Source organism: Bradyrhizobium genosp. SA-3, from assembly GCF_004212635.1.
Lineage (GTDB): Bacteria > Pseudomonadota > Alphaproteobacteria > Rhizobiales > Xanthobacteraceae > Bradyrhizobium.
Genome location: NZ_PSRT01000007.1, coordinates 57,672 through 102,406 on the forward strand (window position 1 = coordinate 57,672; position 44,735 = coordinate 102,406).

At 64.8% G+C, this 44,735-nt stretch carries 39 protein-coding genes and 2 pseudogenes (1 of these 41 only partly in view); 21 read left to right on the forward strand and 20 right to left on the reverse strand.

Features of this window, described 5'->3' with window-relative positions; all coding sequences use genetic code 11:
- Both CWO91_RS03555 and CWO91_RS03560 read left to right on the forward strand, forming a co-directional pair.
- Positions 1-886, forward strand: partial view of a lipopolysaccharide biosynthesis protein gene (locus CWO91_RS03555; RefSeq protein WP_130212263.1) — the 3' portion only. 338 nt of this gene lie to the left of the window's left edge; the window shows 886 of its 1,224 coding nt (coding positions 339-1,224); its start codon lies beyond the left edge, outside the window; its stop codon occupies positions 884-886.
- A 35-nt stretch (positions 887-921) separates the two neighbouring features.
- Positions 922-1,137: a hypothetical protein gene (locus CWO91_RS03560; protein WP_130212264.1), complete on the forward strand. Its 216-nt coding sequence runs from the start codon at positions 922-924 to the stop codon at positions 1,135-1,137.
- A 139-nt stretch (positions 1,138-1,276) separates the two neighbouring features.
- Here the strand turns inward: CWO91_RS03560 and CWO91_RS03565 are convergent, their stop codons facing one another.
- Positions 1,277-1,570: a hypothetical protein gene (locus CWO91_RS03565; RefSeq protein WP_091898453.1), complete on the reverse strand. Its 294-nt coding sequence runs from the start codon at positions 1,568-1,570 to the stop codon at positions 1,277-1,279.
- Between the two features lie 218 nt (positions 1,571-1,788).
- Positions 1,789-2,475 (reverse strand): annotated as a pseudogene (locus CWO91_RS03570) (DNA-3-methyladenine glycosylase I).
- Positions 2,476-2,636: 161 nt separating this feature from the next.
- On the opposite strand from CWO91_RS03570, the gene CWO91_RS03575 reads away from it, so the two are divergent.
- Positions 2,637-3,464 (forward strand): metallophosphoesterase family protein, encoded by an 828-nt coding sequence (locus CWO91_RS03575; RefSeq protein WP_130212265.1) that lies wholly within the window; start codon positions 2,637-2,639, stop codon positions 3,462-3,464.
- Here CWO91_RS03575 and CWO91_RS03580 read toward each other — a convergent pair.
- From CWO91_RS03580 to CWO91_RS03595, 4 genes are all read right to left on the reverse strand, one after another.
- The gene (locus CWO91_RS03580) at positions 3,403-3,888 is read right to left on the reverse strand and encodes a Crp/Fnr family transcriptional regulator (protein ID WP_130212266.1); all 486 of its coding nucleotides are present in this window, start codon (positions 3,886-3,888) and stop codon (positions 3,403-3,405) included. The two genes, CWO91_RS03575 and CWO91_RS03580, sit on opposite strands and share 62 nt — an antisense overlap.
- A gap of 83 nt (positions 3,889-3,971) precedes the next feature.
- The gene (locus CWO91_RS03585; protein WP_091898445.1) at positions 3,972-4,712 is read right to left on the reverse strand and encodes a di-trans,poly-cis-decaprenylcistransferase; all 741 of its coding nucleotides are present in this window, start codon (positions 4,710-4,712) and stop codon (positions 3,972-3,974) included.
- Between the two features lie 27 nt (positions 4,713-4,739).
- The gene (locus CWO91_RS03590; RefSeq protein ID WP_130212267.1) at positions 4,740-5,114 is read right to left on the reverse strand and encodes a transcriptional regulator; all 375 of its coding nucleotides are present in this window, start codon (positions 5,112-5,114) and stop codon (positions 4,740-4,742) included.
- The gene (locus CWO91_RS03595; protein WP_130212268.1) at positions 5,101-5,718 is read right to left on the reverse strand and encodes a hypothetical protein; all 618 of its coding nucleotides are present in this window, start codon (positions 5,716-5,718) and stop codon (positions 5,101-5,103) included. Before CWO91_RS03595 ends, CWO91_RS03590 begins: the two co-directional genes overlap by 14 nt.
- A 199-nt stretch (positions 5,719-5,917) precedes the next feature.
- On the opposite strand from CWO91_RS03595, the gene CWO91_RS03600 reads away from it, so the two are divergent.
- Positions 5,918-7,162 (forward strand): S1C family serine protease, encoded by a 1,245-nt coding sequence (locus CWO91_RS03600; protein ID WP_130212269.1) that lies wholly within the window; start codon positions 5,918-5,920, stop codon positions 7,160-7,162.
- Between the two features lie 179 nt (positions 7,163-7,341).
- Here the strand turns inward: CWO91_RS03600 and CWO91_RS03605 are convergent, their stop codons facing one another.
- From CWO91_RS03605 to CWO91_RS03625, 5 genes are all read right to left on the reverse strand, one after another.
- The gene (locus CWO91_RS03605; protein ID WP_130212270.1) at positions 7,342-8,079 is read right to left on the reverse strand and encodes a DUF899 domain-containing protein; all 738 of its coding nucleotides are present in this window, start codon (positions 8,077-8,079) and stop codon (positions 7,342-7,344) included.
- Between the two features lie 21 nt (positions 8,080-8,100).
- Positions 8,101-8,478, reverse strand: coding sequence for an SRPBCC family protein (locus tag CWO91_RS03610; protein WP_130212298.1), 378 nt, complete (start codon positions 8,476-8,478; stop codon positions 8,101-8,103).
- Positions 8,445-8,909: an ArsR/SmtB family transcription factor gene (locus CWO91_RS03615; protein ID WP_165405213.1), complete on the reverse strand. Its 465-nt coding sequence runs from the start codon at positions 8,907-8,909 to the stop codon at positions 8,445-8,447. Before CWO91_RS03615 ends, CWO91_RS03610 begins: the two co-directional genes overlap by 34 nt.
- A 106-nt stretch (positions 8,910-9,015) precedes the next feature.
- Entirely contained in the window at positions 9,016-9,300 is a 285-nt protein-coding gene (locus CWO91_RS03620; RefSeq protein WP_130212272.1) for a DUF3551 domain-containing protein, read from the reverse strand.
- A gap of 148 nt (positions 9,301-9,448) precedes the next feature.
- Positions 9,449-10,423, reverse strand: coding sequence for a Bug family tripartite tricarboxylate transporter substrate binding protein (locus CWO91_RS03625; RefSeq protein ID WP_130212273.1), 975 nt, complete (start codon positions 10,421-10,423; stop codon positions 9,449-9,451).
- A gap of 126 nt (positions 10,424-10,549) precedes the next feature.
- Here CWO91_RS03625 and CWO91_RS03630 point away from each other — a divergent pair, with 126 nt between their 5' ends.
- Together CWO91_RS03630 and CWO91_RS03635 are read left to right on the forward strand one after the other, a co-directional pair.
- Positions 10,550-10,960: a VOC family protein gene (locus tag CWO91_RS03630; protein ID WP_128940657.1), complete on the forward strand. Its 411-nt coding sequence runs from the start codon at positions 10,550-10,552 to the stop codon at positions 10,958-10,960.
- A gap of 267 nt (positions 10,961-11,227) precedes the next feature.
- On the forward strand, positions 11,228-12,808 hold the full coding sequence (locus CWO91_RS03635) for an AMP-binding protein (protein WP_130212274.1): 1,581 nt from the start codon (positions 11,228-11,230) through the stop codon (positions 12,806-12,808).
- Positions 12,809-12,998: 190 nt separating this feature from the next.
- Here the strand turns inward: CWO91_RS03635 and CWO91_RS03645 are convergent, their stop codons facing one another.
- The 3 genes from CWO91_RS03645 to CWO91_RS03655 form a co-directional block, all read right to left on the reverse strand.
- Positions 12,999-14,093: an HD-GYP domain-containing protein gene (locus CWO91_RS03645; RefSeq protein WP_130212276.1), complete on the reverse strand. Its 1,095-nt coding sequence runs from the start codon at positions 14,091-14,093 to the stop codon at positions 12,999-13,001.
- A 405-nt stretch (positions 14,094-14,498) separates the two neighbouring features.
- Positions 14,499-16,784: a xanthine dehydrogenase family protein molybdopterin-binding subunit gene (locus tag CWO91_RS03650; RefSeq protein ID WP_130212277.1), complete on the reverse strand. Its 2,286-nt coding sequence runs from the start codon at positions 16,782-16,784 to the stop codon at positions 14,499-14,501.
- Complete coding sequence (locus tag CWO91_RS03655) at positions 16,781-17,272, reverse strand: (2Fe-2S)-binding protein (RefSeq protein WP_130212278.1); 492 nt, start codon at positions 17,270-17,272, stop codon at positions 16,781-16,783. Before CWO91_RS03655 ends, CWO91_RS03650 begins: the two co-directional genes overlap by 4 nt.
- 511 nt (positions 17,273-17,783) lie before the next feature.
- Here CWO91_RS03655 and CWO91_RS03660 point away from each other — a divergent pair.
- The 4 genes from CWO91_RS03660 (at position 17,784) to CWO91_RS03675 (ending at position 20,463) form a co-directional block, all read left to right on the forward strand.
- Entirely contained in the window at positions 17,784-18,548 is a 765-nt protein-coding gene (locus CWO91_RS03660; protein WP_130212279.1) for an alpha/beta fold hydrolase, read from the forward strand.
- Between the two features lie 24 nt (positions 18,549-18,572).
- A complete protein-coding gene (locus tag CWO91_RS03665) occupies positions 18,573-18,908 on the forward strand; it encodes a hypothetical protein (RefSeq protein ID WP_130212280.1) in 336 nt (111 codons plus the stop codon).
- 169 nt (positions 18,909-19,077) lie between these two features.
- On the forward strand, positions 19,078-19,752 hold the full coding sequence (locus CWO91_RS03670) for a dienelactone hydrolase family protein (protein ID WP_130212281.1): 675 nt from the start codon (positions 19,078-19,080) through the stop codon (positions 19,750-19,752).
- A 228-nt stretch (positions 19,753-19,980) separates the two neighbouring features.
- The gene (locus tag CWO91_RS03675) at positions 19,981-20,463 is read left to right on the forward strand and encodes a hypothetical protein (RefSeq protein ID WP_130212282.1); all 483 of its coding nucleotides are present in this window, start codon (positions 19,981-19,983) and stop codon (positions 20,461-20,463) included.
- Positions 20,464-20,648: 185 nt separating this feature from the next.
- On the opposite strand, the gene CWO91_RS03680 is transcribed toward CWO91_RS03675, so the two are convergent.
- The 3 genes from CWO91_RS03680 to CWO91_RS03690 all read right to left on the reverse strand — a co-directional run bounded on the left by CWO91_RS03680 (position 20,649) and on the right by CWO91_RS03690 (position 22,763).
- Positions 20,649-21,395, reverse strand: coding sequence for a polysaccharide biosynthesis/export family protein (locus tag CWO91_RS03680; RefSeq protein WP_130212283.1), 747 nt, complete (start codon positions 21,393-21,395; stop codon positions 20,649-20,651).
- A gap of 258 nt (positions 21,396-21,653) precedes the next feature.
- Complete coding sequence (gene msrA, locus CWO91_RS03685) at positions 21,654-22,310, reverse strand: peptide-methionine (S)-S-oxide reductase MsrA (protein ID WP_130212284.1); 657 nt, start codon at positions 22,308-22,310, stop codon at positions 21,654-21,656.
- Positions 22,311-22,445: 135 nt separating this feature from the next.
- Complete coding sequence (locus CWO91_RS03690) at positions 22,446-22,763, reverse strand: hypothetical protein (protein ID WP_091898220.1); 318 nt, start codon at positions 22,761-22,763, stop codon at positions 22,446-22,448.
- Positions 22,764-23,123: 360 nt separating this feature from the next.
- Here CWO91_RS03690 and rpsT point away from each other — a divergent pair, with 360 nt between their 5' ends.
- The 10 genes from rpsT to CWO91_RS03745 all read left to right on the forward strand — a co-directional run bounded on the left by rpsT (position 23,124) and on the right by CWO91_RS03745 (position 38,856).
- Positions 23,124-23,390 (forward strand): 30S ribosomal protein S20, encoded by a 267-nt coding sequence (rpsT, locus tag CWO91_RS03695; protein ID WP_027549990.1) that lies wholly within the window; start codon positions 23,124-23,126, stop codon positions 23,388-23,390.
- A gap of 1,242 nt (positions 23,391-24,632) precedes the next feature.
- A complete protein-coding gene (gene dnaA, locus CWO91_RS03705; protein WP_027572414.1) occupies positions 24,633-26,042 on the forward strand; it encodes a chromosomal replication initiator protein DnaA in 1,410 nt (469 codons plus the stop codon).
- A gap of 388 nt (positions 26,043-26,430) precedes the next feature.
- Positions 26,431-27,549: a DNA polymerase III subunit beta gene (gene dnaN, locus CWO91_RS03710; protein ID WP_091898217.1), complete on the forward strand. Its 1,119-nt coding sequence runs from the start codon at positions 26,431-26,433 to the stop codon at positions 27,547-27,549.
- 200 nt (positions 27,550-27,749) lie between these two features.
- Positions 27,750-28,886, forward strand: coding sequence for a DNA replication/repair protein RecF (gene recF, locus CWO91_RS03715; RefSeq protein ID WP_130212285.1), 1,137 nt, complete (start codon positions 27,750-27,752; stop codon positions 28,884-28,886).
- Between the two features lie 110 nt (positions 28,887-28,996).
- Positions 28,997-29,737 carry a hypothetical protein gene (locus CWO91_RS03720; RefSeq protein ID WP_130212286.1) on the forward strand — a complete coding sequence of 247 codons (741 nt, stop codon included), beginning with the start codon at positions 28,997-28,999 and terminating at the stop codon, positions 29,735-29,737.
- Between the two features lie 1,348 nt (positions 29,738-31,085).
- Positions 31,086-33,521 carry a DNA topoisomerase (ATP-hydrolyzing) subunit B gene (gyrB, locus tag CWO91_RS03725; protein ID WP_130212287.1) on the forward strand — a complete coding sequence of 812 codons (2,436 nt, stop codon included), beginning with the start codon at positions 31,086-31,088 and terminating at the stop codon, positions 33,519-33,521.
- 378 nt (positions 33,522-33,899) lie between these two features.
- The gene (gene murA / locus CWO91_RS03730; protein ID WP_091898209.1) at positions 33,900-35,195 is read left to right on the forward strand and encodes a UDP-N-acetylglucosamine 1-carboxyvinyltransferase; all 1,296 of its coding nucleotides are present in this window, start codon (positions 33,900-33,902) and stop codon (positions 35,193-35,195) included.
- A gap of 390 nt (positions 35,196-35,585) precedes the next feature.
- Positions 35,586-36,980, forward strand: coding sequence for an MATE family efflux transporter (locus CWO91_RS03735; protein ID WP_130212288.1), 1,395 nt, complete (start codon positions 35,586-35,588; stop codon positions 36,978-36,980).
- A complete protein-coding gene (locus CWO91_RS03740) occupies positions 36,977-37,465 on the forward strand; it encodes a DUF2867 domain-containing protein (RefSeq protein ID WP_130212289.1) in 489 nt (162 codons plus the stop codon). The genes CWO91_RS03735 and CWO91_RS03740 overlap by 4 nt, the downstream gene beginning before the upstream one ends.
- A 77-nt stretch (positions 37,466-37,542) precedes the next feature.
- Entirely contained in the window at positions 37,543-38,856 is a 1,314-nt protein-coding gene (locus CWO91_RS03745) for an SMI1/KNR4 family protein (protein WP_130212290.1), read from the forward strand.
- Positions 38,857-39,068: 212 nt separating this feature from the next.
- Here CWO91_RS03745 and CWO91_RS03750 read toward each other — a convergent pair whose 3' ends face one another.
- Positions 39,069-40,184, reverse strand: coding sequence for an FUSC family protein (locus CWO91_RS03750; protein ID WP_130212291.1), 1,116 nt, complete (start codon positions 40,182-40,184; stop codon positions 39,069-39,071).
- 122 nt (positions 40,185-40,306) lie between these two features.
- On the opposite strand from CWO91_RS03750, the gene CWO91_RS03755 reads away from it, so the two are divergent.
- Complete coding sequence (locus tag CWO91_RS03755; RefSeq protein ID WP_130212292.1) at positions 40,307-41,677, forward strand: MmgE/PrpD family protein; 1,371 nt, start codon at positions 40,307-40,309, stop codon at positions 41,675-41,677.
- Between the two features lie 249 nt (positions 41,678-41,926).
- Here CWO91_RS03755 and CWO91_RS03760 read toward each other — a convergent pair whose 3' ends face one another.
- Together CWO91_RS03760 and CWO91_RS03765 are read right to left on the reverse strand one after the other, a co-directional pair.
- Positions 41,927-43,351, reverse strand: coding sequence for a serine hydrolase domain-containing protein (locus CWO91_RS03760; protein WP_130212293.1), 1,425 nt, complete (start codon positions 43,349-43,351; stop codon positions 41,927-41,929).
- 207 nt (positions 43,352-43,558) lie between these two features.
- Positions 43,559-44,623, reverse strand: a pseudogene (locus CWO91_RS03765) (helix-turn-helix domain-containing protein).
- Between the last annotated feature and the right edge of the window lie 112 nt (positions 44,624-44,735).

A 44,735-nucleotide genomic window follows, 5' to 3' on the forward strand; every position in this document is an offset into this window, starting at 1 on the left:
CAGATTCTACAGCGCGCCGAATCTCGCCCCACTGACCTCTGGTATGAGCGTCACGTTGCTGCTCAGCGGCGCTGACGTCCAGCATCTGTCGTTGCTGACGCGCCAGATGAGATTCTGGACGCTGGCAGGCCTGGAATCCGCGGCCGCGCTGACTGGATTGCTGACCTCGGCCGTGGTCGCATTCGTCTATCATAGCTATTGGGCCATCCTCGCCGGCAGCTTGGCATCAGGCCTGGTGCTCGCGGGCGGCGCGTGGCTGAGTTCGGGATGGTTGCCGTCGAGGCCCGGCTCGATCACGGCTGCACGCGACATGCTGAACTTCGGGCTCGGCGTGACCGGTTACAATTTCGCTGAATTCCTTTCCCGCAACACCGACGGGGTGCTGATCGGCAAAGTCTGGGGGGCAGCCTCGCTTGGCGCGTATAACCGCGCCTACCGGCTGCTGCTGTTTCCGCTTCAGCAAGTCAGCAATCCGATGGTGCGGATCATGCTGCCGACGCTGTCGCGCCTGCTGAACGAGCCCGAGCGCTATCGGGATTCGTTCCGTCGCGCGCTGCTGCCGGCGTTCCTCCTCGTGTTGCCTGGCGTCGCCTTCATGATCGCATCCGCCGACACGCTTGTCGAAACTCTGCTCGGCGGCCAATGGAGCGAGGCTGCGCCGATCTTCGTCGCCCTCAGCATCGCCGGTCTGCTGCAGACCAGCAACAGCCCCGCCACCTGGCTGTTCCTCAGCCAGGGCCGCGCCAAGGAATACATGCGCTGGGCCTGTTCAATGTCTCAACATCGATTCTCGCCTTCATATGCGGGCTGCCGTTCGGACCAGTCGGCGTCGCCAGTGCATATTCGATCAGCGAGTGCGTGCGCACGCCCATCCTGTGGTGGCTGATTGGGCGAAGCGGCCCGGTGCGTCATCGAGACCTCATGAAAGTCGTCGGGCCTCATCTCGCCGGTGCCCTCGTTTCAGTCGTGATTGTGTGTCTGCTGCATCGCTGGCTGCTCGCGCGTTCGATCGGAGGGATTCCCGATTTGGCAGCCTGTTTCTGCCTTTCGTATGCGGTCTCGCTCACGATCATCGCGCTGTTTCCGGCCTGTCGCGGAGAAATCTGGCGCTACGCACGCAGCGTCCGTGGCGGATAACACGATCGGCACCAAGCTCGTTGGCAAACAACGGAGCTGATTGCCACGTGATCAGGCACGCTAAAGCCGTGCGCCACAGCAGCGAACCGCAGTTCGCCGACCATGGCGCACGTGTCTCAAAATGTCCCGCTCGGGCCGATCAATGCCTCACATGCTCGAACACCACGATCACGCCGGTCGGCTCCGGCTCGTGCGCCATCAGGCGGGTCAGGTCGGAATCGCCCCAATCGGCGAGGCTGACGACTTCGCCGCTCTCGCGATCGGTACCGAGCGACGGTGTGGGCTCGAGAACTTTGAGGCCCATCTCGTCGACGAAGAAGGTGTGCTCACCGAACATGCTGTTGAGCTGCGGCATGGCGGGATGTTCGTCGGGCAGCACCTGAGCACCGAGTTGGTTGACAGTCTGCTTCACTTGTTCGGATGTGAGCTTCATGAGCTGCTCCGTTCTGTCACGTCGGGTTTCATTGAGCTGAGCCAAAGCGGATGTTCCCTGCGCCGGTGTGCCGCCTGGCTCAAACTCCGAACAAGTGCTGCGCACAAATGTTCCTTCGAAATGTATTTCGTGATCGAGCGTTGCCTCTGCCGCGCTCATGGCACGGGATCGCCACAGGATGTCCACGATCCAGCGGCCAACGGCGTTCCATGGACCCGCTACTCGCTCCTGTCCTCGCCGATCGACAGCGCGCAGATGCGTGACAGGTAGGTGTAGGGCAGGCCGGTCTCCTCGGACCAGGCGTTGAATTGCGCCTGCACCTTGGCGAGATCGCCCTTCGACTTCACCTCTTCGGCAATGTCGAGACCTGTATCGCGCAGGCAAGCCACCACGTCCTTGGAGGTCACAAAACCGTCCCAGCCGATGAAGCGCAGCAGCATCTGGCCGGTGTTGCCCCCTAACCGGCTGCCGCGCTTGGTGAGGAGATCGAGCAGGCCGACCTCGTCGGACGATGGCCATTTCGCCAGAAACTTGCCGAAGCTGCCGTGTTCCTTCGCGATCGCCTGCACGAAAGCGGCATTGTCGCGCACCGACATGATCTTGGCGCCGTTGCGCACGATGCGTGCATCGCGCAGCAGGCCTTCCCATTAATCCTCGGGCTGGAAGCTGAGCTTGGCCGGCTGGAAATGCAGGAAGGCGTCTTCGAAACTGTCCCATTTCGTCTCGATCACGCTCCAGGCAAAGCCGGCGCAGAACACCCGCTTCGTCATCTCGGCGAGGATGCGGTCGTCGCCGAGCTTCGCCAGCCGCTTGAGGTCCGGCTTGTTAGGCATCAGCTTCTCCAGCGCCTTGGGCCCGCCCTTGCGCTTCTCGGCACGGGCACGAATGGTCTTGAAGGGGGTCATACGGACACGAGCGATTGAAGGGTGCGCCACGAGATCAGAATTCGATGAGCCGGTCCAGCCCGCTGCGCGGATTGACGAGAGGGGCAACCGTGCTGGCCTGCTTCTTGCTTCATGACATTTGGTATTTCCTGACATATTCAATTTTCCGCGGACGGATTTTAATGCGCTGCCTGGTCGTCGCCGACCTGCATTATTCGCTGCCTCAGCTCGACTGGCTGGTCAGCGCGGCGCCGCAGTTCGACCTCGTGATCTTCGCGGGCGATGCGCTCGACATCGGCTCGATGGTGGATTTCCGCGCGCAGATCGTGGTGGTGAAGAAGTACCTCGCGCTGCTCGCCGCGAAGACCCGCGTGATCCTCTGCTCCGGCAATCACGACCTCGATGAACGCAATGCGGACGGCGAGAAGATCTCGCGCTGGATCTCGGAGGTACGAGAGCTTGGGATTGCCTGCGACGGCGACAGCCTCAGCATTGGCGACACCCTGTTCACGGTATGCCCGTGGTGGGACGGCCCGCTGGTCAAGCAGCGCCTCGTCACCCAGCTCGGCAACGCCGCGACTCGCCGCCCGCGGCGCTGGATCTGGGCCCATCATGCACCGCCGGCGGAATCGCCGACGAGCTGGGGCGGCAAGCGCTTCTTCGGCGACGTCGAGCTGGTGCAATGGATCATGCAGTACCAGCCGGCGATGGTGATCTCCGGCCATGTGCATCAGTCGCCCTTCATCACCAATGGCTCGTGGTTCGACCGGCTGGGCGAGAGCTGGGTCTTCAACACCGGCCTGCAACCCGGCCGTCCCCCAACCTACATCGTGCTCGACTTCGATGCGGACAAGGCGTTCTGGCTTGCGGCCGGGGAAGCGCAATGGATCGACCTGAGCGCGCCGCTGAAGCGGCCCGCCGCGCCCATCGAGGCGCCGCCGGACTGGCTCAGATCCTTGGATCGGATTGCCGATCCGAGCCTGGCGAGACCTCCTGCGGCGGCAGGTTGATCATGCTCTGCAGCACCTCGCCGACCATCGCCAGATGGGTCCCGTGGTCTGCATATTGCCGCTTGAGATCGGCGAGATAGGTGTTGGCGACGTTGAGCCGCTGCGCCAGCATCTTCGCGATCAGAAGCGCCATGCCGGGCTGCTGCTCGAGGAACGAGGCGGCATCTTCGAATTCGTAGATGACCGCGTCGGCGCAGGCCCGCACCGTCGCGGTATGCGGCTGGCTCAGCAGTACCGACATTTCGCCGAGCACAGCACCCGGCTCGGTGACGGTGGCAACCACCATCTCGCCCTTGAGCACCTCGAGCTTGCCCTGCATCAGCACGTAGAGATGGCCGCTGGTGCCGCCCTCGGTGATCACCACGGTACCGGCTTTGACCTGCCGCTCCGTTCCGCCAGTGCAATAATCCAGAACTGCGCGCATCGCCAAAGGCTCCCCTCACGGCGACAGTAGAGCAGGATCCACGCCCTGCGCTTGCTCAAAATTACACCAAGTGAAGGCCGGCGTCACGCTCGTGAGAGCGCAGGCACCTCCTCGGGCATGATCGCCTGGAGGCCGCCGAAACGGCGTTCGCGACCATGGAAAGCGGCGAGCGCCTCGGCGAGATCGCCGGCATCGAATTCCGGCCACATCCGCTCGGTGAAGTGCAACTCGGCATAAGCACCTTCCCAGAGCAGGAAGTCCGACAGCCGCTTCTCGCCCGAGGTGCGGATGATGAGATCGACGTCGCGCAGGCCGGCCTCGCCGGTGACGAGCTGCGAGAACGCTTCGCGGGTGAGGCTGGTCAGCGCCGCTGCCTTCGCCGCGGCATTGAGGATGGCGTCGCGCGCGGAATAATCGACCGCGATGCGCAAATGCAGCGTGCTGCCTTGAGCGGTCGCCTCTTCGGCACGCGCGATCGCGCTGGCGATGCCGTCGGGCAGGCGGTCGCGGCGGCCGATCACGGTGAGGCGCACGCCGTTCTTGACCAGGCTCTGCACTTCATTGGAAAGGTAGAATCGCAGCAGCGTCATCAGCGCGGCGACCTCGGCCTTGGGCCTGCGCCAATTGTCGGTGGAGAAGGCATAGAGCGTCAGCGTGCCGATGCCCTGCTTGGGCGCGGCCTCGACGATGCGTCGGATCGTCTCGACGCCGGCCTCGTGGCCGCGCAAACGCGACAGGCCGCGCCGCGTCGCCCATCTGCCGTTGCCGTCCATGATGATGCCGACGTGAAGCTTGTCGTCGCAGGACACAGGGTTACTTTGCATTACAAAGTCTCCGGTCAAAAAGGGGGTTTAGGTCGAAACGAAACCGAGGCGTCCGAGCGGCGGTGCCTCGCGGCCGGCGGCCTTGGCGGCATCGCGCACGAGACGTTCGAGCACGGCGAGATAGTCGAGGAAGCGGCGGCGGCCGGACTTGGTGAGGCGACAGGTCGTGTGCGGGCGGTTGCCCTCATAACCCTTGGTCACCTCGACGAGGCCGGCCTCCTGCAGCACGGCAAGATGCCGGCTGAGATTGCCATCGGTGAGGCCGCAGAGCTGCTTGAGGTCGGCGAATGCCAGCCCCTTGGGATGTGCCATCAACGAGGTCAGCAGGCCGAGCCTCGCCTTCTCGTGGATGACGCGATCAAGCCCTTCATAGGAGAAGGGCGCGCTGTCAGACTTCGACATCGTGGTCTCCGGACGCAACATACAGAATGGCAGCCATCACCGACTGCCCGATCGCGAAGGGCAGACCCATGGTCCATGGCGACAGCGTGTGGGTTTGGCTGGCGTGCACCACCACTGCAAAGCCTGAAACGAAATACCAGGCGCCGGCGAGCGCGACGGTGCGCGGCAGCGAGCGGACGGAAGCGAAAATGCCAAGCGACACCAGGATCTGCCACAAGCCGGGCAACAGCCACAGCGTTTCCGCCGCAAATTTCCACATCACTACCGCAAGCAGCACGCCGGCGACGCCTGCGGGCAGAAAATGCTCGACCGCCTGATGGATCATGGCATCGGCGAGGCCGGAATGATGGCGGCGCGAGCGCGCGCGCATCTCGATCCCGATTATCAGGCCGGAGAGCACTGCGGCGATGAACCAGCCGAAGAAGAAGCTGAGCGGCTCGCCGGTGGGATCGCCGAGCAGCCAGAATTGCAGAATCGCGGTGATGAGCGCGACCGCGGCGGTCACGGCCATGGTCGCCGGGCCGTAGCCGCGGAACGCAGTGCCCGCCGCGATCTGGCTGCGGATCGCCACGATGTCGGCCAGTGCCTTGTCGAGATCGCGCATTGGCAACGCCAAAACCTCGTTCCGCCCATGCTTCCCCGGGACTGCTCCCGTAACTTTGTATCGCAAAGTATATAGCACTGCAAAGTAATGGCAAGTGCCGATGTCGCGGCAGCTAGATCGGACTTGTGCGAACAACTGGCGGTTGCGCGACACCGCATCCCACAGATAAGATGGAGCGAAAAGCATTCCGGGGGCTGGTATGTGGCTTAAGTCATTTGTCGTTGCGTCTTTGTTGCACGTGGGTGTCGTCAGCGTCGCGCATGCGGCGGGACCGTTCGGCTCCGTCAATGTCGGCAACTGGATCGGCGGCGCCTTCAGCAATGATGAGACGGGAGCGTTCTCGCATTGCGCGGCCACCGCGCCTTACGCCAACGGGGTGAGTCTCGTCGTCGCGCAGAATGCGGCCGGCTCCTGGCTTCTGAGCCTTGCCAGCCCCGGCTTTCGCTTCAACAAGGGCGATACCGCGCCCGTCGACTTCATCTTCGACGGCCAGGAGCAGGCCAGGTTGTTTGCGACCTCCAACGCCCCCAACATGGTGACGACCATCCTGCCCCTCAATGTCGCTCGCACCTTCCAGAAGGCAAGCCTGATGGTAGTGACGACCAACGGCAGCAAGCCACTCCAGTTCGTGTTGACGTCGACGGCACCCATGGTCGCGGCGCTGGCGAACTGCGTCACGCGGGTGAAGGCGGATGGGCTCAGCAAGGCGGGGGACTTCACCAAGGGTACAGCGAAGCCAGCGGCCACAGCGGACAAGCAGGCACCACCGCCGGCCAGCAAGTCCGCCAAGTCCAAGAGCGGCACCGGCTTCGTGGTCAGCGCCAATGGGCACATCGTCACGAACAACCATGTGATCGAGGGTTGCAGCGACCTCAAGGGCAATCTCACGGGCGAGGCCGCAATGGTGTTGCGCGTCGTATCGAGCGACGCAAACAACGATCTGGCACTCTTGCAGGCGCCGTCGACAGCGACGTTCAAGGAGTTTGCCCGGATTCGCGACCGCTCGATCCGCTCCGGCGACTCCGTCGTCGCGATCGGCTTTCCCTATCACGGGCTGCTGAGCTCGGACTTCACCGTGACCACCGGTATCGTGAGCTCGCTCAGTGGCATGCGCAACGATTCGCGTTTCCTGCAGATCAGCGCGCCCGTGCAGCCCGGCAATAGCGGCGGCCCGCTGTTCGACACCACCGGGCAGGTCGTGGGTGTGGTCACCGGAAAGCTCGACAATCTGCGGATCGCGGTCGCAACCGGGAACATCCCCGAAAACATCAACTTCGCCATCAAGACCGGCGCGCTGCGCGACTTCCTCGACAATTCCGTGGTGCCCTACCAGACCGCCGAGCCGAAGAGCGAGCTCAAGACGACCGACATCGCCGGCAACGCCCGGCCCTATACGATGCTGATCTCGTGCAACGCGACCGAACAGGCCGACGCGAAGCAGTGAAGGCGGGCACCGACCGCGCCTAACCTCCGACGTCTCCTGGCGAAAGCCAGGACCCATTACCCCAACCAGGGGTTTGGCGAAGATTGGTCGTTCGGTACGACAACCGAGCGCCATCGATAGATTCCGCGGTATGGGTCCTGGCCTTCGCCAGGACGACATCGAGAAACGAACCGCTCCCCTCACCCGTGGCAGCACGCCTCCTTCGTCGCCTGCGGTTCGTACTGGTCGCGCAGGCGAACCCAGTCCATCGGATAGGGCAAGCCCTCCTCGTGACGGCCGAGCGGCGTGAGATCGAGGTACTGATAAGCGGCGTTCATCATATCGAGGCCGCGGGCGAAGCATGAGTAGGTGTGGAAGATCTCGCCAGCCTCATTGCGAAAGAACACGCTGATGCCGGGCAGCTCGGGCCCGTAGAACGGCGTGGTGCCGAAATTGTATTTCGGCACGCCCTTGTCGATCTGCTCGGGTGTGAACGAGACTTCGTAATCGTAGTTGAAGTCGTTGCTTCCCGAGGAGACCCAGTCGAAGGTCCAGCCCATCCGCTTCTTGAACGCGTCGAGCTTGGCAACGGTCGCAAGCGAGATCGCAACCATGCCGGTGTCGCGCGCGGCCAGATGCGGCACCATGCGCTCGAAACCGTCGGCCCAGAACGAGCAGCTCTTGCAGGCGGCGTCCCAATCCGGTGCGAACATCACGTGCTGCACCACGAGCTGCGGCCGGCCCTTGAAGAGATCGCCGAGCGTCAGCTTGCCGTTCGGTCCGTCGAACACGTAGGTCTTGTCGACCTTGACCCAGGGCAATGCTCGGCGCTCCTCGGCCAGACGCTCGCTGGCCGCAGTGAGCTCCTTCTCATGGGCGAGATGAGCCTTGCGGGCGGCGATCCATTGCTCGCGCGAGACGATCTGATGTTGCTGCATGGTGTCCTCCTCTGATCGGGATCAGGCGACGAAGGCATCGAGCTTGTCGAAGAACGAGCTCCAGCCGCGCAAATGATTGTCGCGGGCGGTTTCGTCGAAGAACTGGGCGTGATGGAAAACCATCAAGGTGCCGGCGCTGTCCGGCTTCAGCGTGATCGTCACCAGCGATTCGCGCTCCGGCGTCGAATGCCAGGCCCAGGTGAAGACCAGCCGCTCGTTCGGCACGACGTCGCGATAGGTACCGCCGGCCTCGAAATATTCGCCGTCATCACGGGTGAAGCTGATGCGAAAGCTGCCGCCGGTGCGGACGTCGAGCTCGGCTCGAAGCGTCGCAGGCTTCATGTTCGGCGGCCCGAACCATTGCGCTAGCTGCTCGGCTTGCGTCCAGGCCGCGTAGATCTTTTCCGGCCGCGCGCGGAGCCGGCGCGTGAGCGTGAGGCTTGGGCGTTCCGTTGGGCGCTCGGCGGCGCCGGGATCGGCGTTGACGGCTGCATTGGCCATGTCTCTTCCTCCACGAAGGCGGCGAGGCGATCGAGATTGTCGGACCAGAATTGCGCATAGCGATTGAGCCAATTCATCGCCTGCTCCATCGGCTGCGCGGTGAGCCGGCAGGCGACCGTGCGCCCGGTCTTCTCCCGCACGATCAGGCCCGCATCCGTGAGCACGTCGAGATGCTTCATGATCGCCGGCAGCGAGATCGGGAACGGTGCGGCCAGCTCGCTCACCGACAGGCTGTCCTGCTCGCCGAGCCGTGCCAGCAGGGCACGCCGCGTCGGGTCGGATAGCGCCGCGAAGGTCCGGTCCAGCGTCTCATCCTGATACTTAACCATGAGGTTTAGTATAGGCGCGAACGATGACGCGTCAAGCCGGAACCTCCGCACGCGGTTCTGCACGAGCGCGTGATCAGGCAGCGGTCAGTGGGGAACGTGGGGCGCGCTAGTATGGCGCGACGGCGCGCGTGCGGCGGTGCACTCGCGGCTGAGGTTGCAACGGCTGCATCTGGCCGTAGCCAAGGCGAGGATTGCGACCGCAGTACAACAGCCGGCCGGAGATGCTGGCTTGGCACTGCTCATAGGTGCTGTAGGCGCATTCGCCGGGATAGTCGTACTCGCCGCCTTGCGCGCACCAGGGATAGTCGCGCGCGGCGGCTGGAGGAATGTTGGCGAAACCGGCAAGGACCGTCACGCCGAGCGTCAGCAGCGCCAATTGGGTGTTGCGCATGATCCAACTCCTCTCTTGCTGGCGTGAGATACGCCACCATCCTCACGAGGTTTCGTCGCGCCGGTTTATTCCAGATCATGTGTATCGCGCGCGCAAGAAAAAAGCCCTGCCGAACGGCAGGGCTTCAATCGCGCTCATCACAAGATCGCTACTCGACCTTCAGGCCGGCGAACTCGACCACCTTCTTCCACTTCTCGGTCTCGGCCTTGATCTCCTCGCCGAACGCCTCGGGCGTCTGCACCCGCGGCTCGCCGCCGAGCTCGACCAGACGCTTGGCCATGTCGGGCTCCTTCATCAGCGTGTTGATCTCGCTGTTGAGCTTGGCGGTGATCTCCTTCGGCGTGTTCTTCGGCGCGCCCATGCCGAACAGCGCGCTGGCCTCATAGCCCTTGACGGTCTCGGCGATCGGCTGCACGTCGGGCAATTGCGGCGAACGTTCCGTGGTGGTGACGCCGATTGCGCGCAAGCTGCCGGAGCGGATGTGCTGGATGATCGAGGGCATATTGTCGAAGATCACCTGCACCTGGCCGCCGAGCATGTCGGTGATCGCGGGCGCCGCGCCGCGATAGGGCACGTGCTGCATCTTGCAGCCGGTCATGGCCATGAACATCTCGCCGGACAGATGCACCGAGGTGCCGTTGCCGGACGAGGCCATGTTCACCTTGCCGGGATTGGCCTTCACATATTCGATGAACTCGGCGACGTTCTTGGCCGGCACGTCCTTGTTCACGGTCATCACGTTCGGCACGCGCTGGAACGAGGCGACCGGCGCGATGTCGCGCACGAAGTTGAACTTCAGATTGGCGTAGAGCGAGGCGTTGATGTAGTTGGCCGGGTTGACCAGCTGCAGCGTGTAGCCGTCGGGCTCGGCGTTGATGACCGATTCGGTGGCGATATTGTTGCCGGCGCCCGGTTTGTTCTCGACCACGAATTGCTGGCCGAGCCTTTCCGACAGCCGCTGGCCCAGCAGCCGCGCCAGGATGTCGGTGGCCCCGCCCGGCGGATAGCCGACCACCCATTTCACCGGACGGGTCGGATAATCGGCGGCAAGGGCCTTGGACAGCGGGGTGGCTGCAAGCGGACTGGCGGCGAGCAGGCCCAGCGCGGTACGGCGAGTGATCATCTCAAGGGTTCTCCCAGTGTTGTTCTTGAAGGCCGGATATCTCGTAAAATGTCGTCGGCCGGGGTTGTAACAAAGCTTGCCGCAGGCGGAAAGTGCACGGGGCGCATCACGACGAAAGGATAAGACATGCCGGTCAAGGTCGAGGCTCTCGATCATCTCGTGATCAACGTCGCCGACGTTGCGGCCACCGCGGAGTGGTACCGCAAGATTCTCGGCATGGAAGTCAAGGTGTTCGACCCCGGCGGCGGCAAAGCGCCGCGGACTTCGCTACAATTCGGTAACCAGAAGATCAACGTGCGGCCGCGCGATGGCGACAAGGTGGAGTGGTTCACCGCGGACCACCCAACCGCCGGCAGCGAGGATCTGTGCTTCCTCACCTCCGCCGCTCCCGAAGAGGTGGTGGCGCATCTGCAGGCCCATGGCGTCGCGATCGAGGAAGGGCCGGGCCCGAGGCAAGGCGCCCGCGGCACGCTGCGCTCGGTCTATTGCCGGGATCCCGATGGCAGCCTGATCGAGATCTCGTCGTACGAGGATTAGGGCCTGACGGCCGGCCCCAAGCACCGTCATTGCGAGCCAACGGGTCCGCGCGAAGCGCGGCCCGATGACAGGCTCCGCGAAGCAATCCAGACTGCCTCCGCCGGAACAGCCTGGATTGCTTCGTCGCAAGGGCTCCTCGCAATGACGGAGGAGAGAGCGCGACCGCATACTCCCTCCGCGGATTTGCTTCCCGCGCCATCGGGTGGCAGGAAGACGCAATAATCCAAAGGCAGCCGCCATCAAGATGCAGGCTGCACGGGAGGACACATGCCCATTCAACAGACCGCCGCCGGAATCGTGGGCCCTTTCGACGGGCTCGACGTGCCCTGGCTGCTGAAGCTGCGTGCGGAGGTGCGCGGCTCACATCCGTTCCTGATCTGGGCGCCGTTCGATGCGCCGGCGCGGCGCTGGAGCTATGGCGAGTTTCACGAGCGGGTCGGCGCCCTCGCTGCGGGCCTCGCAAGGCGCGGCGTCAGGCCGGGCGAATATGTGCTCATCCATCTCGACAATTGCATCGAGGCGATGCTGGCGTGGTTCGCCTGCGTCGAGCTCGGGGCCGTCGCGGTGACCACCAACACCCGCTCGGCGCCGGCCGAGATCGCGTACTTCGCCGATCATTGCGGCGCGGTCGCCGCGATCACGCAGCCGGCCTATGCGGAAGTTGTCGCGCAGAACTGCCGCAACGTCCGCTGGATGGCGGTGACCTCGCATGATGCGGGCACAGCGCCGGCGCAAGCGATCGCGCGCGGCGACAGTTTCGAATCCCTGTTCACCGACAGCGCGGATCGCCCCAGGCGCGCCACCGATCCGCTCGCGCCGTGCAGCGTGCAATACACATCAGGCACGACGTCGCGCCCCAAGGCGGTGCTGTGGACCCACGCCAACGCGCTGTGGGGCGCCAAGATCAACGCCGCGCATGAAGACCTTCATGCCGGCGACGTGCACCAGGCCTATCTGCCGCTGTTCCACACCAATGCGCTGGCCTATTCCATGCTGGCGACGCTGTGGGTCGGCGCCACCTGCGTGATCCAGCCGCGCTTCTCCGCCAGCCGGTTCTGGCGCGTCGCGCGCGAGCACGGCTCGACCTGGACCTCGACGATTCCGTTCTGCATGAAAGCGCTGCTCGAGCAGGAGATCCCGAACGACCACAAATTCCGCCTGTGGGGCAGTGCGATCAACGAGCCGCCGGCCTTCGCCGCATTCGGCGTCAAGATCATCGGCTGGTGGGGCATGACCGAGACCATCACCCACGGCATCGTCGGCGAGGTCGACCAGCCCAACATCCCGATGTCGATCGGTCGCGCGGCGAGTGAGTATCAGATCCGCATCACCGATGATGATGGCCGGCCGACGGAAGTCGGCGGCACCGGCAATCTCTCGATCAAGGGCATCCCCGGCCTGTCGCTGTTCGCCGAATATCTGCATAACGAGAAAGCGACGCGCGAGAGTTTCGACGAGCACGGCTTCTTCCTTACCGGCGACCGTGTCGAACGGCTGGCGGACGGCTACATCAAGTTCGGCGACCGCGCCAAGGACATGCTGAAGGTCGGCGGCGAGAACGTCGCGGCGTCCGAGATCGAGCAGGTGATCGCGCTGGTTCCCGGCGTGCGCGAAGCGGCCGTGGTGGCGAAGACGCATCCGATGCTGGACGAGGTGCCGGTCGTCTTCATCATCCCGCAGGGCGGCGTCTCGGGTGCTGCGCCCGACCTGCATGATCGCGTGATGGCGGCCTGCCGCGCCGGCCTGGCCGACTTCAAGGTGCCGCGCGAGATCAGGCTCGTCGACGACATGCCGCGCTCGACGCTGGAGAAGGTGGCGAAGGCGGAGCTGCGGAAGATGGTGGGGTGAGGCGCGCTGCCTCCCCAACGTCGTCCCGGCGAAGGCCGGGACCCATACCGCGTGATCTATCGATTGCGGTTGATCGTAGTACCGAACGGCGAATCTTCGTCAAGCTGCTCCCCGGGGTTATGGGTCCCGGCCTTCGCCGGGACGACACCGAGGGTGTGGCAATAGCTCCGCCAGAGCAACAACACCGAGATCAAAACGACCCCAGCGCCACCGGGCGGAACGCCTGCAACAGCTGCTGGTCGAGCTTGCCGCCCATGCCTTCCATCATCGTGAACGCACGCGCGTGGGTGAAGGGCATGCGGTAGGCCCGCTTCTCCACCAGCGCGGCGTAGATGTCGACGATCGTCGTCAGCCGCACGATGTCGCTGATCTGGTTCGACGACAGGCCGTTCGGATAGCCGCTGCCGTCGAGGAATTCGTGGTGATGCAGGATGACGTCGAGCATCTCCGGCGGGAAGCCGCCTTGCGCGGCGAGCGCGTCATAGCCGCGGCGGGGATGCTGGCGGACCTCGGCCATCTCCTCGTCGGTGAGCTTGCCGGGCTTGTCGAGCAGCGCGGAGGGAACGAAGGCCTTGCCGACGTCATGCAGCAGCGCGGCGCGGGTCAGGCGGCGCTGGTCGTCCTCGCGCATGCCGAGATGCTGGGCGAAGGCGACGGCGAAACCGGTGACGAACAGGCAGTGGCGATAGCTGCCGACATGGTGGCAGCCGACCGTGGTGAGCCATTCGCGCAGCGAGGAGTGCTTGATCGCCTTCAGGATCTTGTTCTCGGCGGCAATGACGTCGTCAAAGGTCAGGGGCACGCCGAGCGGCAGCTTCTCGAACATCTTGGCCAGGACCGCATGCGCCGCCTCGACGCCGCGGTTGAGCGTCTTGCCGCGATCGGTCGCGTCATAGACGGCGGTGTCCGGGAAGGCGGAGCGGATGCGCTGAAGGATGGCGTCCGCCTGCAGCGGGCGCGAGATGGTGTCGGTAGCGCCCAGCGCCCAGGCCTGCATGGTGCCGTGATGCAGGGCGTCCGCGAGCACGAACAGCCGCGGCATCGACCGATAGGCATCGCCGCGCAGCTTGTTGCGCACCCGCTGCACGCTCTCGGGCGAACGCAAATTGATGTCGACGACGAGGCCGGAGAGATCGCGCGACGGCTTCTCGGGAATGTCCTGGGTCGTGACCGTCGACACCTCGCCAACCGCTTTCAGGATGCTGACGAGCTCGCTGCTCTCGTCGCTCCGGTCGGAAGCTAGCAGAAGCCGGCGTTTGGCGGCGGGTTTGGCTGAGGCGTTCATGAACTTCCCCAAAAGGTACCGAGAGCACGAGTATTGCCCTTAAGCCTAAGCCGGATCAGGTTCTCTGGCCCTTAAGAGGCGTGCTCAATGGAACCCTGCGGATTTGAGTGCAATTTGAGCGATTTTCCGCGGTGGGCGGTTCCAAACAAAAAGTCGAAAAACAACCCCATGCACAGTAGCCGGGCCATTGATAACAAAGAGGATTTTTAACCCTGACAGGTCTCCGTCATGGCCGGGCTTGTCCCGGCCATCCACGTCTTGCCCGCGGCACGCAGAACGTGGATGCCCGGGACAAGCCCGGGCATGACGGCGAGTATGGAGATGCAGGGGACCTCAAAAAAATCCGCCGGAGGTTACCCTCCGGCGGACCATCTCATGCAGCCTTGTCGAGCAGCCTGCCCCGCCTCACGCCTTCATGCTCGCCTTCACGGCTTCGGCCGTGATCGGCAGCGCCCGGACGCGGGCGCCGGAGGCGTTGAAGATGGCGTTGCCGATGGCGGGCGCCACCACCGTCACCGCGGGCTCGCCGACGCCGGTGGCCTTCTCGCCATTGGCGATCACGGCGACGGCGACCTCGGGCGTCTGGCTCATGCGCAAGGGCGTGTAGCTGTCGAAATTGGTCTGCTCGATGCCACCGTCCTTGAGTGTCGCCTTCTCGTACATCGCCAGCGACAGGCCCCACAGAGCCGCACCCTCGACCTGGGCGCGGATGTTGTCGGGATGCACCTGGGTGCCGACGTCGGTTGCGACCGTGAGCTTCTTCACGGTCACCGCGCCCGACGGCGCCACCGCGACATGGGCGACGCACGCCGTCCAGCTTGCGGACTCCCGTTCCTGCGACGACACGCAGGCAACCCCCATGCCCTCGCCTTTCGGCAGCTGCTTGGTGCCGTAGCCGGACAGCCCCATCGCGGCGAGCAGCGTGTTGCGCAGCCGCTGCGCGCCGCCGCCGTTCTTGCCCGCGCCGTCGAGCAGCGAGATGCGGAACTGCGCGGGATCCTTGCCCGCCGCCGCCGCGATCTCGTCGATCATGCTTTCGACCGCCCAGAAGGTCCAGCCCGGCGCCACCGAACGGAGCTGGCCCGACGGCGTGGCGTTGTGCGCGAGCTCGTTCTTGATCGCGCGCACATAATGGTTGGGCACGGTGTAGAAGAAGTCGGCCCCGTTCACGGTGAAACTATCGAGCGAACCCTTCTTGTCGACAGCGGGCGATAACATATCGGGGATTCCCCAGCGCGCGGTCGGCCAGGCCGAGACCACGTCGTGGCTGATCGCGATGAGCTTGCCATCGCCGTCCACGCCGGCCTTGACCTTTTGATAGGTGAGCGGACGCGAGAAATCCATCGTCATGTCGTTCTCGCGCGAGTAGATCACCTTCACCGGCTTGCCGACCGCCTTCGCAGCCTGCACCGCCGGAATCATCATGTCGGCATCGAGACGCCGGCCGAAGCCGCCGCCCAGCCACATCTGGTGCATGACCACGAATTTCGGATCGATCCCGGCTGCGCCTGCCGCGATCGCGCCGGAGCGCGTCGCGAACTGGTTGCCGGAATAGATGTGCAGGATCTCGCCCTTGAACTCCGCAGTCGCGTTCATCGGCTCCAGCGGCGCGTGGATGTTGATGCTGGTGGTGTATTCCGCCTCCAGCACTTTCGCCGCCGAGCCGAACGCGGCGTTGGGATCGCCGTCCTTGACGAAGAACTGGCCGAAATCCTCCAGCGCCTGAAGCCGCTTGGCTTCATCAAGCAGCGACTGGCTCGACAGCTTGGCGTTCGGACCGCCGTCATAGGCGATCTTCAGCGCATCCGCCGCCTTGCGCGCATTGGCATAGGTGCTCGCCACCGCAACGACCCAACCGGAGGTGGTTCCAGTCTTGTCGTCGAGGATGACTGCTTTCATGAAGCCCGGCACCTTCTTGGCGCCGCTGTCGTCGACCGATTTAACCGTGGCGCCGAAGCGTACCGGCGGCGTGACCACCGCGCCATAGGCCATGCCCGGCAGCATCACATCGATGCCGTACTTCGCCGTGCCGTTGGTCTTGGAGGGGATGTCGAGCTGCGGCACCGAGACACCGATCATGGTGTATTGATCCGGCGTCTTCAGCTTGATCGCCTTCAGCTCGTCCGGCGTGAAGGTTTTCGTCGCCTTGCCGCTTTTCACGATCTCAGCAAACGACATCTGCTTCTTCGACTTCGGATGCACGATGATGGAATCGCGCACCACGAGCTCCGACGCCGGCACGCCCATGGCAGCGGCCGCGCCTTCCGTCAGTGCCATGCGGCCCGCTGCCCCCGCGCGACTCATGGCGTCGAAGTTCATCATGGTCGACCAGCTGCCGCCGGTGATCTGCGCGCCCAGGACGGGATCGTTGAACTTCGGGTCGTTGGAGGCGAGCGCGACGCGCATGTCGCTCCATTTCGCGCCCAGCTCCTCGCAAACGATCTGCGCCATGGTGGAGGCGATGTGCTGGCCCATGTCAGCCTTGCCGCAAGTGACGGTGACAAGACCGTCCGGCGAGATCGCATACCAGACGCTCGGCTCGAAATTGGCCGGCGCCGCAGCGGACGCCTGGTCGATGCCGGGCACGCCGGCATAGCCGAGCACGAGGCCGGTCGCGGCGGTGCCGACCAGGAAGGAGCGGCGGCTGAGATCAGTCGTCTCAAGGGCGACGTTTTTCACGTGCTTATTCATGAGGGCCTCCGTTCGCTGGAGGTGGCGGATGCGGTGCGCATCTCGGATGCGGCACGCATGATCGCCTTCTGGATCCGCGAATAGGTCATGCAGCGGCAGAGATTGCCGTCCATGTGAGCGACGACCTCTTCCTTGGTCGGATTGGGATTCTTCGCAAGCAGCGACGCCGCCTGCATGATCTGCCCGGACTGGCAGTAGCCGCATTGCGGCACCTGCTCGGCGATCCACGCCTTCTGCAAGGGATGATCGCCCTTGGCGGACAAGCCTTCGATGGTGGTGATCTTCTTGCCGGCGACGTCGCCGACCATGGTCTGGCACGAACGCACGGCTTCACCGTTGACGTGCACGGTGCAGGCCCCGCACAGCCCGGCACCGCAGCCGAACTTGGTGCCGGTCATCTGCAATTGCTCGCGGATCGCCCAGAGGAGCGGCGTGTCGTTCGCCGCATCCACGGACAGACTCCGCCCGTTGATGGTGAGAGTTGGCATAGGCGTCTTCCCCTGCCGGTGCATGAAGCCGCTTACGGCGGCAACTTGTCTGGCGGACGCCCACCGGGCTGGCGTCCCGCCTTGGCAGCAAGCATGATCGCGTTCACGCGCGGAGGCAAATGCAATTTGGAAGCAGTCGAAAAAGCCGGCTCTGCACTTGCTCGTTGTGCGCCGCGCCGACGGCGCCGACGCAGCCACTGGACACAACAGCACGTGTATCTGACATGCGTGCCATCGCATTCAGGCAGTTTCTTCGAGGTAACTTGGCGGACTAGACTGTGACGAAGTGAGGTCAAGCTAGCTGCCGCCGCGAACGTCCCTTCTCCCCTTGCGGGAGAAGGTGGCGCGAAGCGCCGGATGAGGGGTATCTCTCCGCGAACTCACAGACAGTTGTACACGCGGAGAGGGACCCCTCACCCGTCTCGCCGCTTGCGCGGCGAGCCACCCTCTCCCGCAAGGGGAGAGGGTGCAGCGTGGTCGCGGTCAGAATGAAGAAGAAAGGGCGGAGACAATGCCAAAGATCAATCGGGACGGCGTCGGGATCTATTACGAAGTCCATGGCGAGGGGCCGCCATTGCTGCTCACTCACGGCTATTCCTCGACGTCGGCGATGTGGCATGGGCAGGTCGATGCGCTCGCGAAAGACCACAAGCTGATCTTGTGGGACATGCGCGGCCACGGCCAGTCGGACTATCCGGACGATCCCAACGCCTACAGTGAAGCGCTGACGGTCGGCGACATGGCGGCGATCCTCGATGATGTCGGTGCGAAGCGCGCCATCATCGGTGGTCTCTCGCTCGGCGGCTACATGTCGCTCGCGTTCTATCGCGCGCATCCACAGCGAGCTCGCGCGTTGCTGATCATCGACACCGGCCCCGGTTTCAAGAAGGACGACGCCCGCGAAGCCTGGAACGCGCGGGCGCTCGCCACCGCCGATCGGCTGGATCGCGAAGGCCTCGACGTCTTGAAATCAGCAACGCGCGAGCGCGCCAGCGCCAGCCATCGCAACGCCAGAGGGCTGGCGCTTGCGGCGCGCGGCATGCTGACTCAGCGCGATGCGCGCGTGATCGAGCTGTTGCCCGAGATCAAGGTGCCGTCGCTGATCGTGGTCGGCGCCGACGACACCCCGTTCCTGGCGGCGTCCGACTACATGGCCGCAAAGATCCCCGGCGCACAAAAGGTCGTGATCCTCGCCGCCGGACACGCCGTCAACATCGATCAGCCCAAGGCTTTTGTTGACGCGGTCGAGCCTTTCCTGAAGAACTTGCCGGGATAGGCCGATCAAGCAAGGACGTAGGCGATGAAGCTGATGATGCTGGCTGCTGGCATGATGTTGCTATCGATGTCTGCGCAGGCCGAGCCGTTCGACACCATGCCGCCGCGCCGGCCCTTCGTCGCGACCTTGTCGAACAACACGCCGCTCGCCTTCGGCATGGATGCTGAGCAGACCGCGCGCGCGCTCGGGCAGCCCCTGCAATATGTGCGAGGACGTCCCGGCAACGAGATCTACCTCGCTTTGCGCAACATCGGCGGCAGCGGCTTGATCCCCTACCGCCACCGCCTGTTCCTGCAATTCCGCCATGGACGATTGGCAGGATGGAAAGAGGATTACGGCGAGAACTGGATGTGGGAGTGAGAGCGGTTGTGCGCCGACAATTCCGGATCGTCATGGCCGGGCTTGTCCCGGCCATCCACGTTCTTCCGCGCTGAGACAAGACGTGGATGCCCGGGACAAGCCCGGGCATGACGAGTTTGTGGAGCAATCCGAACTCTCAATCAATGATCAACCAACAAGGACAACCCGCGTGGGACAAGACATCAAACTGACGGCTTCGGACAATTTCCAGCTGGGCGCCTATCGCGCCGATCCCGCAGGCAGCGCGAAGGGCGCGGTGGTGGTGATCCAGGAGATCTTTGGGGTCAATCACCACATCCGCTCGGTCTGCGACCGTCTCGCAGGAGAAGGCTATGCCGCGATCGCGCCGTCGATCTTCGACCGCACGTCACCGAACTTCCAGTCGGGCTATTCGCCCGACGAGATCGCGGAGGCGCGCAAATTCGTCGCCAACCCGGACTGGGCCGCGATGCTGCGCGACGTCCAGGCGGCGATCGACGCGGCCAGAAGCGTCGGCCCCGTCGGCATCATCGGCTTTTGCCTTGGCGGCAGCGTCGCCTTCGTTGCGGCGACGCGGCTGTCGGGGCTGAAGGCCGCGATCGGCTATTACGGCGGCGCGGTGGTGCGCTTTGCGGACGAGACGCCGAAGGTGCCGACGCAGCTGCATTTCGGCGAGAAGGATGCCGGCATTCCCCTGACCGACGTCGAGACCATCAAGACGAAGCGGCCCGATGTGGAGGTCTTCGTCTATCCGGGCGCGCAGCACGGCTTCCATTGCGACGAGCGGGCGAGCTACGACAAGACCAGCGCCGACATCGCCTGGCCGCGCAGCATGGCATTTTTCGCGAAGCATTTGACGAAGTAGCGGCGACTTGCCGCCGTCATTCCGGGATGCGCCGCGAAGCGGTGCAGGCCCGGAATCCATTGGGCGTCAGAGCTAGCGGGTCGATGGATTCCGGGTTCGCGACTTCGTCGCGCCCCGGAATGACGGGAAGAGAGCGCTGCGCCACTCCTCAAGCAGAAATCGGGTGGCTGCAGCACGGCGCGCGGCGATAGAGCTGGTGGAGCAAGCAACTCGCGCCGGAGCTTCGTCATGCAGCAAGCCATCACGCACCTCGTCCTCCGCAATCCGTTCGGAACCATGGACGTTCCCTCCCCTGACGATTCCGAGGTGAGGGACTATGCCGCAACGGCATCGCTGTCCGGCGATGCAGCCGACGTCAACGCGGCGGCGTGGGCATCCGTCGCTTCGCCCTCTGATCCGCTCGAAGGCTGGTGGCAGAGCCGCTGGAACGGGGGCGCCGATCCGACCATTGTTGGCGACACGCCGGACAGATGGAAACAGGGGCGCGCGGAAATCCGCCTCGCGGGAAACCGCATCTATCTGCGCTTCGACTGGGACAATGGCCGCCGGCACGGGCTGATCGACGCGGCGCGCGAGGGCGCCGATCGCCTAGTCGGCAAGTACATCAACCTGACCACGCCGGCGATCACACGGCCATGGGTCGGGCGCGTGGTGGATGCCACACGGATCGATGGATGTTTTCCGAACGGGCGGCTGGATTTTCGAAGGTAGATCGCGGGCGGAGAAAAATCGTCGATACGACCTAAGCTGTCATTCCGGGACGCGCGTAGCGCGGGCCCGGAATCCATCGGGCCGCGGGGTCTGCGGTGGAATGGATTCTCTGATGCGCAATTGCGCATCATAGCTCGCGCTTACGCGCGCCCCGGAATGACGAGGGGAGAAAGTTGGGCTGAAGCCTAGAACCAGCGCTCGCCGACGAACACGGTGTCGCCCGGCGCCAGCGGCGTGCCGAGGGGGACGACCGCGCGCATCGCGCCGCCGGCTTCGGTGTGCGTGACTGTGACGACGTCGCGCTTGGCGCGGGGCGAGAAGCCGCCGGCGATGGCGACCGCGCTTTCGACCGTCATGTTCGGCACGTAAGGATATTGCCCTGGCGCGAGAACCTCGCCGAGAATGAAGAACGGGCGGTAGGCCTCGATCTCGACGGCGACCGAGGGCTCGCGGATATAGCCGTTGCGCAGGCGTGCGGCGATTTCGCCGGCGAGGCCCGCCGTGGTGCGGCCGCGCGCGGGCACCGCACCGATCAGCGGCATGGTGATGGAGCCGCCCGCGTCGATCGCATAGCTGTTGGTGAGACCTTCCTGGCCGTAGACCACGACGCGAAGCCTGTCGCCGGCGTCGAGATGATAGGAAGAGTCATAGCGCACCGGCGCCGCCATTGGCGCGGCGTAGCCGACCGGCATGGGCGCGGGCGAAGAGGCAAAGGAATTGCGCAGCGCGCCGATGGCGCCGCCACCTTCGGCAACCACGACCGGCTGCGGCGCGCTGTAGGGCTGACCATAGGCCATGGAGTCGAGATCGGGGCGCGGCGGCATCACCGCGACGGGGCCGGCGGTCTGCATGCAGCCGCCAAGGGCAAGCGCGGCGGACGCTGCCAGGGACGCTGCCAAGATCGACCATCGAAACGCGCGTGCAACCGGCACCGGACCTATCCCTCGAAACGAGATGGCTCCAGTCTTGCACCGGTTATGGTTAATAAAGCGTTGAGGGGGTGTTCGGCGCGACGCTGCAGCAACGAACGCGGCGCGCTCCCTTTGCCGCGTGCGGGAGAGGGTCGGGGTGAGGGTGTCTCCACAGAGGGATTCCCAACGCGGAAAGAACCCTCACCCGCATTGCATCTGCGATGCAATGCGACCTCTCCCGCAAGCAAGCGGGAGAGGTGCAGCGAGCCCGGAGCTCGCTTACGCGCTCACACCAACCCCGATCGGGCAAGACACGCCGGTGCCGCCGAGGCCGCAATAGCCGGCGGGATTCTTCGCCAGATATTGCTGATGGTAGTCCTCGGCGAAATAGAATTCGCCGGCAGGCGCGATCTCGGTGGTGATGGCACCGATCGCTTTTGCGGCGAGCGCCTTCTGATAGAGCGTTTTCGATTCCTCGGCGGCCTTTTTCTGCGCGTCGCTGAAGGTGTAGACCGCGCTGCGGTACTGCGTGCCGACGTCGTTGCCCTGGCGCATGCCCTGCGTCGGGTTGTGGCTCTCCCAGAACGTCTTCAAGAGCCTCTCGTAGGAGATCTTGTTCGGATCGAACACGACCAGCACCACTTCGGTATGGGCGGTGCGGCCCGAGCAGACCTCTTCATAGGTCGGGTTCGGCGTGTGACCGCCGGCATAGCCGACCGCGGTCACATAGACGCCGTCGCCGAGCTCCCAGAACTTGCGCTCGGCGCCCCAGAAGCAGCCGAGGCCGAACACCGCCTGCTCGAGACCGGCGGGATAAGGCGGCTGCAGCTTCGCGCCGTTGACGAAATGCGTGGTTGCGGTCGGGATGGCTTGCGCACGGCCCGGCAGCGCCTCAGTTGCGCTCGGCAATGCGGTGGTCTTGCGCATGAACAGCATGATTGGGTCTCCGAAACGAGCTGTCCGTCGCGTGAGCGAACTCAAGAGCTCGAGCGCTCAGGCGGCGTGCTCGCGATCTGGTGGGAATATAGGCATTACGCGGCAAACGGCAGACCTGTTACGCCGCCCCGAAGCTCAATCCCGGGAATAGCCGATCAGCGGTTTGCGCGGGCGGAACAGGATCATCAGCAAAATGCCGAGAATGCCGAGGACGGCGAAGACCGGCTGATCCAGCACCAGGCGGATCACCGAAGTCCAGAGCCACGGCGCCTTGGCCTCGACCCAGGTCCGGAACGCGGTCTGGCTGGCCTGATTGATGTCGTTCCAGAACTGGCCGAACCGGGTGAATTTGAGGGTCTGGTCGGCCACCCAGCGGGCGCCGTCATAGACCATGAAGATGAACCCGCCGGCGAGCAGCAACAGCCCAATCAGTCGGAAAAAGCCGCGGATCATGCCTCACCTGCCATGGTCGTCCGATCGGACGACCCTCCGGAATGTTGCCAGCCAATAGCCGGGCGACGGCAGAAATTCAACCTCTTCAGGGCGTTACCGCCCGCCTCCGGCCGTTCGAGGCCGGCTTTCCAGCCTCCGAAAGCGTTGACGGTGCCAAAGACCCTCTCTATAAGGGCGCCAACTGGCGGTGGGCGCAATCCTGCCGCCGCTGTTCTTTGAGCAGTTGCAGGCTCTTTGAGGCCTCATGTTCCCGGGACAGCCCAGCAACCGAACACCCTAAATCCGAGCGTCGATTCAGCGGTCAAGCAGCCGGCGCTACCCGACCAAGACGCGACCGGTACCGCAAAGGACATTGAGACCATGGCCAATACCACTTCCGCCAAGAAAGCGACGCGCAAGATCGCCCGCCGCACCGCCGTCAACAAGTCGCGCCGCACCCAGATGCGCGGCGCCGTGCGCACCGTCGAGGAAGCCATCAAGACCGGCGATCGCGCCGCCGCCGTCAAGGCGCTGGCGAATGCCGAGCCGGCCTTGATGCGTGCCGCCCAGCGCAACATCATTCACAAGAACAACGCCAGCCGCAAAGTCTCGCGCCTCACCGCGCAGATCGCCAAGCTCGCGAAGTAATCTCGCACATCCGATCGGTCGATCCGATCGGCGCGCCAAACAGCCCGGCATCGCGCCGGGCTTTTTTGTTGGCTGTCATATTCACGCAAGCCGTCACGGCACGATCCAATCTTCGGATTGGAAGATCTGCATCGTCTGCGCTATTCTTCGTTCCGTAATTTTACTGCCGAAATTTTGCAACAGCGGAAACTTTCACCGCGTTGCAAAAACCCCTGTGCTGCGGGCTCGAATTGAATCGGCGGGCGACGAACGCTCTGCACACCGTAGATTCACAGGAGCGTGTCTCGGCGTGGAGTTACCCTGCAAAACGAGTCTCGAAAAGCGATGACTCAATAATCACTTATCAACATAGCAGCGAGAAGCATTTGGAAAATTCGCTCGCGCGTCGGGTGCGTGACGAATTTTTAAAAGTTTTTTGGCGTAGGCGGAGAATTGTCACACGAGGCGCGGCATTTTCGATTCTGTGCACGAATCCAAAAACTTGCTTCGGAGCCTGTGAACAACTCGCGCGCGCGTTAACGCAGATCAAGTTTTTTGGTGCCTCAAGTGTGAATCAATTTCGTTGCGAGTCTTTCCGCTTAGTGTATTCCTTAAGTCGTTCGCGGCGCCCACGATCTTGAGACCAGCGCGGTTTTGGAAACGGGGCGAGCGTGCAAATCGGCGGCGGTGTGCACGTAGGCGACGCTTCAACAAGCGATTGTCGGTTCGAAACCCATAGCAATATGGGAATGGTAGCTCTTTGTCTGAATGTCTCCAAGCGGGATCTCAACTGCCCCGCTCGCGCCAGGCGCAAATGAGAGACGTCGTAAAGCTACCCCGATAGGCGCGTTGGCGAAGCCGAACGAACGGCGAGTACAGACGGGCAGGGCATCCGCGACTGGGGCTTTCAGGGGCGGCTGTCTTTCACACGCAGGACCTTGTCGTGAGCAATCACGGCGGGACGGGGAGGTATCATGTCCTACGGATTCAACGCGGTATTGACACAGTTTCGTTCTTTCGACGATGCCGTCTCCGATCCGTCAAGCGACCAGCCTCCGACGTGTGAGGGTGCACAGAGTACGCGCTGACCTCGCGACCCCTCCATCTCCGACATCGCCGATCTGACCCGCGGCGTTTCCGCCGAACGGTCGAGCCATGTCTGATGATGGACTCGCTTGAGGTCGCGCCATCCCAGGGATTTCGGCAGGACCCCTGCATGGCGCTCACAACGCAACCTTATCTCTCAAGAGAAGTTTTCTGACGATGACAATGGAACAGGATCGCTGGTCACGCGTGAAGGGTCGGCTGCGCTCGAGCGTTGGCGAAGACGTTTACACGAGCTGGTTTGCGCGCATGGATCTGGAAGGCGTGCAGGACGAGAGCGTGCGGCTCTCGGTGCCGACCCGCTTCCTGAAGAGCTGGATTCAGGCCCATTACGCCGAGCGCGTGCTGTCGTGCTGGCAAGCCGAAATGCCGGAAGTGCATCGTATCGATCTCACGGTCCGCTCGGCGGTGCGCCCGGTCGCGCAGCCGAAGGAAGCGCCCGCCCCGGTCGAGGCGCGCCGCGCGCCGACCCCGGAGCTGCGCTCGACCGCGACCGCACCGGTCTCGGCCAATCACGACGCGCTCGGCGGCTCGCCGCTCGATCCGCGCCTGACCTTCGCGAGCTTCGTCGTCGGCCGCTCCAATACGCTGGCGCATGCGGCCGCGCGCCAGGTCGCCGAAGGACGCCGCGGCGACCCCGTGATGTTCAACCCGCTCTACATCCATGCCGGCGTCGGCCTCGGCAAGACGCATCTGCTCCAGGCGGTGACCTGGGCCGGCAATTCCGGCAACGAGCGCAAGGTGCTGTATCTCACCGCGGAAAAATTCATGTACGGCTTCGTCGCCGCGCTGAAGACGCAGACGGCGCTCGCCTTCAAGGAAGCGCTGCGCGGCATCGACGTGCTCGTCATCGACGATCTCCAGTTCCTGCAGGGCAAGTCGACCCAGGCCGAGTTCTGTCACACCCTGAACGCGCTGATCGACGCCGGCCGCCAGGTCGTGATCGCAGCCGACCGTCCGCCGTCCGATCTCGAGAGCCTGGACGATCGCGTCCGCTCGCGGCTCGCCGGCGGCCTCGTGGTCGAGATGGGCTCGCTCGGCGAGGAGCTGCGGCACGGCATTCTCAAGTCGCGCGTCGCCGCGGCCCGTGCTCATCATGCGACGTTCGAGGTGCCCGAGGAGGTGCTGCATTATCTGGCGCGCACCATCACCCACAACGGCCGCGACCTCGAAGGCGCGATCAACCGTCTGCTCGCGCACTCGAAACTCAACAACCGGCCGGTGACGCTGGAGATGGCCGAGCACGAGGTGCGCGACCTGGTCCGGCCGCAGGAGCCCAAGCGGATCAAGATCGAGGACATCCAGCGCGTGGTGGCGCGGCAGTATAACGTCAGCCGCTCCGATCTGTTGTCCTCGCGCCGCACCGCCAACGTGGTCCGCCCGCGGCAGGTGGCGATGTATCTCGCCAAGACGCTGACCCTGCGCTCGCTGCCCGAGATCGGCCGCCGCTTCGGCGGACGCGACCACACCACGGTGCTGCACGCCGTGCGCAAGATCGAGGCCCTGGTCTCCAAGGACACCGCGCTGTCCGAGGAAGTGGAGTCGCTGAAGCGCCAGCTTCAGGAATAAACGCCTATTTCTTTCACCTCTCCCCGCTTGTGGGGAGAGGTCGGAATGCGCGCGCAGCGCGGATTCCGGGTGAGGGGGGGACCCTCGGCGTGTCCAACTCTCACCTCCCCTGCCGAGACCCCCCTCACCCCAACCCTCTCCCCGCAAGCGGGGCGAGGGAGCATACCTATGCCTGGGCGGCGGCCTTCGTTTGGGCGGTAAATCGTGGGGAACTGCCTCCGATCCCTTGAATCCGGGGGCCATCCGCGCCACCTTGCGCGACCCTGACAGCTTTGGTCATATCGGCAGGAATGATCCGGCTTTCCGGGGTCTTCGGTGCCGTGGCGCGCGTCCCGCCGCCCGGCCTTCTCAACGCTGTGTTTTCCTTGGGGATCGGGCGAGTAGTGCAATGAAGGTTACGGTCGAACGCGCGCAACTGCTGAAGTCGCTGGGCCATGTCCATCGCGTGGTCGAGCGCCGCAACACGATTCCGATCCTCGGCAACGTGCTGGTCCGCGCCGAGAATGCGAAATTGTCGCTGAAGGCGACCGACCTCGACCTCGAGGTGACGGAGACGCTGCCCGCGGAAACCGCGACCGCGGGCTCCACCACCGTGCCGGCGCACATGTTCTACGACATCGTCCGCAAGCTGCCGGACGGCTCGCAGATCGTGCTGGAGGCCGACGGCGACCGCGCGGTGCTGGCGATCCGCGCCGGCCGCTCGCGCTTCACGCTGCAGACCCTGCCGGAGAATGATTTCCCCGATCTCGCCGCCGGCGACATGTCGCACTCGTTCTCGCTCGCGGCCAAGGACGTCAAGCGACTGATCGACCGCACCCAGTTCGCGATCTCGACCGAGGAGACGCGCTATTACCTCAACGGCATCTATTTGCACGCCGCCGGCACCGCCAAGGCGGCGACCCTGCGCGGCGTCGCCACCGATGGCCACCGCCTCGCTCAACTCGACCTGGTCCAGCCCAAGGGCGCCGAGGGCATGCCCGGCGTGATCGTGCCGCGCAAGACCGTCGGCGAGGTGCAGCGCCTGATCGAGGACACCGAGGCCGAGATGACGATCGAGCTGTCGCAGGCAAAAATCCGCTTTACGATCGGTAATGTCGTGCTGACCTCAAAACTGATCGACGGCACCTTCCCCGACTACGGCCGCGTCATTCCGCAAGGCAACGACAAGGAGCTCGTCGTCGACAAGAAGGATTTTGAGAACGCGGTCGACCGTGTTTCGACGATTTCGAGCGAGCGTGGGCGGGCAGTAAAGCTGTCGCTGTCGGCGGGCAAGCTGGTGCTGTCGGTGACCAATCCGGATTCCGGCAGCGCGACCGAAGAGCTGGAGGTTGAATACGCCTCCGACGCCCTCGATATCGGCTTCAACTCCCGCTACCTTCTCGACATCGCCGCCCAGATCGAAGGCGACGTCGCAACCTTGAGGCTCGCCGACCCCGGCTCGCCCACCCTGGTGCAAGACCGCGACGACAAGAGCGCACTGTACGTGCTGATGCCGATGCGGGTGTGAGGGACGCTCTCTCGACCATCCATCGGAGCCGTAGGGTGGGCAAAGCTTGCGCCGTAGCTCGAAGAGCGAAGGCGAAAGCGTGCCCACCGTGCAGCAGCACGGATCGCGGCGAGACGTGGGCACGGCGCGCAAAGCGCGCCTTTGCCCACCCTACGGCATGCTCCCGCAAAGGGAGAGCGTGCGCCCATGACGAATAGCCCATGACCCCCTCCCGCATTCATCGCCTGACGCTGACGCAGTTTCGTAATTATCGGGCGGCGGGGCTCGAGACGGCGGCTGACATGGTGGCGCTGGTCGGGCCGAATGGGGCGGGCAAGACCAATTGCATCGAGGCGATCTCGTTCCTGTCGCCGGGGCGCGGCCTGCGGCGCGCGACGCTGGAAGACGTCGCCGACAACCAGGGCGACGGCTCCTGGGCGGTGTCGGCGCAGGTCGAGGGCGCACTGGGGCTGGCGACGCTCGGCACCGGCATCGATGCGCCGCGCACTGACGCCGCCGTCAGCCGGCGCTGCCGTATCGACCGCGAGCCGGTCAATTCCGCCGCCAGCTTCGGCGATCACATCCGCATGGTGTGGCTGACGCCGGCGATGGACGGGCTGTTCATGGGCGCGGCCTCCGAGCGGCGGCGCTTCTTCGACCGCCTGGTGCTTGCCATCGACAGCGACCATTCCAGCCGGATCAACGCACTGGAACGCTCGCTTCGCTCGCGCAACCGCCTGCTCGAGGCGCGCAATTACGACGATCATTGGTGTGACGCGATCGAGCGCGAGACCGCCGAGCTTGCGGTCGCGGTCGCAGCAACGCGCGGCCAGACCGCGGCACGGCTGACCGGCATGCTGAACGCGCGGGCGCAACAATCCGCTTTCCCGTCGGCGCAAATCGCGCTCGACGGCTGGATGGAGAACGCGCTGCTTCAGGAGACCGCGACGTCGGTCGAGGACCGCTACCGCCAGATCTTGCGCGACAACCGTCCACGCGACGCCATCGCCGGCCGCACCACCGACGGCCCGCATCTCACCGACCTCCAGGTGGTCTATGCGCCCAAGAGCATGCCGGCGCGCGATGCCTCCACTGGCGAGCAGAAGGCGCTCTTGATCGGCCTCGTGCTGGCGCATGCGACGCTGGTGGCGGAAATGACCGGCATCGTACCACTGCTGCTGCTCGACGAGGTGGTCGCCCATCTCGATCCGAACCGGCGCGCGGCGCTGTTCGAGGAGTTGAAGAAGCTCGGCGCGCAGGTGTGGCTGACCGGCGCCGATCCGGCCGCCTTCGCCGAGATCGGCGCGGCAGGCGAGGTCTTTGACGTCGAGAGCGGACGCGTCTCCGCCCGAAGCTAGGCCGCCGCATTGAACCCGCCCGGTTCCGTCAGCGACTAGCTGCCTGAGGCCGCTGGAGGCGGCCATCGCGCAGGATTTCCAACCACGCGCGATATCCTTGGAGCGTGAGCATGACGACGGTGAGGCCTGGGGTGCGAGCCCCGGCACGATGGCAAGTTTTTGCGTGCGGCCTTGCTCTCTTCGCAAGCTGCCTGCTCGCGGCAAGCGCCGGCGCCTTTGTGTCGAATCTGCCGCCGCTGTTTTCTGCCGCGCTCACGCTGGATCCGGATGCCAAGCTGCCTGCGCCGACCCGCTACAGCTATCGGGGGATCCACACCACCGTTATGCCAGGCATCGAAGCCCCGCTCCGGACCAGGCTCGAAGCCCGCGTGCCCGCTGAGCTCAGCAACGTCCTCGCCTTCTATCGCACGGAGCTCGGAAAGCTCGGCTGGCGGGAACAGGATGGCACGGTTGTCACCGCCGATCACGTCCGCCTCGACTTCGTCTCCCCGGTCGGGCCGGCAGCGCTGGAGCTCGACCGCAAGAGCGGCAGCACCTCGGTCCATCTCGTGCAGAAGAATTCGGATGTCGCGAGCCGGGCGAACGTCCTGCCCGCACCCGGCCAGGCGAAGCTGGTGTTCAGCAACATCGGCGAGCAGGAAGCCGTGCTCACGATCAACGAGCAGACCATCCCGCGCCCCGCCCGCGCGAACGCGGTCGCGCTGGATCTGCCGCCCGGCAAATACTCCTACAAACTGGACGTGCCGGGCCATCCAGCCACCGCGAACAGTCTCACCGTCGCAGCGGGCGATACTTGGGAGCTCACGGTCGGACGCGACGGCGACGCTTGGCCGCCGCTCCAGCTGTATTGAGTCCTGTCTGCTATCGGCCCACGGCGCCGCTCGCGCGCCGCCTGTTGGAACAGTCCAGCTCCTGCCGCGGCTCCTCATCTGAGGCCGCGTGCCGACGGTGTCGCAGCCTGCCATTGTGTAGTGCTGCAATTTCAAAAGTTCACCTCGCGCAGGTTGAAAGATCACTCCTCTGCGGCGCAGGCCGGCCCTTGGAAGCGGGGCCCTGTCCCGACCTCCTGATTGCGTCCAACTTTCGGATTTTTTATCCTATCCGAATACGAGAGTGATTCGGCATTGCTCGGTCCGATTGCAGTAGCTAAAAGGCGCGAGTCGAGCACCGTGCCATCACGGCGCGTGCGGGAACTCCCGCGGCACGACACTAGGGGGTGACGTGGAGCTTCATCGAGGGAAGCAAACGGCCGTCCAGGCGCTGACGGTCGCTGGTCTTTTGAGTTGGTGGTTCATACGAGCGTCGGTGCTCCTTCCAGCCTTGAGCTTGGACGTGGCAACACGACCGGTCATGCGATGGCGGACGGCTTTTAGGGCCGTGAACTGGGACGCGGCGACGCAACGGGCGATGCGAGTGTTCATGGCCTTCGGTGCGACGTGCGGTGTCCTATCGTTGATCGCCGTCGCCGTTACCACCGTGGTCATCCTTAGCCAGCCGGCAAAACCCTATCCGCGAATAACCGTCTACAGCAGTGGACGCAATCCCGGTCCGATATTGGTCGAGTTCGGCCACCGCTAATGCAGGACAAAGTTCCGATCCCGCACTCATCATTGCGCTACTGATCGGCGCATTTCTCGCGCTGCGGATTTGGTATGCGAACTATTTAGCAAGGATGACGAAGGCTGAGCGAGAGGCCGAGGACAGGCTGCACGACTCCGATCAAGTTTGGTGATAGCCGCTGCTTACAGACGTGAGCTGGCCGTGAAATGATACAAGATCGGCGTTGTCGAAGAGCCAAAGACGTTTGAGATATGGAAGCCGGTTTCACCCACGCGCGAGGCTGATGCCGCGCGATCAGCAGTGTCATAGCCGTTACCGGAGACGCCGGAATTGGGAGAGTAAAGCGTCACCTCAGACTTTTGGCGAGCCATTCCGAAGCTCTAAGGCACCCCGGAACCACTCGTCCAAGCCCGCGAAATCCACGCCTTTCGCGACCCAAAACGGGCCGTCGAATCGCGCTTTTTGCAGCGCCCTGAATCGGCTTTCGAAAGCCTTGAAAATCGGTCCAAAAACCCCATCTTCCCAAAGGGTTGCGAGGAGATACTTTGCGCTAGGCGCAAACCCTCTTTCATGGCACAAATAGCCTGCAAATCAGCGCCTTTTGCGCCGCTGATTCGGGCGACATCTCAAAGGCCTCTCATGACAGAACCTGCTCGGCAGCCGCGTGCCGAAAACGAGCCCTCCAACGCGAGCGACTATGGCGCGGAATCGATCCGCGTGCTCAAGGGTCTCGATGCCGTCCGCAAGCGCCCGGGCATGTATATCGGCGATACCGACGACGGCTCGGGCCTGCACCACATGGTGTACGAGGTCGTCGACAACGCCATCGACGAGGCGCTGGCGGGTCACGCCACGCGCGTCGACGTCATCCTCAACGCCGACAATTCCGTCACGGTGCGCGACGACGGCCGCGGCATTCCCGTCGACATCCACAAGGGCGAAGGCATCTCCGCCGCCGAGGTCATCATGACCCAGCTCCATGCCGGCGGAAAGTTCGACCAGAATTCCTACAAGGTCTCCGGCGGCCTGCACGGCGTCGGCGTCTCCGTCGTCAACGCACTGTCCAGCAAGCTCGGCTTGCGGATCTGGCGCGACAACAAGGAGCACTACATCGAGTTCGCCCATGGCGATGCCGTGGCGCCGCTCGAGGTCGTCGGCGATGCGCCGGGCAAGCGCGGCACCGAGGTGACGTTCCTGGCCTCGACCGAGACCTTCAAGAACGTCGAATATGATTTCGCCACGCTCGAGCATCGCCTGCGCGAGCTCGCCTTCCTCAATTCCGGCGTCAACATCGCGCTCTCCGACATGCGCCATGCGGTCGAGAAGCGCGAGGAGATGCACTATTCCGGTGGCGTCGAGGAATTCGTCAAATATCTCGATCGCAACAAGAAGGCGATCGTGCCGGCGCCGATCATGGTTCGCTCGGAAGCCAACGGCATCGGCGTCGAGGCCGCTTTGTGGTGGAACGACAGCTACCACGAGAACGTGTTGTGCTTCACCAACAACATCCCGCAGCGCGACGGCGGCACCCATCTGGCCGGTTTCCGCGGCGCGCTGACGCGCCAGGTCAACGGCTATGCCGACGCGAATGCGAAAAAGGAAAAGATCGCGCTGACCGGCGACGATTGCCGCGAAGGTCTCACCGCCGTGCTGTCGGTGAAGGTGCCGGACCCGAAGTTCTCGTCGCAGACCAAGGACAAGCTGGTGTCCTCGGAGGTGCGCCCAGTGGTCGAGAACGTCCTCAACGAGGCGCTCCAGGCCTGGTTCGAGGAGCACCCGAGCGAAGCCAAGATGATCGTCGGCAAGGTGATCCAGGCCGCCGCGGCCCGCGAAGCCGCACGAAAGGCGCGCGAGCTGACGCGCAAGAGCCCGCTCTCGGTCTCGTCGCTGCCCGGCAAGCTTGCCGACTGTCAGGAAAAGGATCCGGCCAAATCCGAGCTCTTCATCGTCGAGGGTGACTCGGCAGGCGGCAGCGCCAAGCAGGGTCGCAACCGCGAATTCCAGGCGGTGCTGCCGCTGCGCGGCAAGATCCTCAACGTCGAACGCGTCCGCCCCGACAAGATGCTGTCGTCGGAGCAGATCGGCACGCTGATCACCGCGCTCGGCACCGGCATCAGCGACGACTTCTCGGTCGAGAAGCTGCGCTATCACAAGATCATCGTGATGACGGACGCCGACGTCGACGGCGCCCACATCCGCACGCTGCTGCTTACCTTCTTCTACAGGCAGATGCGCGACATTATCGACGGCGGCTATCTCTACATCGCCCAGCCGCCGCTTTATAAGGTCTCCAGAGGCAAGTCCGAGCAATATCTGAAGGACGAGCGGGCGCTGGAGGATTACCTGATCGACGCCGGGCTCGACGATTGCGTGTTCGTTCCCGGCACCGGCGGCGACCGCACCGGCCGCGACCTGCGCTCGCTGGTCGACGACGCCCGCGTCGTCCGCAGCATCCTGCGCAATTTGCACAGCCGCTATAATCGCAAAGTGGTCGAGCAGGCCGCCATCACCGGCGTGCTGAACAAGTCGATCTACGGCAATCCCGAGAACGCCACGGCCGCCGCGCAATACATCGCGAACCGGCTGGACAACCAGGCCGAGGAGGTCGAGCGCGGCTGGGTCGGGCAATTCGTCGAAGGCCAGGGGTTCCTGTTCGAGCGCACCGTGCGCGGCGTCAAGGAAGCCGCCGTCATCGACGACGCACTGCTCGGCTCGGCCGAGGCCCGCAAGCTCGACGAGTACACGACGAAGCTCCAGGACGTCTACGCCCGCTCCGGCAAGCTGCGGCGCAAGGACTCAGAGCACGTGGTGCACGGTCCGGTCGATCTGTTCGAGGCGGTCACCGATTCCGGGCGCAAGGGCATCGCGCTGCAGCGCTACAAAGGTCTCGGCGAGATGAACCCGGAGCAGCTCTGGGAGACCACGCTCGACACCGAGGCGCGCTCGCTCTTGCAGGTGAAGGTCAAGGAGGTCGACGAGGCCGACGACATCTTCACCAAGCTGATGGGCGACGTGGTCGAGCCGCGCCGCGACTTCATCCAGGAACATTCGCTGAGTGCGACGATCGATATCTAGCGCGCGACGCGTTTTTGCTTGACCGGTGCTGACCGCGAGCAAAGATCACCTCTCCCGTAGGGAGAGGTCGGAGCGCATCGATAGATGCGATCCGGGTGAGGGGATGTGATTTCACTGGGTGTCGCGGCCCCTCACCCGGATTGCACTGGACGATGCTTCGCATCGCCAGGCGCAATCCGACCTCTCCCCGTCGGGGAGAGGTGAGGCCCCCCGGGCCTGCATGGTTCGAGACGCGCGTTCCGCGCTCCTCACCATGGGTCTTACACGCTCGCTGAGGTTCGCAGGCCTTTCTACGCAGCCAGCGCAATTGCTCCCGCGCTCAATTCTCTGTAGTTTCCGCCTCCGAAACAGCCCCACCAACAGGACAGCGAGAACCCCGTGGCGCCCATCCAATACATCGTCGAGGGCGGTCACCGGCTCTCGGGTTCGATCGAGCCGTCCGGCAACAAGAACTCGGCGCTGCCGATCATCGCAGCGGCCCTGCTCACCGAGCATCCGGTGACGCTTCAGAACGTGCCGCGTATCCGCGACACCGAGACGCTGGTCGAACTGATCCGCTCGGTCGGCGCCGCGGCGGAGTGGACCGCGCGCAATACGCTGCGCATCCATGCCAAGAGCATCCGCGCCGCCGATCTCGACCCCGAGCTGTGCGTGCGCATCCGCGCCTCGATCCTGCTCGCGGGCCCCCTGCTCGCCCGCTGCGGCGAAGTGATGCTGCCGCCGCCCGGCGGCGACGTCATCGGCCGTCGACGGCTCGACACCCATGTGCTGGCGCTGGAGCAACTGGGGGCAAAGGTCACCGCGACCGACCGGCTCGAATTCCGCGCGCCGAAGCTCGCCGGTGCGGACGTGTTCCTGGACGAGCCGAGCGTCACCGCGACCGAGAACGCGCTGGTCGCGGCTGTCGCCGCCGACGGCGTCACCTATCTGCGCAATGCCGCGTCCGAGCCGCATGTGCAGGACCTCGCCAATTTCCTGGTCGCGCTCGGCGCGAAGATCGAGGGCATCGGCACCAACACCATGATCGTGCACGGTCCGGCGACGCTGGGGGAAGCGACCTACTCCATTCAGCCCGACCATATCGAGGTCGGCTCGCTGATCGGCCTTGCCGCCGTGACGCGCTCGCCGTTACGCATCGTGCGCGCCGGCGTCGAGCACCTGCGCTCGATCCGCATGGGGTTCGAACGGCTCGGCATCGTCTGCCGCGTCGAGGGCGACGACCTCATCGTGCCCTCGAACCAGACGCTGAAGATCCAGGACGATTTCGGCGGCCACGTGCCGAAGCTGGAGGACCAGCCCTGGCCGGCCTTCCCGGCCGATTTGATGTCGATCGCGATCGTCACCGCCACGCAATGCGAGGGCGTGATCCTGATGTTCGAGAAGATGTTCGAATCGCGGATGTTCTTCGTCGACAAGCTGATCGCGATGGGCGCGCGCATCGTGCTGTGCGACCCGCATCGCGCCATCATCGCCGGCCCCAGCCGCCTCCGCGGCGCGCCGATGACCTCGCCCGACATCCGCGCCGGCATGGCGATGCTGCTCGCCGCCGTCTGCGCCGAGGGCACCTCGACCATCAACAACGCCGACCAGATCGAGCGCGGCTACGAGCGCATCGAGGAACGGCTGAACGCACTGGGTGCGAAGATCAAGCGCGTGCCGGAACGGAAGGGCTAGCTCTTCCCTTCTCCCCTTGCGGGAGAGGGCAAAAAAGCTAACGCACCATCTCGTGCCCCGAACGCGGTATCGTAGGGTGGGCAAAGCGAAGCGTGCCCACCGCTTCTGTTGCGATGTTGGATCGATGGTGGGCACGGCGCAAGCGCGCCTTTGCCCACCCTACGATTCCTGAGGCACTTCGCCTCTTCCGCCTGCGGGGAGAGGGAGAACAGACCGCTTTCCTCACTCACTCGTGCCCCGGACGCAGCGCAGCACGTCAGTGATGCGCTGCTGAGCCGGGGCCCATGCCGCCAAGAGTCCAGCCCGTGGCTTCTGGGTCCCGGCTCGCGCTTCGCGCGTCCGGAACACGAGAGCCATGTTTTCGACGTGTGGCTGTGCTAAGGACCGGCCATGCTCGACACCGTCCATCGTCATTCGCAGCCGCGAGCCGGCGTGCCGCAAAATCATCTCGCCGACGAATTCGCCGAGACGCTGCGGCTGGCCGTGCCGATGATGCTGACGCAGCTCGGGCAGATCGCGATGATCACGACCGATCTCGCGATGATCGGCCGGCTCGGCGAGGACGCGGTGGCCGCGGCGGCGCTGGCGCATACGGTCTATTTCGTCAGCTTCACCTTCGGACTCGGATTGATGTCGGCGGTGTCGCCGCTCGCCGCGCAGGCCTTCGGCGCCGGCGATGTCAGGCTGATCCGCCGTTCCTTGCGCGTCGGGTTGTGGGTCGCGCTGCTGATCTCGCTGCCGATGATGGCCTCGCCGCTCTATGGCGAGCAGATCCTGCTCGCGCTCGGGCAGGCGCCGGATTCCGCCGCGCTGGCCCAGCGCTATCTCAACGGACTGGCCTGGGGCATTGCGCCGGCGCTCGGCTTCATCGCGCTGCGCAGCATGATGAGCGCGGTGAACCGGCCGCAGGCTCCGCTGTGGATCACGCTCGCCGCGATCCCCGCCAATGCCGCGCTGGTCTATGTTCTGATCCATGGCCTGTTCGGCCTGCCGAAGCTCGGCCTGTTCGGCGCGGGGCTTGCGACCACGCTGGTCAATCTCGGCACCTTCCTCGCCGCGCTCACGATTGCCGCATGGCGAAAGCCGTTCGCGGACTATCATCCGCTCGCCCATCTCTGGCGGATCGACTGGCCCTTGATGCGCCAGCTCATCGCGATCGGCGCGCCGATCTCGTTCTCGCTGCTGATGGAATACGGCCTGTTCTCCTCGGCCGCGCTGCTGATGGGGCTGATCTCGACCACCGCGCTCGCCGCACATCAGATCGCGCTCCAGGTCACCGCCGTGCTGTTCATGGTGCCGCTCGGCATCGGCATGGCTGCCACCGTGCGCGTCGGCCACGCCTTCGGCCGCAACGAGCCGCTCGCGGTGAAACGCGCAGGGCTGGTCGCAGCCGTGCTCGGGATCGTCCTGGTCTCCGCGCTGACCATCGCCATCATCCTCGGCCGCTACCAGCTCGGACGACTGTTCTTCGGCTCTGGCGAGGCAAGCGCGGCAACCATCGAGCTGACAGCGACACTGCTGGTGGTCGGCGCGACCTTCTTCATCGCCGACGGCCTCCAGACCATCATGGGCGGCGCGCTGCGCGGCATCAACGACACCAGGATGACGCTGCTGTTCGCGGTAATCGGCTATTGGTGCGTTGCCTTCCCGACTGGCTGGCTGCTGGCTTTCAACGCCGCCCTTGGCGCAGTCGGCGTCTGGATCGGGTTCTCGATCGGGACCTTCGTCTATGCCGGTCTCCTGATCTTGCGCTTCCGCATGCTGACGCGCAGATTGGCGGGATGATCGGGACAGTCCGCGAAGTCACCCCCAATGTCGATGCCGGCACGGTGCTATCAGGCGCGCAGTTCATCGACGCGTTTCGCGTGGAGATCGGCGCCGCGACCGTGAATGCCCGCGAGGCCTGCATCCGGATGGTGCTGCACGGGCCGCGCTGGATCGACGCGCTGCTGCGCCTGCGCAACATCCTGGTCGCACCGTTCGGGCTGAAAACATCCGGCGAGGGCGCGCCGGCGCCGCACGGCCTGATCGGCCTGTTTCCGGTGGTCAGCGAAACGCCCGAGCGTCTGGTCGCGGGCTTCGATGACTATCATCTCGACTTCCGCATCGTGGTCGATGTGGAGGGCACCGCGGCGGGCCGACAGGTCACCTCGACCACGCTGGTGCGGACGCACAATCTCCTCGGCCGGACCTACCTCACGCTGATCATGCCGTTTCACAAGCTCGTCGTTCGCAGCATGATGGGGCGGATCGTGGAGCCGGCCAGCTAGCCCGGCGATGAACCGGTTTCTCCAAGCAAGCGACTGAGACGTGGTGCCCCGATGCCGGCGGCGCCTTCGGAGGTCGCATGCATCTGGCAAAATTCTTCCACCGTCCGCCCGGCGACGATGATCGCGAGCTGATTTTGATTCCAGGCCGCGATCCGGTGGTGATCGGTATTCACATGAACTGGAAGGGCGATCCCGATGCGGATGAATTCCTGCGCGAGGAGTTCTCCAACATCGCCGACGCTGCCGCGGCCTTCCGCCGCCATGTCGCCGAGCTCGTGGCGGCCGGCCATGTCGAGACCCGCCACACCAACTACACGCTGCGCGACCTCGGACCTGATCCGCAAGCCAAGCCGGATTGGCAGAAAGGCCTGGACGAACTGATGATCCTGGCGCAGTGCGCGCCGATGGCCGAACAGGTCAGGCAACTCGACGCGCTCAAGGACACGCCAGCCGAGCATGAGCCGCTGTATCTCTGGCACTCCGCACGCCGCGACTACGCTGCCCGCGACGATGCGGCGCAGGCGGTGCGCTCCGCTGAACAGGCGCGCGATGCGATCTGCGCACGGCGCGCGGCCGGCCAGCCGCATTATGCCTGGTCGATCTACGAGGGCGACCTCGAGGGGCGCATCCTGGAATTGCTGAGCGATGCCTATCTTAGGGCCGACAATCCGGAGGCCTCGCTGAAGACGATCGAACATTTGTGCAGGATCGCCCCGGACCAGGACCGCATCCTCAAACGCGCCGAGCTCCTCTGCGCCTATTTTCCCGAGCGGCGGGAGGAAGCCTTCGACGATGCCTATCAATGGTCGAGGTTCGGCGGCTACGAGGACATCATGGCGCTTCCCGGCTACGCCGAATATGAGGCGCGGCGCAAGGCCAGCAAATCTGCAAAAGGCTGGCGCTGGAAGCGCGGCAAGCCGGCGAGCGAAGCCGACGTCAAAGCGGCGGAGCAGGGGCTCGGCATTCGGCTGCCCGACGACTATCGCAAATTTCTGCTGACACGCGGCGAGACCGAATTGCTGGTGCGGCTGCCCGAATCCTCCTCCGAGCTCCGCTTCTATGCGCCGGGCGAGCTCGCCACGCAGCAACGCAATGTGCTTGATTTCATCGCCCATTCCGAGCAAGAGCTCGAAGAGGCCTGCGCCTATTTCCGCAAAGAGTACGGCGTGTCACTCAAGCATCTGGTGCCCGTTGCCGAGCCGTTGCAGCTCAGCCGCTGCCTGCTGCTCCATGCCGAGCCCGGAGAGCGCTACGGCTGGTGCTTTCAATGGGACCATGACGGTGCGTGGGAGCTGGAGCAGAAGCAGCCGGGTTTTGACATTGCGTTGAAGAGGTTGACCGACGGAATCAAGCGGCGCGAGACGGAGCAGCTCGCGTTCTTCGATCTTTAGCGGAACGACTTTAGGTTGACTCGATCGGTGCTCGTTCACCTCTCCCGCTTGCGGGAGAGGTCGGCGCGAAGCGCCGGGTGAGGGCTTTCTCCTCTTGGGGATTGTCCCATTGCGGAAGCACCCTCTCCCCGACCCTCTCCCGCAAGCGGGAGAGGGAGTGCACCTCGGTCGTTGCAGCAATCAAGCCTCATCTCGTCACGCTCTAGCTCGACTCACTCCGCCACCCGCGCGGGCTTGTCGGCCGCAGCCTCCGACCATTCGCCGACGACGCGGTCGAGATCGCAGAGATTCTGGTGCATCTGCTCCAGCGAGAAGCCGAGCGCGAAGAAGCGCTCGGCGGTGTCGCTCGGCTGGCCGCGGATCAGGCCGTCGTGACGGACGGCGGCGACCGCCTCGGCGTAATGCTGGAGCGCGAGGTGGACCGGATGGATCGGCGGTGCGCCGGCGCCTTCGCGCAACGCGGCAGCGGCTGAGCGCAGGAAGCGGGCGATCACGGTCGAGACCTCCGTCAGCGGACCTGCGAGCCGCGTCTGCACGTCGGCCGGCAGCGGCACCACGGTGGCGCGGCCGATCATCACGACGTCATGCCGCAGCCGCAGGATGGTTCGCAGCAAGGGACCGGTATCCGGCCCGCTCGACAGGCGTGCGGCGCGCTCGCGCTCGGCTTCTGAGCCAATCGCGTTGAGGCTGACCATGGCAGTGCCGATGCCGTCCTGGATCCGGTGCAGCGCGTCGTTGTCGCGGCCGCGCGTGAGGCCCGCGAGCAGTTCGGTGAAGGCATCGGCGATCAGTTCGAGCAGTCTTGCTGCGCTGGCGCGGATCTGCCGCACCGCGCGCGAGGGCAGCACCAGGAACGAGACGAGCAGCCCCGTGATGGCGCCGACCGCGACCTCGCTGACGCGATCGATCGCCGAGGTCATGGGATCGGAGTGATGCATGGTTGGAACCAGGAGCACGATCACGGCCGTGACCGTCGCGGCGCTGAGGCTCGGATTGATCGCGGCGATGAAGGCGAGCGGGGCGACCGAGAGCACCAGAAGCCCCAACAGGCCCGCTTCACTGGAGTACGGGATCAGGATCGCGATGGCGCCGCCATAGATGGCGCCGCCGATGGTGCCGAGCATGTAGTCGCGCGTCGCCTTCAGCGAGCGGCCGACGCTCATCTGGGTCACGATCAGCGAGGTCAGCACCGCCCAGAGCGGCAAGAGCAGATGCAGCGCGGTGGCGATCGCATAGGCCGCGACCGCCGCCACGGTGACCCGGACCGCCAGCCCCAATTGCGTCCGTCGCGCCCGAATCCGGTCGAACAGCTCTCTTGCGCGTGTCATCGTCAACGTCCCGGTCCGATCCTCTTGCGCCAGGCAAAAGCATGGCTGATGCCCGCCCCCGCAAGGCCGCTTGAAAGGCGAAATCAGCCCGCCTAACTTGCCGGCCAAAACGAGGAAACACGATGGCCCACGAAACCGCAACGCTCGCCGCCTATGTCTTCAATCTGAAATACTGGGATATTCCGGCGGAGGTGCTGGATCGCGCGAAAGTGCTGACGCTGGACTTCCTCGGCAGCGCCATCCGCGCCCGCAGCGAGGCGGAATCGACCCCGTCGATGCTAAAGACGCTGGAAGCGCTCGCGCTCGACGCCAAGGGCGAGTCCACTGTGTTCGGCGACAGCAAAACCTGGACGCCGGCGGTGGCGGCCCTGCTCAACGGCGCGCTGGGACATTCGCTCGACTTCGACGACACGCACGCCGATTCCTCGCTGCATCCGAGCGCGCCGGTGGTGCCGGCCGCCTTCGCGGTCGGCGAGATGGTCGGCGCGTCGGGCCGCGACGTGCTGACCGCGATCGTTGCGGGCTATGAAGTCTGCTGCCGGCTCGGCAATGCGCTCGACCCGACCTCGCACTACGCGCGCGGCTTCCATCCGACCGCGACCGCCGGCACCTATGGCGCGGCCGCGGCCGCGGCAAAACTGTTCGGCCTCTCCGAGAAGCAGATCATCGCCGCCTTCGGCGTCTCCGGCAGCCAGGCTGCCGGATCGCTGCAATTTCTGGTCAACGGCGCCTGGAACAAGCGCTACCAGGTCGGCGCCGCCGCGATGAACGGCGTGATCGCCGCGACACTGGCGCGCAACGATTTCGTCGGCGCGACGGAATCGGTCGAGGGCAAGCACGGCCTGCTCGCCGGCTACACCGACGATGCGCATCCGGCCAAAGCAGTGGCCGAGCTCGGCAAGAGCTACGAGACGATGAAGATCGGCGTGAAACCCTATCCGAGCTGCCGCTACACCCATGCGGCGATCGACGCGCTGATCGCGATGCGGCGCGAGCACAATCTGACGCCGGACCAGGTCAAGCGTGTCGAGATCGGGCTGCATCGCAACGGCATCACGCTCACCGGCGATGCCGCGACCAAGCGGCATCCGACCTCGATCGTCGGCGGTCAGTTCTCGATGTTCTTCACCGGCGCGCTCGCGCTCGACCAGGGCTCATTCGGCTGGGACGACTATAACCGCCTTGGCGATGCCGCCATCGACGCCCTCGCCGACAAGTTCGACGTGGTGCAGGACGACCGCCTCGAAATCGGCCGCACCCATCCGTTCGGCGCCCGCGTCAGCATCACGACGGACGATGGCGTGCACGAGCGGCTCTATGCCGATCCCTCGGGCGAGCCGAATTCGTTTCCTGACACGCAGGCGATGCAGCAGAAGTTTTTGACTCTGGCGCGGCCCGTGCTGAACGCACGGGCGGAAAAGTTTGCCGATGCGATCATGACGCTGGAGCGATTCGATCGCGTCGCGAAAGCGACGGAGCTGGGACGGCAATAGCTCTCACCACACGAGTGCTGCACTCTCTACCCCTGCGGGAGAGGGTGACTTCGCGACAGCGAAGCCGGGTGAGGGGTCTCTCTCCGCGAGTCCCACTCTCATTTGATACCGCGGAGAGATACCCCTCATCCGGCGCCATAGCCGAAGCTTCGCTTCGGCGTTCTTAAGAACGGTGGCCGAAGGCCACCTATGCCACCTTCTCCCGCAAGGGGAGAAGGGAAGAAGAGGCGGCGCTTCGCTCTGCTGTCATCAATCCGCCCCCGCTATCTTCCCCCTCTCGCGCGTTGCGGCCACCACGTCGCGCACCAGATCGAACACGCCATCTGCTTCCGGCGGCACGTTCGGCGAGCGTCCCATGCGCACGATCACCAGGCGCTCGGACGGGATCACGATCGTGTATTGCCCGATGGTGCCCTTGGCGAAGAAGGCATCGCGCGGCCAGCCGCGCGCGATGCGAAACTTCGCGCCAAAGCTGTCGCCCTGGTTGGTCCAGAAGCCGGCGCCGATGCCGACCCAGGCGTTTGGCGTGGGCGAGGACGAATAGCTCACCCAGCCCTCCGGCAGGATGCGCATGCCGCCGGCGACGCCGTCATTGAGATAGAGCTGGCCGAAGCGCGCCCAGTCCCGCGCCGATGCCAGCATCTCGCTCGAGCCCTCGATCGTGCCGGCACCGTCGAGCTGAAGGACGGCATTGCGCATGCCGAGCGGGGCGAACAATTCGCGGCGCGCGAAGCGCAGTGCATCTGCGGGATGTCCACCAACCGCGTTGCGGATTAGATGCGAGAGCATGATGGTGTTGCCGTCGTGATAATTCCACACCGTGCCAGGTGCGGTCGCGAGCGGCATGCTCGCGGCATAGGCGGCCATGTCGGCTTCCACGAACTTCATGCGGTTGACCGGCTCGAAGGCGGAGCCGAGCGAGGCCTGCAACGAGCTGCCGAGCGCCAGCCTTGCGGTGTGGCGCAGCAGTTGATCGACGCTGATGGCATGGCACGGATCATCCGGATGCTTCCAGGCGGCGACCGGCGCGGGCCCGTCGGGCTTCAGCTTGCCCTGGTGCACGAGAATGCCCGTGAGCGCCGAGATCACCGATTTGGTCATGGAGAAGCCGAGTAGCGGCGTCTCCGGTCCGATGCCGTCGGCGTAACGCTCGGCGATGACGCGGCCCGCCCTCATCACGACCACCGCACGGGTGCGGCGATAGGGCGGCTGCGCGGGCTCGGCAAAGGCGCGATCGAGCGCGGCAGCAAGCTCGGGACTTTGCGGCCGTACGATCGCGGGGCCGGCGATCTCTGGAAGCAGCGCGGGCTGCCTGTCGTCCGGCGGCGGCATGACTTCGGCGAGCGGCTCGCCATGCGCGAGCGTGCAGCCGAGCCCCTCGCGATAGACGGCATGGCTGCGGACCAGGCCAAACAGCGTCACCGTAACGTCCTTGCGCACGCGGTCGACGCGATACTCCATCGCCCAGCTGATCAGGCCGGTGTCGGACATTGCGTCGTTGGTCTCGGTGAAGGTGCGCTGCGGATCGAGGCCGGAGACGAAGGTCTCGGAGCACAGGATGCCGGCGACGAAGCCGGTGGCGACCTTCGGCACGTCGCGGGCGCGCGCGACACCGAGCGCGAGGCCGGCACAGGCGATGGTGGTGAGGAGGACGATCTTGCGGCGGCGGGTCACGGGTTGTCTCCGGCTTGGGAGCGTGTGCCGGAGACGAAGCAGGAGGCGCGCGATATGTGCTCGCCGGATTTGGAAAATGGCCTCGCCGGAATTGCGCATGGGCTGGCCGATTTCGAAATAAGTGAGCTATTTCAGAATTATAGGGAATGCCGTGGCAACGGCGCTCAGCTCCCTCGCCCCGCTTGCGGGGAGAGGCGAAAGACCCGGTCAGATAACTCCGATGCTGAGCCGCCGATATTCCGTCGGGGTCACGCCGGTCACCGCCTTGAAGGCGCGGTTGAAGGGGCCGAGGGACTGGAAGCCGGCATCCATGGCGATGGTGATGACGGGGACTTCGGCCTGGGCGGGATCGGCGAGCGCGGCCTTGGCTTCCTCGATCCGGTGATTGTTCAGGAACACATTGAAGTTGCGATAGCCGAGACGTTGGTTGATCAGCCGGCGCAGCCGGTATTCGGGAATTTTCAGCCGGTTCGCCAGCACGCCGATGGTGATGTTCTCCTGGCGATAGATCGCTCGTCCGCCATCAGTCGCATCAAGGCATCGATGAGCTTCTGGTCGACGGCGTCTTCTGCCGCCGGAGCTTGGCTCAAAGCCAGCGGCGGCGCGGCCTCCACGGCAACCGGAAACAGCTCGGCGCCATCGACGCGCATCATCGCATAGGCGATGGCCGCAACGATGCAGGCGAGCACGCCCGCATTGATCGTGTCGGCGATATCGCCAACCTCAATTCCGGTCACGACAATCTGGAGCAGCGCGTTCACCCCGCCATAGAGCGCGGCCGCGCAGACGATGAAGACGCGAACACGGCGGACGGCGCTCGACCAGATCGGCCGACCACGAATTGATCGTCTGCGCCACCGCGAGCGCAATGAAACCGAGCACGATCAGATTGACGACGGTGACGGCAAGCCGAACGTTTCCGCCCGGTGCAATCCAGAGACAGTTGACGAAGCTGAACGCGGTCACCAGTCCCCAGAGCAATCCGTGCCACCAGCGCAGGCGAAACTCGTCGTCGAACAGCGCGCGCGTGAACAGCCAGAACACCACGATGTTGCCCGTCGACAATGCAATCAGCGGCGCATGCCAGGCCGGGATCAGCGACGACACGCCGACCGAATAGCTTGCGGCATGCGCGGCCGAGCCGAGTGCGAAGCCAGCACCGAGCCGGGCTGCCAACACGTGGCGGAAATCAGAGACGAGCGACGCCCCAAGCACAAGCAGCAGCGCCGCGGACGCGGCGCGAAATGCGAGTTCTGTTGCGGCAAATGTCATCGGGCGATGCGACGGTCGCGGTTGAAATCAGCCGAACATCCTTCGCCAGCCGTATTTTTTCAAGGACCATCCGCACCACAACTGTCATCGCCCGGCTTGACCGGGCGATCCA

Bases quoted from the DNA above. Each gene is read 5' to 3' on its own strand.
- CWO91_RS03560 (WP_130212264.1), top strand. From the start codon at position 922: ATGAAAGTCGTCGGGCCTCATCTCGCCGGTGCCCTCGTTTCAGTCGTG.
- CWO91_RS03565 (WP_091898453.1), bottom strand. From the start codon at position 1,570: ATGAAGCTCACATCCGAACAAGTGAAGCAGACTGTCAACCAACTCGGT.
- CWO91_RS03575 (WP_130212265.1), top strand. From the start codon at position 2,637: ATGCGCTGCCTGGTCGTCGCCGACCTGCATTATTCGCTGCCTCAGCTC.
- CWO91_RS03580 (WP_130212266.1), bottom strand. From the start codon at position 3,888: ATGCGCGCAGTTCTGGATTATTGCACTGGCGGAACGGAGCGGCAGGTC.
- CWO91_RS03585 (WP_091898445.1), bottom strand. From the start codon at position 4,712: ATGCAAAGTAACCCTGTGTCCTGCGACGACAAGCTTCACGTCGGCATC.
- CWO91_RS03590 (WP_130212267.1), bottom strand. From the start codon at position 5,114: ATGTCGAAGTCTGACAGCGCGCCCTTCTCCTATGAAGGGCTTGATCGC.
- CWO91_RS03595 (WP_130212268.1), bottom strand. From the start codon at position 5,718: ATGCGCGATCTCGACAAGGCACTGGCCGACATCGTGGCGATCCGCAGC.
- CWO91_RS03600 (WP_130212269.1), top strand. From the start codon at position 5,918: ATGTGGCTTAAGTCATTTGTCGTTGCGTCTTTGTTGCACGTGGGTGTC.
- CWO91_RS03605 (WP_130212270.1), bottom strand. From the start codon at position 8,079: ATGCAGCAACATCAGATCGTCTCGCGCGAGCAATGGATCGCCGCCCGC.
- CWO91_RS03615 (WP_165405213.1), bottom strand. From the start codon at position 8,909: ATGGTTAAGTATCAGGATGAGACGCTGGACCGGACCTTCGCGGCGCTA.
- CWO91_RS03620 (WP_130212272.1), bottom strand. From the start codon at position 9,300: ATGCGCAACACCCAATTGGCGCTGCTGACGCTCGGCGTGACGGTCCTT.
- CWO91_RS03625 (WP_130212273.1), bottom strand. From the start codon at position 10,423: ATGATCACTCGCCGTACCGCGCTGGGCCTGCTCGCCGCCAGTCCGCTT.
- CWO91_RS03630 (WP_128940657.1), top strand. From the start codon at position 10,550: ATGCCGGTCAAGGTCGAGGCTCTCGATCATCTCGTGATCAACGTCGCC.
- CWO91_RS03635 (WP_130212274.1), top strand. From the start codon at position 11,228: ATGCCCATTCAACAGACCGCCGCCGGAATCGTGGGCCCTTTCGACGGG.
- CWO91_RS03645 (WP_130212276.1), bottom strand. From the start codon at position 14,093: ATGAACGCCTCAGCCAAACCCGCCGCCAAACGCCGGCTTCTGCTAGCT.
- CWO91_RS03650 (WP_130212277.1), bottom strand. From the start codon at position 16,784: ATGAATAAGCACGTGAAAAACGTCGCCCTTGAGACGACTGATCTCAGC.
- CWO91_RS03655 (WP_130212278.1), bottom strand. From the start codon at position 17,272: ATGCCAACTCTCACCATCAACGGGCGGAGTCTGTCCGTGGATGCGGCG.
- CWO91_RS03660 (WP_130212279.1), top strand. From the start codon at position 17,784: ATGCCAAAGATCAATCGGGACGGCGTCGGGATCTATTACGAAGTCCAT.
- CWO91_RS03665 (WP_130212280.1), top strand. From the start codon at position 18,573: ATGAAGCTGATGATGCTGGCTGCTGGCATGATGTTGCTATCGATGTCT.
- CWO91_RS03675 (WP_130212282.1), top strand. From the start codon at position 19,981: ATGCAGCAAGCCATCACGCACCTCGTCCTCCGCAATCCGTTCGGAACC.
- msrA (WP_130212284.1), bottom strand. From the start codon at position 22,310: ATGCTGTTCATGCGCAAGACCACCGCATTGCCGAGCGCAACTGAGGCG.
- CWO91_RS03690 (WP_091898220.1), bottom strand. From the start codon at position 22,763: ATGATCCGCGGCTTTTTCCGACTGATTGGGCTGTTGCTGCTCGCCGGC.
- rpsT (WP_027549990.1), top strand. From the start codon at position 23,124: ATGGCCAATACCACTTCCGCCAAGAAAGCGACGCGCAAGATCGCCCGC.
- dnaA (WP_027572414.1), top strand. From the start codon at position 24,633: ATGACAATGGAACAGGATCGCTGGTCACGCGTGAAGGGTCGGCTGCGC.
- dnaN (WP_091898217.1), top strand. From the start codon at position 26,431: ATGAAGGTTACGGTCGAACGCGCGCAACTGCTGAAGTCGCTGGGCCAT.
- recF (WP_130212285.1), top strand. From the start codon at position 27,750: ATGACCCCCTCCCGCATTCATCGCCTGACGCTGACGCAGTTTCGTAAT.
- CWO91_RS03720 (WP_130212286.1), top strand. From the start codon at position 28,997: ATGACGACGGTGAGGCCTGGGGTGCGAGCCCCGGCACGATGGCAAGTT.
- gyrB (WP_130212287.1), top strand. From the start codon at position 31,086: ATGACAGAACCTGCTCGGCAGCCGCGTGCCGAAAACGAGCCCTCCAAC.
- CWO91_RS03735 (WP_130212288.1), top strand. From the start codon at position 35,586: ATGCTCGACACCGTCCATCGTCATTCGCAGCCGCGAGCCGGCGTGCCG.
- CWO91_RS03740 (WP_130212289.1), top strand. From the start codon at position 36,977: ATGATCGGGACAGTCCGCGAAGTCACCCCCAATGTCGATGCCGGCACG.
- CWO91_RS03745 (WP_130212290.1), top strand. From the start codon at position 37,543: ATGCATCTGGCAAAATTCTTCCACCGTCCGCCCGGCGACGATGATCGC.
- CWO91_RS03750 (WP_130212291.1), bottom strand. From the start codon at position 40,184: ATGACACGCGCAAGAGAGCTGTTCGACCGGATTCGGGCGCGACGGACG.
- CWO91_RS03755 (WP_130212292.1), top strand. From the start codon at position 40,307: ATGGCCCACGAAACCGCAACGCTCGCCGCCTATGTCTTCAATCTGAAA.